Below are 56,350 nucleotides of genomic sequence, written 5' to 3' on the forward strand. Positions count from 1 at the left end.
GTCGACCGGCTGCTCCTACAGGGAGGGCGTGGATTTACTGCTTTTCCGGCGGCAACTCGGGCAATGCTCGCAGGGCAGCTTCGTACCATTCGGTGTTGAACGCGCGGTCTTCTTCGAGGATCGCGTCGATTTCTACCGCCAAAACATGAGCCATCAGGTTGAGGATATCTTCCCGCTCGTAACCCACCAGCGTCAGCTTGTTGAACGTCGCCTTGGCCGCTGGCGGGTTGTCGCTTTCGATCTGGTTTTCGATGGCCTGGATCAGGGTGCTTTCGGCGAACTCTTCTTCGTCGTTGTCGATATCGGTTGGCTCGCTCATGGCAGGCTCCTCAGGGAAAGGCGGCCAGTTTACCCGCATTCAGCGGCGTGATGCTGCTGGCAAGAATCCCGGCAGCGTTCTATAAACAGGCACTGCCCACCCCGCACGGCCTGGAGGCTTTGTGATGATCAAGCTTTATGGATTCTCCGTCAGTAACTACTACAACATGGTCAAACTGGCGCTGCTGGAAAAAGGCCTGCCCTTCGAAGAAGTGCCGTTTTACGCTGGCACCAGCCCCGAGGCATTGGCCATCAGCCCTCGCGGAAAGGTCCCGGTGCTGCAGGTAGAGCAGGGCTTCATCAATGAAACCAGCGTGATCCTCGAGTACATCGAGCAGAGCCAGAAAGGCACGCCTTTGCTGCCGAGCGATCCGTTCGAACGCGCGCAGGTGTTGGCACTGGCCAGGGAAATCGAGCTGTACATCGAATTGCCAGGCCGCGCCTGCTATCCCGAAGCCTTTTTCGGCATGACCCTGCCGGATGCGATCAAGGAAAAAACCAAAGCCGAATTGTTGCTGGGGATGGCGGCGCTGGGCCGGCACGGAAAATTCAGCCCTTACGTGGCTGGCGACAGCTTGAGCGTGGCGGATCTGTATTTCCTGTTCAGCGTGCCGCTGGCGTGTGGGGTCGCCAAGAAGTTGTTTGGCATCGATTTGTTGGCCGAGATGCCGAAGGCCAAGGCGCTGCTGGAGTTTTTGGGGGGGAATCCGAACGTGCAGCGTGTGGCGGCGGACCGGGAAGCCGCGATGCCGGCGTTCCTGGCGATGATTGCTGCCAAAAAATAGTTCTGTGGCGTTCTGAAGTCAGTCATCGCGGGCAAGCCCGCTCCCACAGGGTTGTGTGTCGTTCGCGAGTCTGCGGCACGACACGAATCCTGTGGGAGCGGGCTTGCCCGCGAAGCTTTTAACTAACGGCTGGCCAGAAGTGCCTGGCCGCGCACTACAGCAGCCTTCACCTGCGCCGGCGCGGTGCCGCCGATGTGGTTGCGGGCATTGACCGAGCCTTCCAGGGTCAGCACGGCGAACACGTCCTGATCGATCTGATCACTGAACTTGCGCAGTTCTTCCAGGCTCATTTCCGCCAGGTCTTTGCCGCTGTCCACACCGTACTTCACGGCATGGCCGACGATTTCGTGGCAATCACGGAATGGCAGGCCGCGACGCACCAGGTAGTCGGCCAGATCGGTGGCGGTGGAGAAACCGCGCAGGGCCGCTTCGCGCATCATTGCGTGCTTGGGCTTGATCGCGGGGACCATGTCAGCAAAGGCTCGCAGCGAGTCGCGCAGGGTGTCGGCGGCGTCGAACAGCGGTTCCTTGTCTTCCTGGTTGTCCTTGTTATAGGCCAAAGGCTGGCCTTTCATCAGGGTCAGAAGGCCCATCAGCGCGCCGAACACGCGACCGGTCTTGCCACGCACGAGTTCCGGCACGTCCGGGTTTTTCTTTTGCGGCATGATCGAACTGCCGGTGCAGAAACGGTCCGGCAGGTCGATGAACTGGAACTGCGCGCTGGTCCACAGCACCAGTTCCTCGGAGAAACGCGACAGGTGCATCATCGCGATACTGGCCGCCGAGCAGAATTCGATGGCGAAGTCACGATCGGAGACGTTGTCCAGCGAATTGCCGCCAACCGCGTCGAAACCCAGGAGTTGGGCGGTGTATTCGCGATCGATCGGATAGGTGGTGCCGGCCAGCGCCGCGCTGCCCAGTGGCATGCGGTTGGTGCGCTTGCGGCAGTCGACCAGGCGTTCGTAGTCGCGGCTGAGCATTTCGAACCAGGCCAGCATGTGGTGCCCGAACGTCACCGGCTGTGCGGTCTGCAGGTGGGTGAACCCCGGCATGATGCTGGCGGCTTCGCGCTCGGCCTGCTCCAGCAGGCCTTTTTGCAGGCGGGTGATTTCGGCCAGGATAAGGTCGATCTCGTCACGCAGCCACAGACGGATGTCGGTGGCGACCTGATCGTTACGGCTGCGGCCGGTGTGCAGTTTTTTACCGGTCACGCCGATGCGGTCGGTCAGGCGCGCCTCGATATTCATGTGAACGTCTTCGAGGTCGATGCGCCAGTCGAACTGACCGGCCTCGATTTCACCCTGGATGGTGTTCAGGCCATCGATGATGCTGTCGCGCTCGGCATCGGTTAGCACGCCGACCTTGGCCAGCATGGTGGCGTGGGCGATCGAGCCCATGATGTCGTGGCGATACAGGCGCTGGTCGAAGGTGACGGAGGCGGTGAAGCGGGCGACGAAGGCGTCGACGGGTTCACTGAAGCGGCCGCCCCAGGACTGATTGGTCTTGTCAGTGCTCATGAATTCGCTCGTATCGGCTTGAAGTAAGAAGGCGTGGAACGCTGGCGCGGATAATAACAGGGTTGCCAATCCTGTCGCTGACACTGGTCGATACGTTTTTTTGGGGAGAGAAAGCCCGGGCCGGGGCAAGAGTCGCGCATTTTTGCAGAACGATATTTTCCATTTGAGCAATATCGTCCCGGCAACCGTCTACAGTTGGACAGTAGGATCAGCGCATTTCTCGGTGTAGCCGCTGACTATAAGAAGAGTGGGGTGTTCATATTGCGTATCAGCAAACCCTGTGGCGATGCATCGCCAACGCGGGCCTGGGCCGCCAATCGCCCGGCAGATGAAAATTTAGCCGCCGGACCAGCGGCACTTTTTGACGCTCGCGCTAGTCTTAGCGTGGATCGCGGTGACGGACGTCACTTCACCTGTCTACGCTATCCTTGTGCGAGACTCACGCAGGAATCCAGCGCAATATGAATGTCCTGATCGTTGATGACGAACCCTTGGCCCGCGAGCGCCTGAGCCGAATGGTTGGCGAACTCGAGGGGTACAGTGTCCTGGAGCCTAGTGCCACGAATGGCGAAGAGGCGTTGGCACTGATCGACAGCCACAAGCCGGATATCGTGTTGCTCGATATCCGCATGCCCGGCCTGGATGGCCTTCAAGTGGCTGCTCGGTTGTGTGAACGCGAAACTCCCCCCGCCGTGGTGTTCTGCGCCGGGCCCGATGAATTTGCCGTGGAAGCCTTACAGGCCAGCGCCGTAGGCTATCTGGTGAAACCTGTGAGAACTGAACAATTACATGACGCATTAAAGAGAGCCGAGCGCCCCAATCGTGCCCAGCTCGCCGCCCTGACCCGCCCGGCTGCCGAAAGCGGCAACGGCCCGCGCAGCCATATCAGCGCCCGAACCCGTAAAGGGATCGAGCTGATTCCGCTGGATCAGGTGGTGTATTTCATTGCCGACCACAAATACGTGACCTTGCGCCACGAAAGCGGCGAAGTGCTGCTCGATGAGCCGCTCAAGGCTCTCGAAGACGAGTTCGGTGACCGTTTTGTGCGTATCCATCGCAATGCACTGGTCGCCCGCGAGCGTATCGAGCGATTGCAACGCACCCCCCTGGGGCATTTTCAGCTGTTCCTCAAAGGCCTCAATGGTGATGCGCTGATCGTCAGCCGGCGTCATGTGGCTGGGGTACGCAAAATGATGCAACAGCTTTAAACAGCTGTTCGCAGGCCAATTTTACACCCGATTGCCGGACATCCGGGGCCAGGGAGGCCGAGTAGTATCTGATACAAGTCAAAGTGGATTTGGCTGAGCTGTTATTATCCGTCGTATCTATTCAGTACGGATTGATCCATGTCCTCTCGCCAGATCCGCATCGCCACCCGCAAAAGCGCTCTTGCCCTTTGGCAGGCCGAATACGTCAAAGCCCGTCTTGAAGCGGCTCATCCGGGCCTGCTGGTGACCCTCGTCCCCATGGTCAGTCGTGGTGACAAGCTGCTTGACTCGCCGCTGTCGAAAATCGGCGGCAAGGGCCTGTTCGTCAAGGAGCTCGAAACCGCGCTGCTGGAAAATGAAGCCGACATCGCCGTGCACTCCATGAAGGACGTGCCGATGGACTTCCCCGAAGGCCTCGGCCTGTTCTGCATCTGCGAGCGGGAAGACCCGCGCGATGCCTTCGTTTCCAACACCTACACCAGCCTGGATGAGTTGCCCCGGGGCAGCATCGTCGGCACCTCCAGCCTGCGCCGTCAGGCTCAATTGCTGACCCGCCGTCCGGACCTGGAAATCCGCTTCCTGCGCGGCAATGTCAACACTCGCCTGGCCAAGCTCGACGCCGGCGAATACGACGCCATCATCCTCGCCGCTGCCGGCCTGATCCGCCTGGGATTCGAAGATCGCATCACCTCGGCCATCAGCGTCGACGACAGCCTTCCGGCCGGTGGCCAGGGCGCGGTGGGTATCGAATGCCGCAGCGACGACAGTGAAATCCATGCGTTGCTGACACCTCTGCATCACCAGGACACCGCCACCCGCGTGACCGCTGAACGAGCCCTCAACAAGCACCTCAATGGTGGCTGCCAGGTGCCGATTGCCTGCTACGCCGTGCTGGAAGGTGAGCAGGTCTGGTTGCGCGGGCTGGTGGGTGATCCGGCCGGTGGCCTGCTGCTCAGCGCACAGGCCCGCGCCCCTCGCGAGGATGCCGAGGCGCTGGGTGTGCGAGTCGCCGAAGACCTGCTCAGCCAGGGTGCCGATGCCATCCTCAAAGCGGTCTATGGCGAGGCTGGTCACGAGTGATCGGCTGGCGTTTGCTGCTGACGCGCCCCGCCGATGAAGCGGCGGCGCTTGGCAGTCTTCTGGCCGAGCAGGGGATATTCAGTAACAGCCTGCCGCTTTTGGACATCATGCCCATTGCGGCCACTGACACAATGCGCCAGGTGATTCTGGCGCTGGATCAGTTCTGCGCCGTCATCGTGGTCAGCAAGCCGGCAGCCCGGATCGGCATCGAGCTGCTCGATCGGTATTGGCCAACACCGCCCGATGTGAAGTGGTTCAGCGTCGGCGCGGCGACTGCGCAGATCCTCGAGGATCACGGGCTGGACGTGAGCTTCCCGGCAGAAGGCGATGACAGTGAAGCCTTGCTCGAACTTTCCCGTCTGCGCGAGGCTATCGCACAACCGGATGCGCGAGTGCTGATCCTGCGCGGGGAGGGCGGGCGCGAGTTGCTGGCTGAGCGTTTGCGTGAGCTTGGTGCTAGTGTCGAGTATCTGGAATTGTACCGCCGGGGATTGCCGATTTATCCGCCGACACTGCTGCCGCAACGGATCCAGGCGGAACGCCTGAACGGGTTGGTGGTCAGCAGTGGACAAGGCTTTGAGCACCTGCACCAATTGGCCGGCGATGCCTGGCCGCAGTTGGCGCGGTTGCCGTTGTTTGTACCGAGCCCCAGGGTTGCCGAAATGGCGCGTGCCGCCGGGGCCAAAACAGTTGTGGATTGTCGCGGCGCCAGTGCCGCGGCCTTGCTGACGGCGTTGCGGGAGCATCCCGTACCCGTTTTCTGATGCAAAGGATGGATACGTGAGCGAAACAGCCTTGCCTAAAGATGACTCGCGACCGGTGCTTGATGCACCTGTTGATGCACCTGTTGATGCACCTGTTGATGAAATGCCGCCGACGCCGTCACCACCTGCTGCCGAGCAGCGTCGAGGCAATGGTCTGGCAATCATCGCGCTGCTGTTGGGTGCGGCCGGTGTAGCGGTGGGTGGTTGGGGTGTCTGGCAGGTGCGTCACCTGCAGGCCAATAATCAGCAGCAACTGAGCCAGGTGCAGGCGCTGAATGACCAGGCGCAAAGCCTCAAGCTCAATGAAGAGCGCCTGAGTGCACGCCTGGCGCAATTGCCTCCTGCCGATGAACTGGAAGCACGCAGTCGTCTGGTGATTCAGCTGCAAGGTGATCAGCAGCGGTTGAACCAACGGCTGGAAACCGTACTCGGCGCCAGTCGCAAGGACTGGCGCCTGGCCGAGGCCGAGCACCTGCTGCGTCTGGCCAGTCTGCGACTGTCCGCCTTGCAGGACATCAGCAGTGCCCAGGCACTGGTCCAGGGTGCTGATGAGATACTGCGTGAGCAAAACGACCCGGGCTCCTTTGCCGCTCGCGAGCAGGTGGCCAAGACCCTGATCGCCTTGCGCAGCACCGAACAACCGGATCGCACCGGGCTGTTCCTGCGTCTGGGCGCGCTGCGCGATCAAGTGGCCAGCCTCACCGAGCTGGCGCCGGAGTACAAGGACCGTGGCGATTCGTTGCTGGGCCTGACTGCCGATGGCGACGGTGCCAGTCGCTGGGCGCAATGGTGGGATCAGATTTCGCGCTACATCCGTATCGATTTCAATGCCGACAAAAACGTTCGTCCATTGCTGGCTGGCCAGAGCCTGAGTCAGGTACGCCTGGCCCTGAGCCTGGCGCTGGAGCAGGCACAGTGGGCCGCCCTCAATGGCCAGGCGGCGGTTTACTCCCAGGTGCTGGACGAAGCGCGGGACATCCTCAAGGGCAACTTCAACCCGGACAACGCTCAAAGCAAAGTCATGCTTGAGCAGGTCGCCGAGTTGAGCAGGCAACCCGTTACCGTCGTCACGCCGGATATGACCGGCACTCTGAGCGCGGTGCAGGGGTATCTGGAACGGCGCAACGTCAACGCCGAAGACTCGGTCAAGCCACTGACCAGGCCTGCCGCGAACGCCGCGCCGGAGGCCACGCCATGAGACGCCTCTATGTGATCGTGTTCCTCGTGATCGCCGCTGCCGCTGCGCTGGGGCTGGCGATTGCCGAACACTCCGGCTACGTGCTGATTGCCTACAAGACCTTCCGCTATGAATCGAGCCTGTGGGCTACCTTGGCGCTGGTGGCTGTGCTCTGGTTGGTGATCTGGGGCATCAAGTCGCTGGTTGAACTGGTGATGGCTTCCAGTGGCGTGGTCAATCCGTGGTCACGACGTAACCGCAGCCGTCGGGTGCAGGTGGCGATCGAACACGGTCAGCTGGACCTGGCCGAAGGTCGCTGGGCCAGCGCGCAGCGGCATTTGCATCGGGCCGCCGAAGCCGAACGCCAACCGCTGCTTTACTACCTCGGCGCTGCCCGTGCCGCGAACGAACTGGGCAATTACGAAGAAAGCGACAACTTGCTGGAGCGCGCCCTGGAGCGTCAGCCTCAGGCCGAGTTGGCGATCGCCTTGAGCCACGCCCAGTTGCAGACCGATCGCGGTGATACCGAAGGCGCCCTCGCTACCCTGCAAGCCATGCGTGAACGCCATCCTCATAACGCACAGACCCTGCGTCAATTGCAGCGCCTGCTTCAGCAACGTGGTGACTGGTCGGCAGTGATTCGCCTGCTGCCGGAGCTGCGCAAGGACAAAATCCTGCCGGCGGCCGAACTCGCCGAGTTGGAGCGTCGGGCGTGGGGGGCGAACCTGTCCCTGGCGGCGCAACGGGAAGAAGACGGAACAGTGGGGAAGCAATCGCTGGAGCGCGCCTGGCAACAACTGACTTCGGCACAGCGTCAGGAGCCGCAACTGGTGCTCGCGTATGCCGAGCAGTTGCGGCAACTGGGGGCTCAGGTCGAGGCCGAAGAAGTGCTGCGCACTGCGCTCAAGCGCAACTACGACAGTCATCTGGCCCGACTCTACGGACTGGTTCGCGGCAATGATCCAGCCCGCCAGTTGCAGGCCGCCGAAGGCTGGCTCAAGGACCATCCGACCGATCCGGGCCTGCTGCTGACACTGGGTCGTCTCTGCCTGCAAAACAGTTTGTGGGGCAAGGCTCGGGACTATCTGGAAAGCAGCCTGCGTATACAGCGCAATCCGGAAGCCTGTGCCGAGCTGGCACGCTTGCTGGCGCAAATGGGCGATGCCGAGCGCAGCAACCAGCTGTTTCAGGAAGGGCTGGGGTTGTTGGATGAACGCTTGCTCGCGGCCCCTCTGCCAGTGCCGGTCCGCGCTTGAACCATTCGCTGGCGCCGGATTCCGGCGCCTGAGCGATGACCCGCGGCGAGGGAGCAATTGCCCTTGCCGCAGTGCGATGATCAGTTGAAATTCAGTCGCAAAATTTCGTCGCAGGCAAAGTCCTACAGAGGACTACATTTTATCCTCTCGCCCGCGTCGGGATTTCCCTACACCTGTGCTGAAGTCTCCGTGGGCGCTTGCCTTGAAAGGCCGTCGCGCTTTCCTCTACCGTAATGGTCTGTCACTACTTTTACGGAAAAGCCATGTCTTTGGCCTGCTCACGCTCCTTGTTTTTCATGGCTTTCATTGCGGGTGCCCTGGCGATGGGTGTTTCCTATTACCTGGAATATGCAGTCGGCCTGCGGCCTTGCGGCTTGTGTCTTGTGCAGCGGTTTTGCCTGGCGGTCCTTACCGGTGTCTGCCTGATGGCTTCGGTCCATGGCCCCGGTCGCTTCGGTAACGTTCTGTATTGGCTGCTCAGTCTTTGTTGCAGCCTGGCCGGCACTGTCACAGCGTGGCGACAGGTCCTGTTGCAAAGCCTTCCGGCGGAACAGGTAGCGGCGTGCTCGACGCATCTGGCGGACCTGTTGGCCAATTCGCCGTGGCTATCGGTCGTACAGCAAATGTTCAAGGGGGCTGCCGATTGCGTGGAAATTTCCTGGACGCTGTTCGATCTGAGTCTCACCGAGTGGAGCCTGCTGTTCTTCGTCGCGATGGTGATTCTGGCCGTTTACCAGTCGCTGCGACTGGTCTGGACCAGCTATCAGCGACCACTCAGCGGCGAGTCGTCGCACCGGGCCTTTGCGGGCGATTAAACACTTGTATGAACTTTATCGCCTGCGTACCTTGAAGCCAGTGTCGTGCGGGCATAATCTGGCCCGCACGTGTCATTGGAATTATGTTGCTCGATGACGCTCTGCCTGACCGCCCACCGAAGTTACAAGAGGCGAGCGGGCATAGAGCAGCTGACCCACAAGGGAAGAGAGATCACCATGCTCGAAAGTTGTCAGAATGCTCAGGAACGCTGGGGCGGAGTGCACCTGCTGATCGATCGCTGGTTGCAGGAACGACACGAACTGATCGGGGCCTATGACGCTCTCGGCGCAAAGCCTGAGGTGCTGGGTGAGAACCGCAAGCCCTTGCAGGAATTCTGCGGCGTGCTGGTCGATTATGTATCGGCCGGGCATTTCGAGATCTACGAGCAGCTGACGGGGGAGGCCAAAGCCTTCAACGACAAGCGTGGCCTGGAGCTCGCCGAGACGATCTACCCGCGTATCGACGTCATAACCGAGAAGCTGCTCGCTTTCAATGACCTGTGTGACGCGGGGAAGTGTGTCGCCGAAGAGTTCAAGACACTCGGCGGCCTGTTGCATGAGCGCTTTGAACTGGAAGACTGCCTGATCGAAGTGCTGCACACCGCCCACAAGGAAACTGATTCGGTTCAGGCCTGAAGCACTTCCTGCAAGATCCCGAAACGGCGTGCCAAGGCACGCCGTTTTTCGTTTGCGTCGTCAGCTGGTGGCGCCGTGCAATTCGACTTCGAACACCAGTGGAGTGAACGGAGCGATCACGTCACCGGCACCGTCGGCGCCGTAGGCCTGAGCCGATGGAATCACCAGTCGCCATTTCGCCCCGACCGGCATGTTTTGCAGCGCGCTGCGCCATCCGGCGATCACGCTATCGAGACTGAACCATTGTGGCTGAGTGTTCTGATCGAACACCGTGCCGTCGGGCAGGCGACCGATGTACAGCACCTGCACCTTGCCATTCGGTCCGGCCTTGGCGCCAGTGCCTGGCGTCAACTCGGTCAGCAACACCCCGTCAGCCAGTTCGCGCACGCCGGGTCTGGCTTTTTCCGTGGCGAGAAAACGCTGTTCTTTTTCCAGTGCCATTTCGCTTTGCGGCTCGGCTGATTGCATGGCGATCCGGGCTTCATGCTCGTTCAGTATCTGCTGGATCTGCTCATCCTCAAGCGCCAGTGGTTTGCCCTGATAGGCCTGTTGCAATCCTTCAACCAGTGCCTGGAGCTGCAGGTCGGGAGCCTCCTGGCGCAAGCGTTCGCCAAGGCTTGCACCCAAGCTGTAAGCGAGATCGCGGGCATCATTTTCCTGCGTTTTTTCGGCGGCTTGGGCCACCGAAAAAAACACGCACAGCGATAAAAAAAGGTAGCGTGACATGAGCACTCTCCGACCTGAAATGCGGGCGATTATGCCAGCGAGAACGCGCGCAACGGTGAACTGCTTTTACGCCGAGGCAGAAGTTTTTCAATCCTTTGCAACACCGCGCTTTCGATAGTGTCAACATGCCCTAGCGGCGGTTGCAGCAGAGGTCTAGTATGAGCCGCACTCACTTCAGCCAGGAGGTAAACCATGTCGGCCACCAAGAAGCCAGTAAACACTCCGTTGCACTTGCTCCAACAACTCTCGAGCAGCTTGCTCGAGCATCTGGAAACCGCTTGTTCCGAAGCCTTGGCTGATGCTGAAAAACTGCTCGCCAAACTGGAAAAGCAGCGCGGAAAAGCGCAAGAAAAACTGCACAAGTCCCGCACCAAATTGCAGGACGCCGCGGCGGCCGGAAAAGCCAAGGCGCAAGCCAAGGCCAAGGGCGCAGTGGCCGATCTTGAGGAGCTGCTCGATGCCCTCAAGGATCGTCAGTCGGAAACCCGCGGCTACATTCTGCAACTCAAGCGCGATGCTCAGGAAAGCCTGAAACTGGCCCAGGGCGTCGGTCGTGTACAAGAGGCTGTCGGCAAGGCGTTGTCCCTGCGTGCGGCCAAGCCTGCTGCGGCACCTGCGAAGAAAGCCGCTGCCAAACCGGCTGCTGCAAAAGCACCGGCCAAGCCTGCTGCTGCCAAACCGGTAGCTAAAACTGCCGCAGCCAAACCTGCTGCAAAACCTGCAGCGAGAAAACCGGCCGCTGCCAGCGCTGCAAAACCTGCGGCTAAAACCACGGCTGCCAAACCAGCCGCCGCACGACCTGCCGCTGCAAGAGCCGCTGCTGCCAAACCAGCCGTGGCTAAAACCGCCACCGCGAAACCGGCTGCAAAACCAGCTGCAAAACCGGCCGCTAAACCAGCTGCCCGCACCGCTGCGGCGAAACCTGCTGCCAAGCCGGCTGCAAAACCTGTCGCTGCAAAACCTGCAGCTAAACCAGCAGCCAAGCCAGCGGCAAAACCTGCTGTAAAAGCGGCGGCCAAACCAGCCGCAGCGAAACCAGCCGTTGCCGCCAAGCCAGCCGCTGCCAAGCCAGTTGCCGCCAAACCGGCTGCTGCAAAACCCGCTGCAAAACCAGCAGCCAAACCTGCAGTGAAAAAGCCGGTTGCCGCCAAACCAGCCACCGCACCGGTTGCCAAGCCAGTCGCTCCGGCTGCGCCAGCAGCACCTGCTCCGGCAGCAACTACCTCGACAGCCGCGCCAGCGCCAACGCCTGCCGCAACTTCGAGTGTTGTAACCACCCCGGCCAGCGCTTCCTAAGTGCCGGTTACCGCGACGCGCAGCTGATGCAGCGCGTCGCGGTGCAGGTGGGCGGCCTCAGCCGCCGCACCTTCCAGCCAGGCCGATAGATCGGTCTCGGCATTTTGCGGCCAACTTTGCGCCGCTCTCTCCAGCCGCAACAACAGATGCCGTTCGGCTTCCAGTTCCAGTGCCTTCACTTGTTCACGCAAGGTTTGCAGTTCGGCGTCTTGCATGGCCGCGGCCTTCCACTGTGTGCGCAAGGCGCGTAGCGGTCGCACGACATCGTTGTCCCAAGCGACGGCGACGCTGCGTAGTAGCTGCAAGCGCTGCTCATCGCAGGTCACGCCTCGTTGTCCCAGCCATGCACTGCACAACAACAGGCACACATTGGCTCCCGCCGACTGCAATTGCAGGCAAGCCTGTTCAACACCCGGGCGGGCGTAAGTGGTCAGGGAAAAGCTCCACAGGTCAGAGGACATAGTGCTACTCGCGCCAGTTGCGAGCGAAGCTGGTAGACTCCGCCGCCATTATGATTCGACTTCAGAACCTGACTTTACAGCGTGGCCCGCAACGTCTGCTAGAAGACGCCGAGCTGACGCTGCACGCCGGCCAGAAAGCCGGCCTCATCGGTGCCAACGGCGCCGGCAAATCGAGCCTGTTCGCCTTGCTTCGGGGCGAACTGCACCCGGACTCGGGTGATTGCTTCCTGCCGGCAGACTGGCGTATCGCCCACATGCGCCAGGAGGTCGACACCCTCGAACGCCTGGCGGTCGACTACGTGCTCGATGGCGACCTGCGCCTGCGTCAGGTGCAACGCGATCTGGCCGCAGCCGAAGAGGCCCATGACGGTGCCGCTCAGGCCCGCCTGCACTCGGAACTCGACAGCGCCGACGGTTACACCGCCGACGCCCGGGCGCGCAAGCTGCTTGCCGGCCTTGGGTTCACCAACGAGCAGATGGATCGCCAGGTCGGGGATTTCTCCGGTGGCTGGCGGATGCGCCTGAACCTGGCGCAGGCCCTGATGTGCCCATCGGACCTGCTGCTGCTCGACGAGCCGACCAACCACTTGGACCTCGACGCCATCATCTGGCTCGAAGAGTGGCTCAAGAGTTATCCCGGTACCTTGATGCTGATTTCCCACGACCGGGATTTCCTCGATGCCGTGGTCGATCACGTGGCCCACGTCGATCAGCGCAAGATCACCCTGTACCGCGGAGGCTACAGCGCCTTCGAGCGCGCCCGTGCCGAACGCCTGGCCCAGCAACAGCAGGCGTACGAGAAGCAGCAGGTGCAACGTGCGCACATGGAAAGCTACATCGCCCGCTTCAAGGCCCAGGCCACCAAGGCCCGTCAGGCCCAGAGCCGGATCAAGGCACTGGAGCGGATGGAAGAGCTGACCGCTGCCCACGTCGACTCGCCGTTCGATTTCGTTTTCCGTGAATCGCAGAAGATTTCCAGCCCGCTGATCGACCTGTCCGATGCCCGCCTGGGTTACGGTGACAAAGCCGTGCTGGAGAAGGTCAAGCTGCAACTGACCCCGGGGGCGCGAATCGGCCTGCTCGGCCCGAACGGCGCCGGTAAATCGACCCTGATCAAGAACCTTGCCGGTGAGCTCTCGCCTCTGGCCGGCCGCTTGACCCGTGGCGAGAACACCGTGGTCGGTTACTTCGCCCAGCATCAACTCGATTCGCTGGACTCCAAGGCCAGTCCGTTGCTGCACCTGCAGCGCCTGGCGCCGACCGAACGCGAGCAGACATTGCGTGATTTCCTCGGCGGTTTCGACTTCCGTGGCGCGCGGATCGACGAGCCGGTACTGAATTTCTCCGGTGGCGAAAAGGCGCGTCTGGCACTGGCCTTGATCGCTTGGGACCGACCGAACCTGTTGCTGCTCGACGAACCGACCAACCACCTGGACCTGGAAATGCGCCTGGCGCTGACCATGGCCCTGCAGGAATTCAGTGGTGCGGTATTGGTGGTCTCTCACGATCGTCACTTGCTCAAAAGCACCACCGACAATTTCTATCTGGTGGCGGATGGCAAGGTCGAGGAATTCGACGGCGACCTGGAGGACTACACCCGTTGGCTGGTGGAGTATCGTCAGCGCAACGCCCCGGTCAACAACACGCCGGTCAACCCGGACAAGACCGACAAGAAAGCCCAGCGACAGGCCGCTGCGGCGCTGCGTCAGCAACTGGCGCCGCACAAGCGCGAAGCCGACAAGCTTGAAGCCGAACTCGGCAAGCTCCACGAAAAACTGGCGAAGGTCGATACCAGCCTCGGTGACAGCGACATCTACGAACCGGCGCGCAAGAACGAATTGCGTGATCTGCTGGCCGAACAGGCCAGGCTGAAGGTGCGTGAGGCGGAGCTGGAGGAGGCGTGGATGGAAGCCCTGGAAATGCTTGAAAGTATGCAGGCGGAGCTGGAGGCACTGTCCTGATGGATGCCTTCAAACTGCCGCTGCCGGCGGTGTGGGCCGAGCCGATCTGGCTTGGCGTGCAAATCCTGCTGATCCTGCTCGCCGGCTACTTCACCCAGCGCTTCGTCGCCAAAGGCCTGAGCCGCCTCGGTGAGCGTTACCCGTTCCCGCCGCAACTGATGATGCCGCTGCGGGGCGGATTGCGCTGGCTGATCATGGGCAGTGCGTTGATTTTCGTCCTGGAGCGACTCGGGGTCTCGGCCACGGTGCTCTGGACCGCGTTATCCGGTTTCGTCGCGGTCGCGGCGGTGGCGTTTTTCGCCATATGGAGCGTGCTCTCGAACCTGCTGTGCGCGATCCTGATCTTTACCGTTGGCCCGTTTCGCATCGGTGACGTGGTCGAGTTGGTGGACACCACCGACAAGCCCGGCGTCAAAGGCCGGGTTGTGGCGATCAATCTCCTTTACACCACGCTGATCGAGGCCGAAGAACTCGGCACTGGCAGCGCCATGGTGCAGGTGCCCAACAGTTTGTTCTTCCAGCGTTCGGTACGGCGCTGGCGCGGGACGGATGTGTTTCCTTCCAGCGGGTTTGAAAAGTAAACCGGCGGTCACCTGATGTACCGCTTTCGTCGGACCGCCGCCCGGAGCAAGCCCGCTCCCACAGGTGATCGCGTTCTTATTGGCGACATCGGTCTGATGTGGGAGCGGGCTTGCTCGCGAAGAGGCCCTCAAGCCCTGAACGCTGGTCGGGCGTCGCCATGTCCTGCAAAAAATCGGTAGTCATCCACCCAAAGCCGCATTAGCTTAGACGTCTGTCACGAGTCTGAGTCGAGGTGTGCAATGGAGCTTCAAACATGGCTGGCGTTTTTTGCCGCCTGCTGGGTGATCAGCCTGTCCCCCGGTGCCGGCGCCATTGCGTCGATGTCCAGCGGCCTGCAATACGGTTTCTGGCGCGGCTACTGGAACGCCCTGGGCCTGCAACTGGGCCTGGCTTTGCAGATCGCCATCGTTGGTGCCGGTGTCGGCGCCATTCTCACGGCTTCGGCCACGGCGTTCTACGCCATCAAATGGTTTGGCGTGGCGTATCTGGTTTACCTCGCGATCAAGCAATGGCGCGCGCTGCCCAGCGATATGAGCGATGACGCGGCGCTGCGTCAGATCGGCAAGCCGATGGCCCTGGTGTTCCGTGGTTTTCTGGTGAACATCAGCAACCCCAAGGCGTTGGTGTTCATGTTGGCGGTGCTGCCACAGTTCATCGACCCCCATGCTCCGCTGTTGATTCAGTATCTGGTGATCGGCGTGACTATGGTTTGCGTCGACCTGATCGTCATGGCCGGCTACACCGGTCTGGCGTCCAAAGTGCTGCGCCTGTTGCGCACACCAAAACAGCAAAAGCGCATGAACCGCACCTTTGCCGGGCTGTTCATCGGGGCGGCGGCTTTCATGGCGACGTTGCGCAGGGCCGCCGTGTAAACGGCGACTTACAAAAAAGGCGACCCTGGAGGTCGCCTTTTTCGTTTGTGGGGGCAATTCCAGAAACCAATGCAATTACGAAGAAGTATCAACAAAGCTTGAGCGAAACCCGTCAGGCGTTAACAATATGTAACTTCGTATTTCCAATTGAGATTCATTCATGATTGCCCCCTCCCGTTTCCTGGCCTGGCTGTTGCTGCCGCTTTTGGCTGCGTGCAGTTTTCAGCTACTGGCCGCTCCCGCCGAAGGTGCGCCGCAGGCGCTGCACTTGCTCGATTTCATCGGCGCGGAATACCCGGACACGGTGCAGGCGGGCAGCATCACGGACCAGGCCGGATTTCGCGCGCAGCAAGACTCGGTCAAGACGCTGGGAAGCCTGATTGCAGCCCTGCCGGCCAAGCCGGAAAAAGCCGTGCTGGAGCAAAGTCTGACCACGCTGGGAAATTCCATCGGCGCCCGACAGGAGGGGGCCGAGGTCACTCGCCAGGCCCGGCAACTGGGTGCGAAGCTGGCCGTGGCCTATGAAGTCAGCCAGGCCCCGGTGATTACACCGGACCCGGCTCGTGGCGCGCCGCTGTACGCTCAGCATTGCTCGGTCTGCCATGGCGATACAGGGGCCGGCGACGGCCCGGCAGGTGTCGACATGACGCCGCCGCCCTCCGATCTGCGTGACACTACGCGATTGGATCGACTGAGCCTCTACGCGATCTACAGCACCTTGGGTCTGGGCGTCGAAGGGACTGACATGCCGGCCTTTGCCGATCAACTGGATGATCGTCAGCGTTGGGATCTGGCCACCTATATCGCCAGCTTCAGTGTCGACCCGGCGACCGCCAAGGCTGAAAAGACCTACAACATCGCCGACCTGGCTCGTCAGACTCCGGCCGAAGTGCTGGCCGTCGAAGGCCCGCCAGCCGCCGCGACCTTCCGTGCCCTGCGGGCGCAACCGCCGCAGGTCAAGCGTGGCCCGGCGCAACTGCTCGACTACACCGCGGCCACTCTGGACAAGAGCATCGCGGCGTATCGTGCCGGTGAGCATGATCAGGCTTATGACTTATCCGTAGCGGCGTATCTGGAAGGCTTCGAGCTGGTTGAGAGCTCGCTGGATAACATTGACGCCAACGTGCGTAAAGACACGGAAAAATCCCTGATGGCCTACCGTCAGTCGTTGCAGGACGGCCTGCCGGTGAGCGAGGTCGAGCAGCGCCTGGACGTGGCCAAGGACAAGTTGAAGGCATCGGCCGGCCTGTTGGGCAACGAGGGTTTGAGCTGGTCGCTGAGTTACATTTCCGGCCTGTTGATTCTGCTGCGCGAAGGCCTGGAAGCGATTCTGGTGCTGGCGGCGATCCTGGCTTTCCTGCGTAACACGGGTCAGCAGACGGCGGTACGCAGCGTTAACGTCGGCTGGGGCCTGGCGTTTGTGGCGGGGTTGGGCACCTGGGCGCTGGCAGCCTATGTGATTGATGTCAGCGGTTCACAACGCGAATTGCTGGAAGGCGCGACGGCGTTGTTTGCCAGCGTCATGGTGCTGTGGTTGGGCGTGTGGATGCATGACCGTCGTCACGCGGCGGCCTGGCAGGATTACATCAAGTCCAGCCTGGTGGGCGGCGGAGGGCGTTTCGGCTTTGCGACCCTGGCGTTCTTCTCGGTGTATCGCGAACTGTTCGAAGTGATCCTGTTCTACGAAACCCTGTGGTTGCAGGCAGGCCCCGCGGGGCACAACGCGGTGCTGGCCGGTGGTGCTACGGCGCTGGTGTTGCTGATCGGCCTGGCCTGGGTGATTTTGCGCGGTTCGGCGAAGCTGCCGTTGGCGCTGTTCTTCAGCATCAACGCCGGTCTTTTGTGCGCCTTGTCGGTGGTGTTTGCCGGGCATGGCGTGAAAGCGCTGCAGGAAGCCGGGATCTTCGGCACGCGGCCGGTGCCGTTCTTTGACTTCGAATGGCTGGGGATCCATGCCGATGCCTATTCGTTGAGCGCCCAGGCTGTGGCGATCATTGCGATTGTCGTGTTGTACGGTCGTAGCCGGGTGGTTGAGAGGCAGCGGGTGCAGGTTTCTTAAACGGCATTCGCTTCGCTCACTTTCGCGGGCAAGCCACGCTCCCACAGGTTTAGCGGCGTGTGGCTTGCCCGAGATGCTTTTCAACAGAGGAAAAACCAATGCGTGTATGGATCGATGCCGATGCCTGTCCGCGGGCGGCCAAGGATCTGGTGGTGAAGTTCGCCCTCAAGCGCCAGTTCGAAGTGGTGCTGGTGGCCGGGCAGCCGCAGACCAAGCCGGGGCTGGCGCTGGTCAAGCTGATCGTGGTGCCGAGCGGCCCGGATGCGGCGGATGACTACCTGGTGGAGCACGCGGTGCCCGGTGAGCTGGTGATCTGCAGCGATGTGCCGCTGGCCGACCGTCTGGTGAAGAAGGGCGTGGCGGCGCTCGACCCACGGGGCAAGGAATTTGATGCGCAGAACATGGGGGAGCGGTTGGCGGTGCGCAACCTGTTCACCGATTTGCGCGAACAGGGGCAGATGGGGGGTGGGCCAGCGCCGTTCGGCGACCGTGAAAAGCAGGCGTTTGCCAATGCGCTGGACCGTATCCTCACCCGGCTGGCCCGCAATTCTTAAGGCCTGCGGCGAACCCTGTGGGAGCGAGCTTGCTCGCGATAGCGGACTTACAGACAACATCAAAGTTGAAGGTGTTGGCCCCATCGCGAGCAAGCTCGCTCCCACATTTTTGAAGGGTGTCAGGCATCGTTTTCGTGGGTCAGCTCCAGTACCCGGTCGACCAGCTTGTTGATCCCCGATGCCGCTTCACTGATCGATTGCGCCAGCATGTAAGCCGGAGTGCTCACCAGTTTGCGCGCCTTGTCTTCGACTATGTCACTGACCGCGCAATCGGTATGGGTCGCGCCCATCTTGTTCATCGCGGCAGCGGTGTCAGTGTCGTTACCGATAGTGCAAGTCACGCCAGGCCCGTAGATTTTTGCCGCCAGGGCAGGGGAGATGCACATCAACCCCACCGGTTTGCCGGCCTCGGCAAAGGCTTCAGTCAGTGCCAGGACATCCGGTTGAACGGTGCAGCCGGCGCCTTCGATGGCGAAGCTGGACAGGTTCTTGGCCGAGCCGAAGCCGCCGGGCACGATCAGCGCATCGAACTCATCGACGTTCGCGTCACGGATATCCTTGATGTTGCCCCGGGCAATCCGCGCCGATTCCACCAGCACGTTGCGCGATTCGGGCATTTCTTCGCCGGTCAGGTGATTGATTACATGCAACTGCGCGATGTTCGGTGCGAAGCACTGCACCTGCGCCCCGCGTTGATCCAGGCGCAGCAGGGTGATGACGCTCTCGTGGAGCTCGGCGCCGTCGTACACGCCACAACCGGAAAGGATCACTGCAACTTTTTTGCTCATGGGCTTTTCTCCAAATTCATGGCGTTAAATGTCCACTAATTTGTCACTCGTTGCCATAGGGTTAATTCGCAGTTACACATAGCATTTGTCCTCAGGACTCCGACCAGGGCGCGTCATGGACTTCATTCTGTACGCGGTGCCGTTCTTCTTTGCGCTGATCGCCCTCGAGCTGCTGGCCGACCGTAGGCGCGGGGTGAGCAACTATCGGGTGGCTGACGCGATCAACAGCATCAGCACCGGCGTGCTGTCGACTACCACGGGACTGCTGACCAAAGGCATTGGACTGGTGACCTACGCGTTCGCCTTCAAGCATCTGGCGCTGTTCGAGTTGTCGGCCGACAGCGTCTGGACCTGGGTGTTTGCCTTCGTCTTCTACGATTTCTGCTACTACTGGCTGCATCGCATGGGCCACGAGCGCAACATCCTCTGGGCCGCCCATTCGGTGCATCACCAGAGCGAGGACTACAACCTGTCCACGGCGTTGCGCCAGACCAGTACCGGATTCCTGTTGAGCTGGATCTTCTATCTGCCGATGGCGGTGTTCGGCGTGCCGCTGCTGGTGTTCGTCAGCGTTGCGGCGCTGAACCTGCTGTACCAGTTCTGGGTGCACACGCGGCACATTCCCAAGCTTGGCTGGTTCGAATGGTTCTTTGTCACGCCGTCCAATCATCGAGCCCACCATGCACAGAACGCTCTCTACATGGATCGCAACTACGGCGGCGTGTTCATTATTTGGGACCGTCTTTTCGGCTCGTTCCAGGAAGAGGACGACAACGAGCCGGTGATCTTCGGCGTGACCACGCCGTTGGCGAGCTGGAACCCCGTGTGGGCGAACGTGCAGTTCTACGCGCAGCTTTGGGCAGACGCACGGCGTACCGAAAGCACCCGGGACAAGCTGCGGATCTGGTTCATGCGCACCGGCTGGCGCCCGGCGGACGTGGCGGCCAGATACCCGATGAACAAGCCGGACCTGAGCCAGTTTCGCAAATTCGAGGTGGCGCTGGACGGGCGTCAGCAGCTCTACGTCCTCTTGCAGTTCTGCGTCTATATCGCGCTGGGCAGTTACGTGATGAATCTTGAACCGAAGCTGCCAGTCGCCGCACTGGTGTTGGGCTGGGGTGCCGTGGCGTTCGGTCTGTTTGTGCTGGGCGTGGCCCTGGAGAATCGCCCGTGGGCGTTGAAGCTGGAGCTGGTACGGCTGGCGTCGAATCTGCCATTGGCATGGCTGGCCCCGATGGTGGGGCTGTGGCCGGCCAGTGCGGTGGGCTGGGTCGGCCTGCTCAGTTACAGCCTGTTGAGCGGCATCGGTCTCTACTGTTGCAGGACCCGCATCACTCGGCTGGTGTCGTAGGGCCTTCGGTGTTGGTCCGCGCAGCTTTCAGGGCTTGTTCGTCGGCGTAGACCTGCTTGGCCAGGCGGGCATTCTTGAAGCGCCGACGCAGCCACAGTACGAAGCCCAGGACCAGCAGCGCACCGAGCACCCAGAGCTCGTACTTCTTCACACTGCCGAGCATGCCTTCGAGCACGGCGCCGAAATGGTAAGCGGCGGCAGCGAGGGCAGCGGCCCAGATTGCCGCGCCAATCCCGTTGAGCAGCAGGTAACGGCCCGGCGGATAGCCTGACAGTCCGATGGCCACCGGCATGACCGTGCGCAAACCGTAGACGAAGCGGAAACTCAGTACCCAGATGTCCGGATGCTTGCGAATGTGTTCCAGCGCACGGTCACCCATCATCTGCCAGCGGGGTTTGCGGGCCAGCAGCTTGCGGCCGTGCTTGCGCCCCAGGAAGTACCACAGTTGGTCGCCGGCATAACTGCCGAAAAAGGCCACGACCACCACCAGGTTGATGTCCATGTATCCACGGAACGCAAGGAAGCCCGCGAGCACCAGGATGGTTTCGCCTTCGAAGAACGTGCCTAGAAAAAGGGCAAAGTAGCCGAAGTCATGCAGAAATTGTTGGAGCATTGTCTGGGTGCTGGCGAAATGAACGCGCAGCCTAACCCTTCGGACACATTCAGGAAAGTGTCCAAATGTGTCTCGACGTGAACATTTCCTACAACGACAATGGAATGCGGCTACACGTCGCAGGGTGCACATAACTGTCATACGTTCGTCATAATGGGCACTTATAACTGTCACGCTCGCCCGTCTGCGCGGGCTCAGGAGTCTGCCGTGAGCTTTACCCCCGCCAACCGTCTGTTCCCTGCAACCCGCCTGCGTCGCAACCGTCGTGACGACTTCTCGCGTCGCCTGGTCCGTGAAAACGTCCTGACCGTCGATGACCTGATCCTGCCGGTGTTCGTTCTGGACGGTGAAAACCGTCGCGAAGCGGTGGCTTCGATGCCGGGCGTCGAACGCCTGACCATCGACCTGTTGCTGGAAGAGGCGGCCAAGTGGGTCGAACTGGGGATTCCGGCGCTGGCGCTGTTCCCGGTGACGCCTTCGGAACTCAAGTCTCTGGATGCTGAAGAGGCCTGGAACCCGGAGGGCATCGCCCAGCGCGCCACCCGCGCCCTGCGTGCGCAATTCCCTGAACTGGGCGTGATCACCGACGTTGCCCTGGACCCGTTCACCACCCACGGCCAGGACGGTATCCTTGATGAAGAAGGCTACGTGCAGAACGACATCACCGTCGACGCACTGGTCAGGCAAGCCCTGTCTCATGCCGAAGCCGGCGCTCAGGTCGTGGCTCCATCGGACATGATGGACGGTCGCATCCAGGCCATCCGCGAAGCCCTCGAAGTGGCCGGTCACGTCAACGTGCGGATCATGGCCTACTCGGCCAAGTACGCCAGTGCCTATTACGGCCCGTTCCGCGATGCGGTCGGTTCGGCGTTGAACCTGGGCAAGGCCAACAAGGCCTCCTATCAGATGGACCCGGCCAACAGCAATGAAGCCCTGCACGAAGTGGCGGCGGACTTGTCAGAAGGTGCAGACATGGTCATGGTCAAGCCGGGCATGCCGTACCTGGACATCCTGTGCCGGGTAAAAGAAGAATTCAAAGTGCCGACGTTTGTTTATCAAGTCAGCGGCGAATACGCCATGCACATGGCGGCGATCCAGAATGGCTGGTTGAGCGAAGGGGTTATCCTCGAGTCCTTGACCGCTTTCAAACGTGCAGGGGCTGATGGCATCCTGACGTACTTTGCCGTTCGTGCCGCTCAATTGTTACGAGAGCAAAAATAGCCCTCCCAGGAACATGCGATGAATACCGAAGTACTCACTGAAGTTGCCGTAAAAGACGCTCAGCCTGTGGTGGAGCAAGTCGACGAGACCCCTCCGGAACTGGAGCCGGCTCCGCCCGCGGCGGTCGTCGAAACCGCCGTGACAGCGCCAGCGCCAGCGCTGGCCATTCCCGGTCTGGATGACAGCAGCCTGTACATCCACCGCGAGCTCTCGCAACTGCAGTTCAACATCCGCGTGCTGGAGCAGGCGCTGGACGAGTCCTATCCATTGCTGGAGCGGCTGAAGTTTCTGTTGATCTTCTCCAGCAACCTGGACGAGTTCTTCGAAATTCGCGTCGCCGGCCTCAAGAAGCAGATCACCTTCGCCCGTGAGCAGGCCGGTGCCGATGGTCTGCAACCGCATCAGGCGCTGGCGCGCATCAGCGAGCTGGTCCACGGTCACGTCGATCGCCAATACGCGATCCTCAACGACATTCTATTGCCGGAACTGGAAAAGCATCAGGTCCGCTTCATCCGTCGCCGTAACTGGACAACCAAGCTCAAGACCTGGGTCCGCCGCTATTTCCGTGACGAGATCGCACCGATCATCACCCCGATCGGCCTCGACCCGACTCACCCGTTCCCGTTGCTGGTGAACAAGAGCCTGAACTTCATCGTCGAACTCGAAGGCATCGACGCCTTTGGCCGCGATTCCGGTCTGGCGATCATCCCGGCGCCACGCCTGCTGCCGCGCATCATCAAGGTGCCGGAAGAAGTCGGCGGTGCTGGCGACAACTATGTATTCCTGTCGTCGATGATTCACGCTCACGCCGATGACCTGTTCCAAGGCATGAAGGTCAAGGGCTGCTATCAGTTCCGCCTGACCCGTAACGCCGACCTGGCGCTGGACTCCGAAGACGTCGAAGACCTGGCCCGCGCCTTGCGCGGCGAACTGTTCTCCCGGCGCTATGGCGATGCGGTACGTCTGGAAGTGGCCGACACTTGCCCGAAACACCTGTCCGACTACCTGCTCAAGCAATTCAACCTGAGCGAGACGGAGTTGTATCAGGTCAACGGTCCGGTGAACCTTACGCGGCTGTTCAGCATCACCGGCCTGGACAGCCAGCGCGAGCTGCAATACCTGCCGTTCACCCCGCAGATTCCGAAACTGCTGCAGAACAGCGAGAACATTTTCAGCGTGATCAGCAAGCAGGACATCCTCTTGCTGCACCCGTTCGAGTCGTTCACCCCGGTGGTCGACCTGCTGCGCCAGGCCGCCAAGGATCCACACGTGTTGGCGGTGCGCCAGACGCTGTACCGCTCCGGCGCGAACTCGGAAATCGTCGATGCGCTGGTGGATGCGGCGCGTAACGGCAAGGAAGTCACGGCGGTGATCGAATTGCGTGCGCGGTTCGACGAAGAGTCCAACCTGCAACTGGCCAGCCGCCTGCAAGCGGCCGGTGCGGTGGTGATCTACGGCGTGGTCGGCTTCAAGACCCACGCCAAGATGATGCTGATCCTGCGTCGCGAAGCGGGCGAGATCGTGCGTTATGCGCACCTCGGCACGGGTAACTACCACGCAGGCAACGCCCGCCTGTATACCGACTACAGCCTGCTGACCTCCGACGACGCCTTGTGCGAAGACGTCGGTAAACTGTTCAGCCAGTTGATCGGCATGGGTAAGACGCTGCGTATGAAGAAACTGCTGCACGCGCCGTTCACCCTGAAAAAGGGCATGCTCGACATGATTGCCCGGGAAACCCAGTTTGCCCTCGACGGCAAACCGGCGCACATCATCGCCAAGTTCAACTCGCTGACCGATCCGAAGATCATCCGCGCGCTGTACAAGGCCAGCCAGTCGGGTGTGCGCATCGATCTGGTGGTGCGTGGCATGTGCTGCCTGCGACCGGGCATCGCCGGGGTTTCCCACAACATCCACGTGCGTTCGATCATCGGCCGCTTCCTGGAGCACACCCGGGTCTTCTACTTCCTCAACGGTGGCGACGAGCAGATGTTCCTGTCCAGTGCCGACTGGATGGAACGCAACCTCGACAAGCGCGTCGAGACTTGCTTCCCGGTGGAGGGCAAGAAGCTGATCATGCGGGTCAAGAAAGAGCTGGAGTTGTATCTGACCGATAACACCCACAGCTGGAGCCTGCAGTCGGACGGTCGTTACATCCGTAACACACCGACCGGCAACCAGAACCCGCGCAGCGCCCAGGCGACATTGCTGGAGCGTTTGGGCAGCCCGATCCTGGCTGTCCGGTAACGCGGAACCTGTGGGAGCGGGCTTGCTCGCGAAGGCGGCCGAACAGCCAGCATTGATGTTGGATGTGATGGCCTCTTCGCGAGCAAGCCCGCTCCCACATGGGTTGTGAACAAAAAAGGCCTTCCGAAGAAGGCCTTTTTCAATTTCAGCGAGCGGTCAACACAATGTCGACCCGGGTCAGCCATTGCGCTTCGATTTCGAAGTCGGCCTGGGTCAGCTGGTTTTCGTCCAGCCAGTTCTCCGGGAACACCACTTCCAGGCTGTTGCCATGGGCGTTCAGTTCCACCTGGGGCATTTGCTGGGTGCCACGGATGTGGTGGAACAGGATCGCAAAACGCAGCAGCACGCACAGGCGAATCAGCTTGATGCCGTCATCGCCGAAATCGGCGAACTTGTCCTTGGGAATGTTGCGCCGGTGGCCACGTACCAGCAGCGCGAGCATCAACTGGTCTTCGCGGGAGAACCCGGCGAGGTCCGAGTGCTCGATCAGATAAGCGCCGTGTTTGTGGTACTGGTAGTGAGCGATGTCCAGGCCCACCTCATGGACCTTGGCCGCCCAGCCGAGCAGTTCGCGCCAGACGCCGTCTTCCAGCTCCCAGTCCTTGGCCACCTGATCGAACGCATGCAGCGCCTTGCGCTCGACCCGTACCGCCTGTTCCTGATCGACGTGGTAGCGCCCCATCAGCGAAGTGAGGGTGCGTTCACGCACGTCTTCGTGATGATGGCGGCCCAGCAAGTCATAGAGCACGCCTTCGCGCAGGGCGCCTTCGCAGTGATCCATGCGTTGCAGTTCGAGGGAGTCGAAGATCGCTTCGAGAATCGCCAGGCCGGCCGGGAAAATCGCCCGGCGATCCGGCTTGATACCTTCGAAATCGATTTTCTCGACGTCGCCCATCTTGATCAGTTTGCGCTTGAGCCAGGCCAGGCCCTCGGCATTGACCTCGCCCGAGCCTTGACCGCCGGCCTTCAGCGCCAGGCCGATGGCACGGATGGTGCCTGAGGAGCCGATGGCTTCATCCCAGGTCAGGCGGTGCAGGGCATGCTCGATGCTCATGATCTCCAGCCGCGCCGCGGTGTACGCCTGGGCGTAACGGGCCGGGGTGATCTTGCCGTCCTTGAAATAGCGCTGGGTGTAGCTGACGCAACCCATCTGCAGGCTTTCGCGCAGCAGCGGTTCGAAGCGCTGGCCAATGATGAATTCGGTACTGCCGCCACCGATGTCGGCCACCAGGCGTTTGCCCGGGGTGTCGGCGAGGGTGTGGGACACGCCGAGATAGATCAGGCGCGCTTCTTCACGGCCGGAAATGACTTCCACCGGGTGGCCGAGGATTTCTTCGGCTCGATGGATGAATTCGGCGCGGTTGCGGGCTTCACGCAGGGCGTTGGTGCCGACGATGCGAACGGCGCCGGTGGGCATGCCGCTGATCAGTTGGGCGAAGCGCTTGAGGCAATCGAGCCCGCGTTGCATCGACTCTTCGCTGAGATGGCGTTCTTCGTCGATGCCGGCGGCCAGCTGAACCTTCTCCCCGAGACGCTCGAGAATACGGATCTCGCCGTTCTGGGCCTTGGCCACGACCATGTGAAAGCTGTTGGAGCCCAGGTCGATTGCGGCGATCAGGGACAGATTCTTGGCTTGGGATTGCGGCATGATCAGGGGTCTCGGTCGATAACCTCGACATCGTGCCACGATCAAAGGCTGGCGCCAACGCGCAGGAGCAGCCGAAGGCTGCGATCTTTCACCATGGGGCTCCAGTGGTGCGGCCACTGGCCTCTTCGCGGGCAAGCCCGTTCCCCAGGTTTTTGCAGCGAATACGCAATCGTATTCCAGCAGAGGACCCTGTGGGAGCGGGCTTGCCCGCGAAGGCGGCGCCAATAGCACCGCAGATCTTCAGCCCGCCGCCTCAACCGTCCCGATGAAATTCGCCAGCTCCGCCGTCTGCGGATTGGTGAACAACACCTTCGGATCGCCTGTTTCATGCACCTTGCCCTGGTGCATGAACACCAGTTTGTCCCCAACCTCCCGGGCGAAGCGCATTTCGTGGGTGACCATGATCAGCGTCATGCCTTCCCTGGCCAGTTGCCGGACCACGCTCAGCACTTCGTTGACCAGTTCCGGGTCCAGCGCCGAGGTGATTTCGTCGCATAGCAACACCTTTGGCGACATTGCCAGTGCCCGGGCAATCGCTACCCGCTGTTGTTGCCCGCCGGACAGCCGGTCAGGGAAGGCATCGAACTTTTCCCCCAGCCCGACCCTTTCCAGCATCTGCCGCGCCAGTTCGGCGGCCTTGGCTTTCGGTATTTTTTGCACCACTTGCGGCGCGAGCATGACGTTCTCGCCCACGGTCAGGTGCGGGAACAGGTTGAACTGCTGGAACACCATCCCGACTTTCTGCCGCAGGCTGCGCAGGTCGGCGCGGGCGGCGTCGAGGTACTCGCCGTCGACTTCGATCACGCCGTCGTTGATCGACTCCAGGCCGTTGAGAGTGCGCAGCAAAGTGGACTTGCCCGAGCCACTACGGCCGATGATCGCCACCACCTGGCCTTCCTCGATGCTCAGGTCGATGCCTTTGAGCACGTGGTGATCGCCGTAGTATTTATGCAGGGCGGAAATTCTAAGCAGAGGCATGCAGTCTCCTTTCCAGGTAGCGCGCACTGAGCGACAAGGGGTAGCAGAGCAGGAAATAGCCGAGGGCGACGAGGCCGTAGACCATGAAAGGTTCGAAGGTGGCGTTGGCGAGCATGCCGCCAGTCTTGGTCAGTTCGGTGAAGCCGATGATCGAGGTGACGGCGGTGCCTTTGACCACTTGCACCGAGAAACCCACGGTCGGTGCCACGGCGATGCGCAACGCCTGGGGCAGGATCACATGGCGCAATTGTTCCAGCGGGTTCAGCGCCAGACTCGATGAGGCTTCCCATTGGCCGTTTGGAATCGAGTCGACGCAACCGCGCCAGATCTCCGCCAGATAGGCACTGGTGAACAACGTCAGAGCTATTGCCGCCGCCATCCACGGCGAAATCTCCAGCCCGGCCAACGCTACGCCGAAAAACACCAGGAACAGCTGCATCAATAGCGGTGTGCCCTGGAACAGCTCGATGTAGGTGCGGGCGAAACTGCGCGGCAATGACTTTTTCGAAATGCGCAGGACCATGATCAGCAAGCCGATCAGCCCGCCGCCAATGAACGCCACCAACGACAGCGCCAAGGTCCATTGCAGGCCCGTGAGCAGGTTGCGCACGATGTCCCAGAAGGTGAAGTCGCTCATCGGCTGCTCCTTGCAATGAAGCGGTGGCCGATCCAGTTCAATAGCTGGCGGATCAGTAGCGCCATACACAGATACAGCAGCGTGGTCAGTGCGTAGGTTTCAAAAGCGCGGAAGTTGCGCGATTGAATGAAGTTGGCGGCGAAGCTCAGCTCCTCCGTAGCGATCTGCGAACACACCGCCGAGCCGAGCATGACGATGATGATCTGGCTGCTCAGGGCTGGCCAGACTTTGCCCAGTGCCGGCAGCAGCACCACATGACGGAACGCTTCGAAACGCGTCATCGCCAGTGCCGCCGCGGCTTCCAGATGACCCCGGGGAATCGCCTGGATGCCGGCGCGGATGATCTCGGTGGAATAGGCGCCAAGGTTGATGACCATCGCCAGTACCGCCGCCTGCCATTCGGAAATCTGCACGCCCAGGGACGGCAAGCCGAAGAAGATGAAAAACAACTGCACCAGGAATGGCGTGTTGCGGATCAACTCGACGTAGACCGCGAAAATCCCCGCGAATGGCCGGATGTTCCACGCCCGCACCAGCGCCCCGACGATGCCCAGCCCCACGCCGAGCACAGCGCCGATGGCGGTCAGCTCAAGGGTGAACAACGCACCGCGCAGCAACAGATCGGTGTTGTTCACCACCGGCAGGAAATCGAACTGATAAGCCATAAAACGTCTCCAGCGCGCCGAATCAGAGATCGGCCGGCAGCGGCTCTTTCAGCCAGGTCAGGGCGTTCTTTTCCAGTGCGCCGTCGCTCTTGGCGGTCACGAGGATCTGGTTGACCTTGTCCAGTAGCGCCGGCTCGTTCTTGTTCACGCCGACGTAGACCGGCGAATCCTTGAGCTTCACTTTCAGCGCCGGCACGCGTTTCGGGCTCTTCTCGCTGATTGCGACCATCACCACATTGCCGCTGGCGATCAGGTCGACTTGCCCGGCCAGATACGCGGCGATGGTCGAGTTGTTGTCTTCGAAACGCTTGATGGTCACGCCTTCGGGGGCGACCTTGGTCAGCTCGATGTCTTCGATGGCGCCACGGGTGACGCTGATGGTCTTGCCCTTTAGATCGTCCAGGCCCTTGATGTCGGCGTCTGGCGGACCGAACACGGCGAGGTAGAACGGCGCGTAGGCGCGGGAGAAGTCGATGACTTTTTCGCGCTCCGGGTTCTTGCCGAGGCTGGAGATCACCAGATCGACCTTGCCGGTGGTGAGGAAGGGGATGCGGTTGGTGCTGTTGACCGGGGTCAGTTCGAGTTTGACCTTGAGCTGGTCGGCCAGCAGTTTCGCGGTGTCGATATCGAGGCCGCGGGGCTTCATGTCCGGGCCGACCGAGCCAAACGGCGGGAAGTCCTGGGGCACGGCAACCTTGAGGACGCCGCGCTTGACCACATCCTCCAGACCGTCGGCGTGGGCAGGTGCCTGGCTCAGCATCAGGCTGGCAAACAGGGCTGCGAGGAGGGCGCTGTAACGCTGGGTCATGGCAAATCTCCGAATCGGCAAGAAGTGATTTCTGCGGATCGACAGAGCATGGGCCATGCCAACATGGGGTTTTGGGGGTGCCAGAGCGCGGTTTTGCTGGCGTTGACGGTCTTACTGGTCTGAACAGTCAGGTTGCGTTTCGCACCCCGATGGCGCAGCCGTGAAAATCATCGAACCCCCATGGGGCACGACTTGCCGGGCGTCGCGAATAGCTTTACAACTGAGCGCACATTGGCCTGGTTCGTCTGGAAAACCATGAACTCGATCTCCCGCGCCGTACCTGAAGTGGCGCTGCAAGCCATCCGCAAACTGATTACCGAACAGGGCTTCGGGCCGGGGGATGCCTTGCCCTCGCAACGGGACCTGGCGGTGCAATTGGGGGTCAGTCGGGCGTCGTTGCGCGAGGCATTGTCGTCGCTGAGTGCGCTGGGTGTCATCAGCATCCAGCCGGGTAAAGGCGTGTTCGTGCAATCGCCGGTGGAGTTGTCGCGAGGCGATGCGGTACCGGGCTGGCCGTTCGCGGCGCAGGCTTTGCCGCTGGACATCTTTCAACTGCGCTATGCGCTGGAGGGGTTTGCGGCGGGGTTGGCGGCCGTAACCTTGAGCACCGGCGAACTCGATGCGCTGGAAGACAATGTCGCCGCCATGCGAAACGAGCTGAAGTCCGGCGACTTCGAAGCCGCGGCCCGCCTGGATTTCGAATTCCACCGTCGCATCCTGCTGGCCAGCGGCAATCAGGCGATGCTGAGCATCCTGACCGCCAGCGCCGACATCTTCCTGGAAAGCCAGAAGCTACCGTTCATCCGGGTCGAGCGGGCCATGGAAACCTGGCAGGAACACCGCAAAATCCTTCGTGCGCTGGCCCGCCGAGCATCTGGCGCCGCGCAAAAGGCCATGCAAGAGCACGTACGCAATGCCGCGTTGCGCACCGGAATCGCGTTCATCGCTCCCGTCACCTGATGACCTGAGCTATACCCAAACTCATGAATCACCATAGCGAGACTCAATCATCTGCACCTTCCTGAACGAGGGAAGGACCGCTATGATGGGCCACGTTTTTTTGCTTACAACCTGGAGAATTCCATGAGCAGCGATCTTATCAAACACGTTAGCGACGCTAGCTTCGAGGCCGACGTACTCAAGGCCGAAGGCGCTGTACTGGTCGACTACTGGGCTGAATGGTGCGGCCCTTGCAAAATGATCGCTCCGGTTCTGGACGAAATTGCCGAGACTTACAAAGGCAAGCTGACCGTTGCCAAGCTGAACATCGACGAAAACCAGGAAACCCCGGCCAAGCACGGCGTACGTGGTATCCCGACCCTGATGCTGTTCAAGAACGGCAACGTTGAAGCGACCAAGGTCGGCGCACTGTCGAAGTCGCAACTGGCTGCCTTCCTCGACGCCAACATCTAAGCGTCGCTGCAAAGTGTCCTTAAAAAGCCCCGCAAATTAGCGGGGCTTTTTGCGTATTCAGGGCTAGACGCTCCTAAACTCAGGTGGTACATTCGGCCCCGCACTGGTTTCTCCATTGCCCCCTGCTAGCCGTCGCCGACGCACTCCTTTTCGAATAAGTACGCGATCCTGTCGCCTTCTCCGCGGCGCGGCCTCATTAAGCCAAAAGCTTAATTTCCCCCCTCCATAAATGATTACGTCATTCCTATATGAATCTGACTGAACTCAAGCAAAAGCCGATTACCGAACTGCTCGAATTGGCCGAACAGATGGGCATAGAAAATATGGCCCGTTCGCGCAAGCAGGACGTGATTTTCTCCCTGCTCAAGAAGCACGCGAAAAGCGGTGAGGAAATCTCCGGTGATGGCGTGCTGGAGATTCTCCAGGACGGCTTCGGCTTCCTGCGCTCCGCTGACGCTTCCTATCTCGCAGGTCCAGACGATATCTACGTCTCGCCGAGCCAGATCCGTCGTTTCAACTTGCGCACCGGTGACACCATCGTTGGCAAGATCCGCCCTCCAAAGGAAGGCGAGCGTTATTTCGCGCTGCTCAAGGTCGACACGATCAACTTCGACCGTCCGGAAAACGCGAAGAACAAGATTCTCTTCGAGAACCTGACTCCGCTGTTCCCGACCGTGCGCATGAAGATGGAAGCCGGTAACGGTTCCACCGAAGACTTGACCGGTCGTGTCATCGACCTGTGCGCCCCGATCGGTAAAGGCCAGCGCGGTCTGATCGTTGCACCGCCGAAAGCGGGCAAGACGATCATGCTGCAGAACATTGCCGCGAATATCGCGCGTAACAACCCTGAAGTTCACCTGATCGTGCTGCTGATCGATGAACGTCCGGAAGAAGTAACCGAAATGCAGCGTACCGTGCGCGGCGAAGTGGTTGCCTCGACGTTCGACGAGCCGCCAACCCGCCACGTGCAGGTTGCCGAAATGGTGATCGAGAAGGCCAAGCGCCTGGTCGAGCACAAGAAAGACGTGGTGATCCTGCTTGACTCCATCACTCGTCTGGCCCGTGCCTACAATACCGTGATCCCGAGCTCCGGCAAGGTACTGACCGGTGGTGTCGACGCCCACGCCCTGGAGAAACCGAAGCGTTTCTTCGGCGCCGCGCGGAACATCGAAGAAGGCGGCTCGCTGACCATCATCGCCACCGCGCTGGTTGAAACCGGCTCGAAGATGGACGAAGTGATCTACGAGGAATTCAAGGGCACCGGCAACATGGAGTTGCCGCTGGATCGCCGTATCGCTGAAAAGCGCGTCTTCCCGGCCATCAACATCAACCGTTCCGGCACCCGCCGCGAAGAGTTGCTGACTGCCGACGACGAGCTGCAGCGCATGTGGATTCTGCGCAAGCTGCTGCACCCGATGGACGAAGTGGCTGCCATCGAGTTCCTGGTCGACAAGCTGAAAACGACCAAGACCAACGACGAATTCTTCCTGTCGATGAAGCGCAAGTAACATCGCCCGTTGAGTTCAAGAGAATGGCGCCCCGGTGGGGCGTCATTTTTTTTGCCTGCATTTTTTTTCCGGGCCATGGGAGGTTTTTGATTGGACAAGGTCAGTTGGTTAGCACTGCAACCAGCCGCGTCAGCAGTCATCTCCGGGGACGATGCTCAAGCGCGCTGAAAACAACGATCTGACTGGTTTTATGTTTATGAGCACACTGGCTTATCGAAGGGACATCGACGGCTTGCGCGCGGTGGCGGTAATCGCTGTCGTGCTGTTTCATTTTGGCGTTCCCGGGTTTACCGGCGGCTTTGTCGGCGTGGACGTATTTTTCGTGATTTCCGGTTACCTGATCACGTCGATCATCTGGAATCAGCGCCAGGCCGGGCCATTCAGCTTCGTCGATTTCTGGGCCCGGCGTGCGCGGCGAATTTTGCCGGCGTTGTTCGCGATGATCATCGCGGTGCTGGCGGTCGGCTGGTTTTTGCTGGCACCGAAGGATTACGAAGAGCTGGGGCGGTCGGTGCGTTACCAGGTGATGTTTGTGTCCAACATCCTGTTCATGCGCCAGGACGGCTATTTCGATGTCGCCTCGGACCTCAAACCCCTGCTGCACACCTGGTCGCTGGCGGTGGAGGAGCAGTTTTACATTGTCTTCCCGTTGCTGCTGACACTGCTGTCGAGCCGTGTGAAACATTGGCGGCTGGCGCTGTTCGGCGTATTGCTGCTGTCCTTTGGCTTGAGCGTGTGGGCCGTCGCCCATCACCCGGAAAAAGCCTACTTCCTGCTGCCGATGCGTGCGTGGGAGCTATTGGCCGGAGCGATGCTGGCGGTAGCGCCCAAGTCGGCGTGGCGTCTCAAGCCGATGGCGGCGCAGTGGCTGAGCCTGCTCGGCATGGTGCTGATCCTGTTGGCGGTGTTCGGTTATGACAAGGCCACGCCATTCCCGGGTATCGCGGCGTTGCCGCCGGTGTTTGGTGTGGTGCTGCTGACTCTGGCCAACAATCATCGTGAAACCTGGGTTGGTCAGTTTTTGAGCAGTCGGGTGATGGTCGGCCTCGGCCTGGTTTCTTATTCCTGGTACCTGTGGCACTGGCCGGTGTTCGTATTCTCCCGCTATGCCAGCGTCGGTGAACCGAGTGCTTTCGACCGTGCCGGGTTGATTCTGCTGACGCTGTTGCTGGGTTATCTGTCCTGGAAACTCGTCGAAACCCCGTTTCGTGAGCGCCGCCTGCTCGGCGGGCGCCGGCAGATTCTGCTCGCTGGTGCCTGCGGCGTCCTGGTGCTCGGCCTGGCTGGACAAACCTTGCGATGGACCGACGGCTTGCCATGGCGTCTGTCTGACCAGGCCCTGCAATACGCCAAGGGTCGCGAATGGCGGCCGGAGCTGATGGCCTGCCTGGCCGATGACAAGACGCCGGACGACAGGTTGTTCTGCCGTTATGGCGCGCAAAACCGCCTTCGCCCAGCGCTTGTCTGGGGCGATAGTCATGCCACGGCGTTGATTCCGGTTTTCGACGAGGGTGCCAAAACCCATGGCGTCAACGTGATGCTCGCCAGTTCTCCTGGTTGTTTGCCTGTCGAAGGCCTGGAGCACGATGCGCGTTGTGCGCGGTTCAATCGACGCGTTGAACAGGCCTTGATGTCGCAAGCTGTTAGCGATGTGGTGTTGGTCGCGCACTGGAGCCTGTACCTCTACGGCGACGGCAAAGGTGATCTGGGTCACGCTCTGAAAAGCGCTGACGGGCACTACGACCGCGCCAGTGCCGAACAACGCCTGGCCGATGGCTTGCGTGCACGAGTCGCGCAATTGCGTGCCGGCGGGCATCGGGTCTGGCTGGTAAAAGAGGCGCCATTGCAGGCCTTCAGCCCACCGTATCGCCTCACCCGCCTGGCAATGCTGGACCGTCCGGTCGACGATGTCGGGCTGGCACTCGCAGAGCACCACAAGCGCCAGGCATTCATCAGTCAATTGTTCGCACAACTGGCGCAAGACCCGGCGGTACAGGTGGTGGACCCTGCGCCGAGGTTGTGTGATGCAAACGGCTTGTGCCGCGCCGAACATGGCGGCCATTCGTTGTACACCGATGACAATCACCTCTCGGAGGTCGGTGCGCGGTGGGTGGCGCCGATCCTCGAACCGCTGTTTGTCAGTCTGCAAGCCAGGGCCAACCCGGGGAAAGGGCAGGTGAATGCATCCAGATAAGCAGCGATAAGCTGCCAGCGGCCGGCAGAGCAGGTAGGATGTACGCCTATTTTTCGGGTGCCATCATCAATGAAATTCAAGGATCTTCGGGATTTCGTGCAGCAGCTTGAGCAGCGCGGAGAGTTGAAACGCATCCAGATCCCCGTCTCTCCAGTGCTGGAGATGACCGAGGTGTGTGATCGCACGCTGCGTGCCAAAGGCCCGGCGCTGTTGTTCGAAAAGCCGACAGGCTATGACATCCCGGTGCTCGGCAACCTGTTCGGCACCCCCGAGCGGGTCGCCATGGGCATGGGTGCCGAGTCGGTCAGCGAGCTGCGCGAGATCGGCAAGTTGCTGGCGTTCCTCAAGGAACCCGAGCCGCCGAAAGGCTTGAAGGATGCCTGGTCCAAGCTGCCGATCTTTCGCAAGATCATTTCGATGGCGCCGAAAGTCGTCAAGGACGCGGTGTGCCAGGAAGTGGTCATCGAAGGCGACGACGTCGACCTGGCCATGCTGCCGGTGCAGACCTGCTGGCCGGGCGACGTCGGTCCGCTGATCACCTGGGGCCTGACCGTCACCAAAGGTCCAAACAAGGATCGCCAGAACCTCGGCATCTACCGTCAGCAAGTGATCGGCCGCAACAAGGTCATCATGCGCTGGCTGAGCCACCGTGGCGGCGCGCTGGACTACCGCGAGTGGTGTGAAAAGCACCCGGGCCAGCCGTTCCCGGTTTCCGTGGCCCTGGGCGCTGACCCGGCGACCATTCTCGGCGCCGTGACCCCGGTGCCCGACAGTCTTTCCGAATACGCCTTCGCCGGCCTGCTGCGTGGCAACCGCACTGAGTTGGTGAAGTGCCGCGGCAACGACCTGCAAGTGCCGGCCACCGCCGAAATCATCCTCGAAGGCGTGATCCATCCGGGCGAGATGGCCGATGAAGGCCCGTACGGCGACCACACCGGTTACTACAACGAAGTCGACAGCTTCCCGGTGTTCACCGTCGAACGCATCACCCATCGGATCAAGCCGATCTACCACAGCACCTACACCGGCCGTCCGCCGGATGAGCCGGCGATCCTCGGCGTGGCGCTGAACGAAGTGTTCGTTCCGATCCTGCAGAAGCAGTTCCCGGAGATCACCGACTTCTACCTGCCGCCCGAAGGCTGCTCGTACCGCATGGCCATCGTGACCATGAAGAAGTCGTATCCGGGCCACGCCAAGCGGGTAATGCTGGGTGTCTGGTCGTTTTTGCGACAGTTCATGTACACCAAGTTCGTTATCGTCACCGACGACGATATCAACGCCCGGGACTGGAACGACGTGATCTGGGCCATTACCACGCGCATGGACCCCAAGCGCGACACGGTGATGATCGACAACACGCCGATCGACTACCTGGACTTCGCCTCGCCGGTTTCCGGCCTGGGGTCGAAAATGGGCCTCGATGCCACGCATAAATGGCCGGGCGAAACTACCCGCGAATGGGGCCGGGTCATCGTCAAGGACGATGCCGTGACCCAGCGGATCGATGCCATCTGGAATCAGTTAGGAATAGATTGATGCGTGTAACCTTGCAGCCCTCCGGAGCAGTGCTTGAGATATTGCCCGGCGAGCGGATTCTCGATGGCGCACGACGACTGGGCTACGAATGCCCGCAAAGCTGCCGCAACGGCAATTGCCACGTGTGCGCGGCGCTACTGGTGGAAGGCCGGGTCGAGCAGGCCGGTAATGTGCGCGACCATGGCGAGTTCTACACTTGCATAGCGGAGCCGCTGGAAGACTGCATCGTGCTGTGGGATGGCGTGCTCGCGCTGGGAGAACTGCCAGTGCGCAGCGTGTCGTGTCAGGTCATTGAGTGCAAGGAGGTGGGCGGCGACACCTGGCGCGTGCGTCTGCGGGCTCCGGCCGGAAAACCGCCGCGCTACCACGCCGGTCAGTACCTGATGATCGAGCGGGAGAACGGCGAAAAATCCGCATTCTCTCTCGCCTCGGCACCGCATGCGGGGCGCGATCTGGAAATCCACGTACTGGCGCGCGAAACAAGTGCGTTGAGCCTGATCGAACAGCTCCAGCGCAACAGCATGGTGCGGGTCGAATTGCCGTTTGGCGATACCCACCTGGAGGAGTTGCCGGACGGTCCTCTCGTGCTGATCGCCGCGGGTACCGGCATGGGCCAGGTCCATGGCCTGATCGAACATTGCCGGGCCTCGGGTTTCAAGCATCCGGTGCATCTGTATTGGGGCGTGCGCCGTCCAGAAGACTTTTACCAGGTCGAGCATTGGGACGAATGGCTGAAGCTGCCCAACCTGTTCCTGCACAAGGTCGTCAGCGATCAATGCGGCTGGGAAGGGCGGTGCGGCATGTTGCATGAAGCGGTCTGTGAAGACTTCCCTGACCTCAAGCCGTTGCATGTATACGCCAGTGGCTCTCCGGCCATGGTCTACGGCACGCTGGATGCGCTGGTGGAAGCGGGGATGGATGCCCACCAGATGCGTGCCGACGTATTTGCCTACGCGCCGCGGTCTTGATCTGCCCCGTCCACCCTGTAGGAGCGAGCCTGCTCGCGATGGTCGTTAACGATTACTCGGGCAGTCAGGCTACCCGCAGCGCTCTTGATTCCATCGCGAGCAGGCTCGCTCCTACAGGTATATAACTCCACATATAGCCAATCGGCATTTATAAACTTTTATAAATATCGGTAGGTTATATGTTGTCCAGGCAATTAATTAAGAGCTGTGCCATGGCATTCAAATTGCCTTAAAACTTATGTGCCTTATTGTTACAGCTGTGCGTTCTATTAAGTAATTCTTCACCCGCGGGGAGCTGAACGCTATTCGCCATGAGCGCCATAGAATCTGCTTTTTTGAATCTGGCTTACCCTCCGCGGCTCGATCTGGGGCCGCAGCTCACTCACGAACAATTGCTCAGCTCGATGCAAACGACCATGGCGCGCCACAAGGGCGGGCCGGTGTGGTTGTTTGCGTATGGTTCGTTGATCTGGCGCCCTGAATGCACCGCGGTTGAGCGGGTTCGCGGCCGGGTGCATGGCTATCATCGTGGGTTGTACCTATGGTCCCACGAACATCGCGGCACACCGGAAATGCCCGGCCTGGTGTTTGGCCTGGATCGTGGCGGTTCTTGCAGCGGTTTCGCCTATCGCTTGCCCGAAGAGCAACTCGAAGCCTCGCTTTACGCACTTTGGCAGCGCGAGATGCCTTTCCCTTCCTACCGCCCGCACTGGCTCAACTGCCGTCTCGAAGATGGCAGCCAGGTACAGGCATTGGGTTTTGTGCTGGAGCGACACCTGCCCAGCTATGCTGGCAACTTGCCGGACCATGTGCTGAGCCATGTGTTCGAAAACGCTTGCGGGCGTTACGGCACCACTCGCGATTATGTCGAGCAGACCGCGCACGCCCTGCGCAGCCACGCCATGCCAGACCGGAATCTGGAGGCGCGGCTCAAGCGCTGTAAATCAAAGGCCGATCAAGCGAGTGCTTCGCGGCCCTGACTGGCGATTTGTTTGTGCCGTAGCGTTGGGGCCAGGAAGGCCATCGCCAACAGGCAGGCGCCGACCAGCAGCACGAAGCCGCCGTCCCAGCCGAAATGGTCCACGGTGTAGCCCATCGCTGCACTGGCCGCGACCGAACCACCCAGATAACCGAACAGTCCGGTAAAGCCCGCCGCCGTACCGGCAGCTTTCTTTGGTGCCAGTTCCAGCGCCTGCAGGCCGATCAGCATTACCGGGCCGTAGATCAGGAAGCCAATGGAAAGCAGCGCGATCATGTCGACCATCGGATTGCCGGCCGGGTTGAGCCAGTAAACCAGCGTCGCGACCGTCACCAGCGCCATGAATACCATGCCGGTCAGGCCACGGTTGCCACGGAAAATCTTGTCCGACATCCAGCCGCACAGCAGCGTGCCCGGGATACCTGCCCACTCGTAGAAGAAGTACGCCCACGAGGTTTTATCCACAGTGAAACCCTTGGCTTCCTTGAGGTAAGTCGGCGCCCAGTCCAGCACGCCGTAGCGCAGCAGATAGACAAAGACGTTGGCCAGGGCGATGTACCAGAGCATTTTGTTGCGCAGCACGTATTTGACGAAGATTTCCTTGGCGCTGAATTCCTCTTCGTGGCTGGCGTCGTAGCCTTCCGGGTAATCGTTCTTGTACTGCTCGATCGGCGGCAGGCCAACCGATTGCGGGGTGTCGCGCATGGTCACAAAGGCAAACACCGCTACCGCCAGCGCCACTGCAGCCGGTACGTAGAACGCGGCGTGCCAGTCATTGAACAGGCCCATGCCGATCAGGAACAACGGCCCGATCAGGCCACCGCCGACGTTATGCGCCACGTTCCACACGGACACCACACCGCCACGTTCCTTCTGCGACCACCAGTGCACCATGGTCCGGCCACTCGGCGGCCAACCCATGCCCTGCGCCCAGCCATTGATGAACAGCAGAATGAACATCATGGTCACGCTGGACGTCGCCCAAGGCGCGAAACCGAAAATGAACATCACCCCAGCCGACACCAGAAGACCGAACGGCAGGAAGAAACGCGGGTTGGAACGGTCGGACACCAGGCCCATCAGAAATTTCGATAGACCGTAGGCAATCGCGATGGCGGACATCGCCAGGCCCAGCTGACCACGGGAGTAGCCCTCGTCGATCAGGTATGGCATGGCCAGGGAGAAGTTCTTGCGCAGCAGGTAATAACCCGCATAGCCAATGAAGATGCCGGCGAAAATCTGCCAACGCAGGCGTCGGTAGGTGCTGTCTATTTTTTCTTCAGGCAATGGAGCCTGATGTGCGGCAGGACGAAAGAAAGCAAACATTCAAGAGCTCCAGATTTCTTGTTTTGACTGCGGATACGAATGTTACAGTTTCGTTACCGAAAATAGCACCGGTTATCATCGGCAAAACAGCGGAAATGTTGGATGTCGCGCGTTCCTTTATGAACATGTCGCTCAGATGTAAGTGAGGGGCGTTGTAGGAAGCGTTACCTGTTTTCGTTTTTCAGCTGGACCCGCAGTTACCTGACCCACTCGCTTTCACCGACTCAATTGCCGGAGGAGAAGCGTCTGGCTCTGATTGCCAAGCTCAATGCCAGCGTCCGTTCGATTGTGCAGCGGTGTAGCGCACATCCGGCGAGTCGGTATGTGCGGTTTTTGCCGGAGGAGATTCGGGTGTTGCTTTGACGGCAATAAAAGCGCGGCTACATGGCCGCGCTTTTTTGCAGAGAGATTCAGCGAACCTGCACCACCACTTTCCCCACCGCTTTACGCTGGCCAAGGTCATTGATCGCCTGCGCCGCATTGCTCAGCGGATACACCTGGGACACCAGAGGCTTGAGCTTGCCTTCGGCAAACCAGCCAAACAACTGCTGGAAGTTCGCCGCGTTGTCCTGCGGCTGGCGTTGGGCGAACGAGCCCCAGAACACGCCGAGCACTGCCGCACCTTTAAGCAAGGCCAGGTTGACCGGCAATTCGGGAATGCGACCGCTGGCGAAGCCGACCACCAGCAGTCGGCCGTTCCAGGCGATGGCGCGGATGGCCTGGTCGAACAGGTCGCCGCCGACCGGGTCGTAGATCACGTCGGCGCCCTGGCCGTCGGTCAGGCGTTTGATTTCATCCTTGAGGTTGGTTTCGCTGTAGTTGATCAGTTCGTCGGCACCGGCAGCCTTGGCCACGGCGAGTTTCTCTGCACTGCTGGCTGCGGCGATCACCCGGGCGCCCATGGCTTTGCCGATTTCCACCGCCGCCAGGCCGACACCGCCGGAGGCGCCAAGCACCAGCAGGGTTTCACCGGGTTGCAGGTTACCGCGCTGCTTGAGGGCGTGCATCGAGGTGCCGTAGGTCATGCTGAAGGCGGCGGCGGTGTTGAAGTCCATCGATGGCGGGATCGGCAGCACGTTGTAGCCCGGCACGGCGACCTGCTCGGCAAAGCTGCCCCAGCCGGTCAGGGCCATGACCCGATCACCGACTTTCAGGTGGCTGACTTTTTCACCCACGGCGCTGACGACGCCGGCCGCTTCACCACCCGGCGAAAACGGGAAGGGCGGCTTGAACTGGTATTTGCCCTCGATGATCAACGTGTCGGGGAAATTCACCCCGGCAGCGTGCACGTCCAGCAGGATTTCATTCTTCTTCGCGACAGGACTGGCGACGTCTTCCAGCACCAGCGATTCGGCAGGGCCGAAGGCTTTGCACAGCACGGCTTTCATCAGGGCTATTCCTTTGGGAGTGATGGCCGATAAGTGTAGGTGTGTGGGTCGATGGGTCAACGAGCATGCCCGGCCCTGATAGTCGGCCATAAGCTTGTGCTTGCGCGGCGGGTCGTTATGCTAGGCCGCAAACCGGATAAGGAGCGAATTTTGAAAGCGTGGATCATGTTGATGCTGGCCCTGTCTCTGCCTGTGGCAGCGGTGGCCGAAGAAGCCAAAGAAGATGCTGCTCCGAAGGTCAGCTACATCACCCTGAGCCCGCCGTTCGTGGGTAACTACGGGTTGGACGGCACGCCGAAACTGAAGGTCTACAAGGCCGATGTGGCGTTGCGGGTGACCGGTGACGAGGCCGCCAAGGCAGTAAAGGCCAATGAGCCGTTGATCCGCAATCAATTGGTCGCGCTGTTCGCCCAGCAGACCACCGAGACGATGAACAACGTCGAGGCCAAGGAAAAACTGCGTCAGGAAGCCCTGAAACAGACCCAGCAGGTGATGAACGATGAAACCGGTAAGCCGGTGGTTGAGGATCTTTTGTTCAACAACCTCATTATCCAATAAAAACTCTGTTGCCTGGGCCGGCCCTATCGCGGGCAAGCCCGCTCCCACAAGGATTAGCGGTGAACACAAATTTTGTGAGCACCAGAAGCCACTGTGGGAGCGGGCTTGCCCGCGATGGCATTTGGATGGGCACCGAGAACTTTACGGCTTGAGCGATATCACCGCCGCCCACTGCTCCGCTGTCACCGGCATCACCGAAAGCCGCGAACCTTTCTGCACCAGCGGCAACTCCGCCAGCGCCGTCTGCTGCTTCAGATAATCCAGTTTCAGAACCCGGTCAAACGTCTCGACATGCGCGACATCGATCGCACTCCAGGCGTTTTTGTCCGCAGTTGCCTTGGGGTCGTAGTAATGACTTTCCGGCTCCAGCGCCGTCGGGTCCGGATACGCGGCTTCGACAATCTTGCCGATTCCGGCGATGCCTGGCTCAGGGCAGCTGGAATGATAGAAAAAGAACCCATCCCCCACCGCCATGGCCCGCAGGAAATTGCGTGCCTGATAGTTGCGAACCCCGTCCCAGCGCGCTTTGCCGAGCTTTTCCAGTCCCTTGATCGAGAGTTCGTCGGGTTCGGACTTCATCAGCCAATAGGCCATGTCTGTTGCTCCTTGCGTGGTGATTGAGCAGCTTGTCGACGATTTTATGACAAACCGACAGTCGGTTGACGTCAGCATTTGCGCAGCGGTTCACGTTGTCGCAAAATGCCGGCCTTTAGAGCTTGACGCTGCTGCACGGCCTACAAACGGAAACCGCTGCTGTCATCGTGTTGATGTGCCTTTGGGGGGCAATCGATGAAACGCAAACCGGATTTACTATGGATTTTGGTCATTTTGTTTGGCCTTGGCGTCGTGACCACCGGCTATGCCCAAAGCCTGTGGGCCAACAAGACCGATGCGCCGGTCGAAGTCGCCCAATTGCAGCAACAGTCGACCGCCTTCAAGCGCTGATCCTGTTGCCTCGGCGCCACTGATCGAAGTGGCGTCTAGCCTGCGTAATACCAGGCCTTGTCTGTCACCGTTCCTTGCAGCGGCACATCCCAGCTCGCCTGAGCCAATCGCGCCACTTTCTGACATTCATGGGCCAGCCCCAACAGCGTCGGCTTGCGCCAGTCATTTCGTCGCGCCAGGTAAGCCAGGCTGCGATCGTAGAAGCCGCCGCCCATCCCCAGGCGCCCGCCGACATCGTCAAAACCCACCAATGGCAACAGCACCAGATCCAGTGCCCAGATCTTGCGCTGCCGGGCGAGGTTGGCCCGTGGTTCGAGAATACGGAAGCGGTTGGGTTTGAGTTTTTCCCCGGGTCGGATGCGCTGGAACACCATTTTGGTTCGCGGCCAGGCGCTCAGCACCGGTAGATAGGTGGCTTTGCCCCGGCGTTGCGCGGCGCGCAGCAACAGGCGCGGATCGATTTCACCGTCGGTGGGCAGGTAGAGCGAGATGTGTCTGGCGCGGCGGAACAGCGGTTGCTGGGCCAATTGCTTGTACAGTCCGCGAGCGGCCTGGCGTTGCTGACTGGGAGTCAGTGCGCGGCGGGCCTTGCGCAGCATGCGTCGAAGTTGCGGGCGGGGGAGCAGCGCAGGTTCGGTCATGTATTCGGGCTTCAACAATGCGGATACGTGAAGCGTACCCGTAAAAACGCCAATGCCGGTATCAAAACCGGCATTGGACTGGAATCAGGCTCCCCGAATGTGCCGCTGTCGACTTAGCCCTTGAACCCGAAAGTTCAAGGTGGAAGATGCAGTAGGCTTTAAGGCTTTCCGTCTAGCGGACATGCACACCAGCCCAACGTGCAACCTCCAGGGTATAGCAAATCGGCTCAGGGACATCGCCAACTGGCAAGCACCCCAGGGAGTGAGGGGATTATACCGCAAGCGGCGGCGCGAATCAGCCTTTGGTGACGTCCGGATCGGTGGCGAGTGCCAGATCGACGCGGTCGAGCAGGTCACGCACCTGTTCGCGGGTCGAGCCGCTGGCCTGGATATCCGGGCGTTCTTCCTTGTGCAGAAGGTCGTGGGTGATGTTCAGCGCGGCCATCACGGCAATACGGTCGGCGCCGATGACTTTGCCGCTGCTGCGGATCTCACGCATCTTGCCGTCCAGATAACGGGCGGCGCTGACCAGATTACTGCGCTCTTCCTGAGGGCAGATGATCGAATACTCTTTGTCGAGGATCTGCACGGTGACGCTATTGCTTGAACTCATGAGTCTTGCTCCAGGGCCTTGAGGCGCGAAATCATCGATTCGACCTTACGCCGGGCGATTTCGTTTTTTTCAATGAGGTGCGCGCGTTCCTCGCGCCAGGTCTTTTCCTGAGCTAGTAAGAGTCCGTTTTGACTCTTAAGTTGCTCGACTCGGGTAATCAGCAGCTCGAGTCTGGCCATCAGCGCTTGCAGGTCGGTGTCTTCCATTGTCTTCACTGTCTGATGGGTGTTGGTCTGTAGGAGCGAGCTTGCTCCGGGCGGCGCTCCGACGATGAACCTGAGAACTCCGCAGAGTGTCAGGTACCCAGCGTTATCGTTGACGACCATCGCGAGCAAGCTCGCTCCTACAGGGGTAGTCGATGTAGGATACAAGGCCTTCATTCTAGACATAGCGCCGTCTGGCGCCTAGCTGCCCATGACCATTCAGAATTCCCCGTACCAAGCCTTCGCCACCCTGCTGACTTCCAGCGGTCACAACGTCTCGCCTGCTGAACTGCACGGCCTGTTGCTCGGCCGCAGCTGCGCCGGCGCCGGTTTCGACGCCGAAGGCTGGCTGATCGACGCCGCCGAACTGCTCGAAAGCGAGCCGCAGGACAACGTTCGCAACGCCCTGATCGGCCTGCAAGAGATGGTAAAAGGCGAGCTCACCGGCGATGACGTGACCGTCGTCCTGCTGTTGCCGACCGACGACGCCCCACTCACCGAGCGTGCCGCCGCACTGGGTCAGTGGTGCCAGGGTTTCCTCAGCGGCTTCGGCCTGAACTGCCGTGACAGCAGTGCCCTGAGCACCGAGGCCACCGAGGTGCTGCAGGATCTGGCGGCCATTTCCCAGGTGCAAGATGCCCTGGAAGAGTCCGACGACGGCGAAAACGACTACATGGAAGTCATGGAATACCTGCGCGTCGCACCGCTACTGCTGTTCTCCGAGACCAAAAAAGATGTGCCGGCCGCCGCCAAACCGTCTTTGCACTGATCGTAAGACAGGGAAAACCATCTGCCCATGATCCATATCCCGAAATCGGAATACAGCCGTCGCCGCAAGGCCCTGATGGCGCAGATGGAACCCAACAGCATCGCCATCCTGCCCGCCGCCGCGGTGGCCATTCGTAACCGCGACGTCGAGCACGTCTACCGCCAGGACAGCGACTTCCAGTACCTCAGCGGTTTTCCCGAGCCCCAGGCCGTGCTGGTGTTGATGCCGGGGCGTGTGCATGGCGAATACATTCTGTTCTGCCGTGAACGCAACGCCGAACGCGAGCTGTGGGATGGCCTGCGTGCCGGGCAGGAAGGCGCGATTCGCGACTTCGGCGCCGACGATGCCTTTCCGATCACTGATATCGACGACATCCTGCCGGGCCTGATCGAAGGCCGTGACCGGGTGTATTCGGCCATGGGCAGCAACCCCGAATTCGACCGCCACCTGATGGAGTGGATCAACGTGATCCGCTCCAAGGCCAACCTCGGTGCCCAGCCGCCGAACGAATTCGTTGCCCTGGATCATCTGCTGCACGACATGCGCCTGTATAAATCGGCGGCAGAAGTGAAAGTGATGCGCGAAGCGGCGCGGATTTCCGCCCAGGCGCACGTACGGGCAATGCAAGCCTGTCGCGCCGGGCTGCACGAATTCAGCCTGGAAGCCGAGCTTGATTACGAGTTCCGCAAGGGCGGGGCGAAGATGCCGGCCTACGGGTCCATCGTCGCGGCGGGGCGCAACAGCTGCATCCTGCATTACCAGCAGAATGACGCGCAGCTCAAGGATGGGGATCTGGTGCTGATCGATGCCGGTTGCGAGATCGACTGCTACGCCAGCGACATCACCCGGACCTTTCCGGTCAGCGGCAAGTATTCAGCGGAACAGAAAGCGATTTACGAATTGGTGCTGGCTTCCCAGGAAGCCGCCTTTGCCGAAATCGCCCCGAACAAGCACTGGAACCAGGCGCACGAGGCAACGGTCCGGGTCATCACGGCCGGGCTGGTCGAGCTGGGTCTGCTGAGGGGCGACGTTGACGAGCTGATCGCCAGCGAAGCCTACAAGGCGTTTTACATGCACCGCGCCGGCCATTGGCTGGGCATGGATGTGCATGATGTCGGCGAATACAAGGTAGGCGGCGAGTGGCGCGTGCTGGAAGTCGGCATGGCGCTGACCGTGGAGCCGGGGATCTATATCGCCCCGAACAACCAGAGTGTTGCGAAGAAATGGCGCGGCATTGGCGTGCGCATCGAGGACGACGTAGTGGTCACCAAAACCGGCTGTGAAATATTGACGAGCGGCGTGCCGAAATCCGTCGCCGAGATCGAGGCCCTGATGGCCGCCGCGCGGACACAGGCAGCATGAGCCGAGTCAACCTGGCAATCATCGGGGGCGGGCTGGTCGGTGCAAGCCTGGCGCTGGCGCTTCAGGCCGGGGCCAAGGCCCGGGGCTGGAAGATCGTGCTGATCGAGCCGTTCGCCCCTGGCGACAGCTATCAACCGAGTTACGATGCCCGTTCTTCGGCGTTGTCCTTCGGCTCGCGGCAAATCTATCAACGGCTGGGCGTCTGGCAGGATGTCTCGCGACGCGCCGAGCCGATCAAGCAGATTCATGTTTCCGATCGTGGTCGGTTCTCGACGGCGCGGTTGTCGGCGATGGAGGAGGGTGTTCCAGCGCTGGGTTATGTCGTTGAAAACGCATGGCTCGGCCAATGCCTGTGGCAAGGCCTGGACAAGGACGTGATCAGTTGGCGCTGCCCGGCGGAAGTCACCCGCATGGAGCCGCTGACCGACGGCTACCGCCTGACTCTCAACGATGAAACCACCCTGGAGTGCGACCTCGCGGTGCTCGCCGATGGCGGTCGTTCCGGCCTGCGTGAGCAACTGGGGATCGGCATCCGCAAGCGTCCGTACAACCAGAGTGCGCTGATCGCCAACATCACCCCGAGCGAAGCCCACAACGGCATGGCCTTCGAACGTTTCACCGACGAAGGCCCGATGGCGTTACTGCCGCTTCCGGATAATCGCTGCGCACTGGTCTGGACCCGCCTGGGCATGGACGCGCAACGTCTGGCGGCCCTCGATGAGCGCAGCTTCCTCAGCGAGTTGCAGGGTGTGTTTGGTTATCGCCTCGGCACATTGAAGCAGGTGGGTGCGCGGCATCTGTATCCGCTGACGCTGGTCGAGGCCGAGGAACAGGTGCGCCCGCATCTGGCGATTCTCGGCAACGCGGCGCACAGCCTGCATCCGATTGCCGGCCAAGGGTTCAACCTGTCCCTGCGCGATGCCCAGGCCCTGGCCGATGCCTTGCTCGCCAGCGAAAAGCCCTTGGGCGATTTCGCCACGTTGCAAGCCTATCGCGAACACCAGCGTCTCGATCAGGATCTCACCGTGGGCTTCTCCGACCAGGTCACGCGCCTGTTCGGCAGTACCCAGCCGCTGGTGTCCCTGGGGCGCAATATCGGCTTGCTCGGGCTCGATCTGTTGCCACCGGCCAAACGCTGGTTTGCGCGGCAGGCGATGGGCCTGGGTACCCGTCCAGATGCGTAGCTGGTTGATCCGCCGGTTCTGCAAGGTGCGATTGATAAAAATACCTGCCGCAATTGCAGGTCGACATTCATGACGGCGCCGGCCACCTTGGCGCGGGTCGGGAAAACCCTTTACGTGCGGCTCAAGCCGCAAGAGAGACAGGCTTAAAGCATGGAAATGCGTGCAGATCTGCTGATTGTCGGAGCCGGAATGGTCGGCAGCGCCCTGGCGCTGGCGTTGCAGAACAGCGGGCTGGAAGTCCTGCTGCTGGACGGCAGCCCCATGAGTGTCAAACCCTTCAACGCTCAGGCCGCGTTTGAGCCTCGCGTGAGTGCCTTGTCGGCTGCCAGCCAGCGGATTCTCGAACGCCTTGGCGTCTGGGACGGCATCGCCGGGCGGCGCAGCAGCCCCTACACCGACATGCAGGTCTGGGATGGCAGCGGCACCGGGCAAATCCACTTCTCGGCGGCCAGCGTGCACGCCGAGGTCCTGGGGCATATCGTCGAAAACCGAGTGGTCCAGGATGCCTTGCTTGACCGCTTGCACGACTGTGACCTGGGGTTGCTGGCCAATGCACGGCTGGAACAGATGCGCCGCTCCGGTGATGACTGGCTGCTGACCCTGGCCGATGGTCGCACCCTGCGCGCACCGCTGGTGATCGCGGCGGATGGCGCCAACTCGGCAGTGCGACGCCTGGCCGGTGTGGTGACCCGCGAATGGGATTATCTGCACCATGCCATCGTCACCAGTGTGCGTTGCGCCAGGCCGCATCAAATGACGGCCTGGCAGCGCTTCACCGACAACGGTCCGTTGGCATTTCTGCCGCTGGAGCGCGACGGCCAGCAGGATTGGTGTTCGATCGTCTGGTCGACCACGCCCGGCGAAGCCGAACGCCTGATGGCGATGGATGACCAGGGTTTCTGCAAGGAACTGGAGCGCGCCTTCGAGGGGCGACTCGGTGAAGTGCTCAGCTGTGACCCGCGCCTGTGTGTGCCCCTGCGCCAGCGACATGCCAAGCGTTATGTGGCTGAAGGCCTGGCATTGATCGGCGACGCGGCCCACACCATTCACCCGTTGGCCGGGCAGGGGGTGAATCTCGGATTCCTCGATGCCGCCGTGCTGGCCGAAGTGTTGCTGCAAGCTGCAACACGTGGCGAACGCCTGGCGGATGTGAAGGTCCTCAGCCGTTACGAACGTCGGCGCATGCCCCACAACCTGGCGCTGATGGCGGCGATGGAAGGCTTCGAGCGCTTGTTCCAGGCCGATCCGTTGCCGGTGCGCTGGTTGCGTAATACCGGGTTGAAAATGGTGGAGAAGATGCCCGAGGCCAAGGCGCTGTTCGTGCGTGAGGCGCTGGGGTTGACCGGGGATTTGCCGGCGTTGGCCAAGGCCTGAGTTCTGCATGGAGGCTACTGGCCTCTTCGCGGGCAAGCCCGCTCCCACAGGTTTTTTGGTGTACACGAAATTGATGTTTCACACAGGCCACTGTGGGAGCGGGCTTGCCCGCGAAGGGGCCAACACAAACACTACAAGTTTGAAGCGGTGCAACATCCGGTAACTCCTCCGCAGCCAGCTTCGATTGAGAAGCTAAATGTGAGTCCTTATCATTTGCTCTCATTTTTCAATCGAGAGACCGCTCCCATGTTGGCACCGAAGCGTCTACTGACTGCACTGGCCTTGACTCTGATCGGCAGCACCGCCGCCCAGGCCGCTGACGAGGTGGTGGTCTACTCCTCGCGAATCGACGAGCTGATCAAGCCAGTCTTCGATGCCTACACCGCCAAGACCGGCGTGAAGGTGAAGTTCATCACCGACAAGGAAGCGCCGCTGATGCAGCGGCTCAAGGCCGAGGGCGCGAATACGCCGGCCGACCTGCTGCTCACCGTCGATGCCGGCAACCTCTGGCAAGCCGAGCAGATGGGCATTCTCCAGCCGTTCACCTCGAAAACCATCGACGCGAACATTCCGCTGCAATACCGGGCTGCCTCCCATGCCTGGACCGGCCTGAGCCTGCGGGCGCGGACCATTGCCTACTCCACTGATCGGGTGAAGCCGGGTGAACTGACCACCTACGAAGCGCTGGCCGACGAGCAATGGGAAGGCCGCCTGTGCCTGCGCACGGCGAAGAAGGTCTACAACCAGTCCCTGACCGCGACCATGATCGAAGTGCACGGCGCCGAGAAGACCGAGGAAATCCTCAAGGGCTGGGTCAAGAACCTGTCCACTGACGTGTTCTCCGATGACACCGCCGTACTGGAAGCGATCAACGCCGGCCAGTGCGACGTCGGTATCGTCAACACCTACTACTACGGCCGCCTGCACAAGCAGAAGCCAGACCTGCCGGTGAAGCTGTTCTGGCCGAACCAGGCTGACCGTGGCGTACACATCAACCTGTCGGGTATCGGCCTGACCCAACACGCGCCACACCCGGAAGCGGCCAAGGCCCTGGTGGAGTGGATGACCACCCCTGAAGCACAGAAAATCTTTGCCGACGTGAACCAGGAGTTCCCGGCGAATCCGGCCGTACAGCCATCGGCCGAAGTCGCCGCATGGGGCAAGTTCATCGCCGATACCTTGCCTGTGGAAATCGCCGGCAAGCGTCAGGCCGAAGCGATTCGCATGATGGACAAGGCTGGCTGGAACTGAGCCCGCTGTTTTAAAGGTCAAAAGATCGCAGCCTTCGGCAACTCCTGCAGGGTGGTCACCAACCCAATGTAGGAGCTACCGAAGGCTGCGGTCTTTTTGCGTTTTCTCTACACTTCAAGATTTCGCGAGAGATTTTCCTTGGCCCATCCCGCCCAACGCCGCTGGTATCCAGTCGTCTTCGCCATTGCTGCGCTGGTCCTGTTGCCCCTGAGCGTCCTGCTGCTTTCCTGGCAAACCATCGATCAACAGATCTGGTCCCATCTCTGGGACACGCAGATGCCGCGTTTGCTGGGCAATACCCTGACCCTGGTGCTAGGCGTCGGCGTCGGCGTGACAGTCCTGGGTGTCAGCCTGGCCTGGCTCACCAGCCTTTGCGAATTCCCCGGCCGGCGCTGGCTGGACTGGGCGCTGATGCTGCCCTTTGCGATCCCGGCCTATGTGCTGGCCTTCGTCTTCGTCGGCCTGCTGGATTTTGCCGGCCCCGTGCAAACCCTGTTGCGGGAGTGGTTCGGAACAGGTCTGCGCCTGCCGCGGGTGCGCTCCACGGGCGGCGTGATTGTGGTGCTGGTGCTGGTTTTCTATCCCTATGTCTATCTGCTGGCGCGCACCGCCTTCCTCGCCCAGGGCAAAGGCCTGATGGAAGCGGCGCGGGTCCTTGGCCAATCGCCCTGGCAAGCGTTCTGGCGGGTGGCATTGCCCATGGCGCGGCCAGCCATTGGTGCGGGCGTGGCATTGGCGCTGATGGAAACCCTGGCGGACTTCGGCGCCGTGTCGGTGTTCAACTTCGACACCTTTACCACGGCCATCTACAAGACCTGGTACGGTTTTTTCAGCCTGTCATCCGCCGCGCAACTGGCCAGCCTGTTGCTGCTGGTGGTGATGCTCGTGCTCTACGGCGAACGGCGTGCCCGCGGGGCCAACCGGGCGAGCAATGAGCGACCACGGGTCAAGGCGCTGTATCACCTGCGAGGCCTCAAGGCACTGGCGGCCACGACGTGGTGCTGCCTGGTGTTTGCCTGCGCTTTCGTTATCCCGATGCTGCAATTGGTGGTGTGGTTCTGGCTGCGCGGGCGCTTCGATCTCGACGAGCGTTACACCGGGTTGATTGTCCATACCTTGTACCTGGGGGGGATGGCGGCGTTGATCACCGTCAGCGTCGCCTTGTTACTGGCGTTTGCCCGACGACTGGCACCCACCCGGGTCATTCGTTCCGGGATCAGTCTGGCCAACCTGGGCTACGCCTTGCCCGGTTCGGTGCTGGCGGTGTCGATCATGCTGGCGTTCAGTTACCTGGATCGCGAGCTGGTGATCCCGCTCTCAGGCTGGTTCGGTGGCGCGGGCAAGCCGCTGCTGCTGGGCAGTCTGTCGGCGTTGCTGCTGGCCTATCTGGTGCGCTTCATTGCGGTGGCCTACGGGCCGCTGGAAAGCAGTCTGGCGCGTATACGGCCATCTTTGCCCGAAGCGGCACGTAGCCTTGGCGTCAGTGGCCCACGACTGTTTTTCAAAGTGTATCTACCATTATTGCTACCCGGCACGTTGAGCGCTGCGCTGCTGGTGTTCGTCGATGTACTCAAGGAAATGCCCGCGACCCTGCTGATGCGCCCGTTTGGCTGGGACACGCTGGCGGTGCGAATCTTTGAAATGACCAGCGAAGGCGAGTGGGCGAGGGCGTCTTTGCCGGCGTTGACCCTGGTGCTGGTCGGGCTGTTACCGGTCATCGGATTGATCCGGCGCTCAGCACATCGAAACAGCTAGGTGTCAGTCCTACACCTTGCGGCTACAATGCGCGGCATTCGGTGCGGTCCGTCTGACAGACCAGGTAGCTGAAATCGGCTGAAAGCCCTTTGTTTCAAGGCCTTCAGTCCGTGCAGCACCTGTCCGCACCTTCGCCACGCCCGGAAGGAGAAACCCATGGGACAGCGTACGCCTCTGTATGACCTTCATCTCGCACTCGGCGCGAAGATGGTCGATTTTGGCGGTTGGGACATGCCTCTGCATTATGGATCGCAGGTCGAGGAGCACCATCAGGTGCGCCGCGATTGCGGTGTCTTCGATGTATCCCACATGACCGTGATCGACGTCGGCGGCTCCCAGGCCAAAGCCTGGCTCCAGCATTTGCTGGCCAATGATGTCGAACGCCTGCACAGCCCCGGCCGTGCGTTGTACAGCACCATGCTCAACGAGCAGGGCGGCATCGTCGACGACATGATCGTCTACCGTCTCGATGAGGGTTATCGCCTGGTGGTCAACGCCTCCACCCGCGATCAGGACATGGCCTGGGTGCAAGCGCATCTCGACGGCTTCGATGTGCAACTTCGCGAGCGTTTCGAGTTGGCGATGCTGGCCATCCAGGGCCCCCACGCCCGGCAGAAAATTGCCGAACTGGTCAGCCAGTCCCGCGGCAACCTGATCCAGCTCCTCAAGCCTTTCGAAGGCCTGTCCGATGGTGACTGGTTCATCGCGCGCACCGGTTATACCGGCGAAGACGGCCTGGAAATCATTCTGCCGGCCGATCAGGCGCCAGGCTTTTTCAACGATCTGGTCGGAGCCGGGATTTCTCCCATCGGCCTCGGCGCGCGGGATACCTTGCGGGTCGAAGCCGGCATGAACCTTTACGGCCAGGACATCCAGCAGGATATTTCCCCCTTGGCCTCCAATATGGCCTGGACCATCGCCTGGGAACCCGCCACCCGGCAGTTCATCGGGCGCAAGGCGCTGGAAGCCGAGCAGGCCGCCGGCGTACAGCACAAACTGGTCGGTCTGGTCCTTGAGGAGCGCGGTGTTTTGCGCGCTCATCAGGTGGTCCGCATCGCCGATGTTGGCGAAGGGGAGATCACCAGTGGTAGTTTCTCTCCTACGCTAAGCAAGTCGATTGCACTGGCGCGCGTGCCGATGGCAACTGCCGACCGCGCTGAAGTGGAAATCCGTGGCAAGTGGTACCCGGTCCGGGTGGTCAAACCGACCTTCGTACGCCACGGCAAAACCTTGATCTAATCTTTTCTGGCGGGCATGCCCGCCGACTATTTTCCTGAGGACACAGAACATGAGCGATATCCCTGCCGACCTGCGTTTTGCCGAAAGTCACGAATGGGCACGTCTGGAAGCCGATGGCACCGTCACCGTGGGCATCAGCGATCACGCGCAGGAAGCGCTGGGTGATGTGGTGTTCGTCGAACTGACTGAAGTCGGCAACGTGTTTGCTGCCGGTGATCAGTCGGGTGTCGTTGAATCGGTCAAGGCCGCTTCCGACATTTATGCACCGATCAGCGGTGAAGTGATCGCCGTCAATGAAGCACTGAGCGGTGAGCCTGAGCTGCTCAACTCCGATCCGTACGGCGCGTGGATCTTCAAGCTCAAGCCAAGCGACACCGCCGAGCTGGAGAAACTGCTGGATGCCGCCGGCTACAAGGCCGCCATCGGCGAGTAAGCCTCCCCCCAGTAGGAGCCAGCTTGCTGGCGATGGCGTCCTCGAAATCGCCATCGCCGGCAAGCCGGCTCCCACAAGGGTTGTTCAAGGTTTCAGAACGGCTTTCACGGCCGCCACCGATCGTTCGACATCCGCTTTGCTCATCGCCGTGAACATTGGCAGCGAGACAATCAGCCGACCGACCCGCTCAGCGATCGGGAACATGCCTTCCTTGAAACCGTGCTCGCGGTACAGACTCAACAGGTGAATCGGCGGGTAGTGATAGCCGATCCCGACACCCAATGCCTGCATCTGCTCCATGAAGGCCGCCCGCGCCGGTTTGCCATCCTTACGCTCCGGTAATACCAACTGGAACAGATGCCAGTTACTGTTCTCGAAATCCGCTGGCGGCAGTTGCGCGCAGTACTGCGCTTCGAAATCCGCGCCAAAACAGGCGAAATAGTGCCGGGCCAGGTCACGGCGATGAGCGGTAATGGCTTCGATATGAGCAAATTGCCCCAGGCCAATGGCCGCGGCGACGTCGGTCATGTTGAACTTGCCACCCAGCACGTCGACGTCCAGGCCATCGAAGCCGTTGCGGGTAACGCCCTGCAGCCGGTATTTCTCTGCCAGTCGCACTTCTTCGGCCGAATTCAGCACCAGGCAACCGCCTTCGGAGGAGGTGACGTTTTTGTTCGCCTGGAAACTGAAGGACACCAAATCCCCCGTCGAGCCAATGCGCTGGCCTTTCCAGCTCGAGCCCAACGCCTGGGCCGCATCCTCCACAATCCGCAGGCCGTGCTTTTTCGCCAGGGCGTACAAACGCGTCATGTCCACGGGCAGCCCGGCGAGGTACACCGGGATGATGGCTTTGGTGCGGGGGGTAATCGCCGCTTCCAGTTGATCGAGATCGATATTGCGGGTCACCGGGTCGATGTCGGCAAACACCGGGGTGGCGCCGACTTCCAGGATGACGTTGGCGGTGGCCACCCAGGAAATCGGCGTGGTGATCACTTCATCGCCCGGCCCGACCCCGGCAATACGCAAGGCGATTTCCATGGTGCAGGTGCCGGAATTGAAGGTGCGTACCGGGCGCCCGCCAAAGTACTCCGAGAGTTTGGCTTCGAAGGCCTGGACCTTGGGGCCGCTGGTGATCCAGCCCGAGCGCAATACATCGCCGACTGCGGCAATCGTGGCTTCATCGATGGTGGGTTTGGAAAACGGCAGGAAAGGCAGTTGGCTCATGGATACAGTCACCGATCAGCGGACATTGGGTAGGCGGCGGACATGATGATCCGGATTGCTCGAGCGCGCCACGCCATCCACCGGGAGATCGACTGCTATGCTGGTTTGACCGTGTTGCATCGACGCTGAGCGCCAGTCAAGAGAGAGCCCGTCATGTCCCAGTTGCCATCCCTGAGCCAGTTACGCGACCCCAATGCCTTTCTGCGCCGCCACCTCGGGCCCGATGCCGCCGAGCAACAGGCGATGCTCGACAGCCTGGGCCTGGGCAGTCGGGTCGAATTGATCGAGCAGACGGTGCCGCCGGGCATCCGGCTCAACCGGGCGCTGGACCTGCCCCCGGCACTCGATGAAGAGGCCGCACTGGCCAAGCTGCGCGGTTATGCCGAGCAGAACCAGGTCTGGACCAGCCTGATCGGCATGGGCTACCACGGCACCCTCACACCGGCCGTCATTGTGCGTAATGTGCTGGAAAGTCCCGGCTGGTATACCGCCTACACCCCCTATCAGCCAGAGATCGCCCAAGGGCGGCTCGAAGCGCTGCTGAACTTCCAGCAACTGACCATCGACCTGACCGGCCTGGAACTGGCCAACGCCTCACTGCTCGATGAAGCCACCGCTGCGGCAGAGGCCATGGCCCTGGCCAAGCGCGTCGCCAAGTCCAAAAGCAACCTGTTCTTTGTCGACGAGAACTGCCACCCGCAAACCATCTCCGTGGTGCAGACCCGCGCTGAAGGTTTCGGCTTCGAACTGATCGTCGACGCTGTGGATAACTTGAAGCGGCACCAGGTGTTCGGCGCGCTGCTGCAATACCCCGACACCCACGGTGAAATCCACGACCTGCGGCCGCTGATCGATCATCTGCACGCGCAACAGGCCCTCGCCTGTGTCGCCACGGATTTGCTGAGCCTGTTGTTGCTGACCCCGCCGGGAGAACTGGGGGCCGATGTGGTGTTCGGCTCGTCGCAGCGATTTGGCGTGCCCATGGGCTATGGCGGGCCTCACGCGGCATTTTTTGCCAGCCGCGATGAGTACAAGCGAGCGATTCCCGGGCGGATCATCGGTGTTTCGAAAGATGCGCGGGGCAATACCGCCCTGCGCATGGCCCTGCAAACTCGCGAGCAACACATCCGCCGGGAGAAAGCCAATTCCAACATCTGCACGGCCCAAGTGCTGCTGGCCAATATCGCCAGTTTCTATGCGGTCTACCACGGCCCCGAAGGGCTCAAGCGGATTGCCCAGCGGGTTCATCGGCTGACCTGCATCCTTGCCGCCGGGCTTGAGCGAAAAGGTGTCACCAGGGTCAACCGGCATTTCTTCGACACCCTGACGCTGGAAGTCGGCGGAACGCAGACCGCGATCATCGAAAGTGCCCGGACCGCGCAGATAAACCTGCGGATTCTGGGGCGCGGCCAACTGGGCCTGAGCCTCGACGAGGCCTGCGACGAAGGCACCGTGGCGAAGCTGTTCGACGTGTTCCTGGGGGCCGATCACGGGCTCAGCATCGATGACCTGGATGCCGAGGTCTTGCCTGGCGGAATTCCCGAAAGGCTGGCGCGAACTTCGCCTTATCTGCGCCATCCCGTGTTCAGCGCCCATCACAGCGAAACCGAGATGTTGCGCTACCTCAAGCAACTTGAAAACAAGGACCTGGCGCTCAATCAATCGATGATCCCGCTGGGCTCCTGCACCATGAAACTCAACGCCACCAGCGAGATGATCCCGATTACCTGGCCGCAGTTCGCCAACCTGCACCCGTTCGTGCCCAAGGAACAGGCCGCCGGTTATGGGCTGATGATCGAAGAGCTGGAGCGCTGGTTGTGTGCGATCACCGGTTTCGACGCGATCTGCATGCAGCCCAACTCCGGTGCCCAGGGCGAATACGCCGGGCTGCTGGCGATCCGCAAATACCATGAGAGCCGGCAACAGGGTGGCCGCGATATCTGCCTGATTCCTTCGTCGGCTCACGGCACCAATCCCGCGTCGGCGCAAATGGCCGGGATGCGCGTGGTGATCGTCGAGTGTGACGAGGCGGGCAACGTCGATCTGGATGACCTCAAGGAAAAAGCCGCGCAGGCGGCAGACAAACTCGCTTGCCTGATGGCGACCTACCCTTCGACCCATGGGGTGTATGAGGAAGGCATCAGCGAAATCTGTGAAGTGATCCACCAGCATGGCGGTCAGGTGTACATGGATGGCGCCAACCTCAACGCCCAGGTCGGGTTGGCGCGGCCGGCCGATATTGGCGCCGATGTCTCGCACATGAACCTGCACAAGACCTTCTGCATACCCCATGGTGGCGGTGGGCCCGGCATGGGGCCGATTGGTGTTCGGGCGCATCTGGCGCCGTTCGTGGCCAACCATCCGGTGGTGCCGATCGACGGGCCGCACCCGCAAAATGGCGCCGTCAGCGCAGCGCCCTGGGGCAGCGCAAGCATTCTGCCGATCAGCTGGATGTACATCGCGA

The 56,350-nt window shown here is 61.0% G+C and carries 53 protein-coding genes and 1 other RNA gene (1 of these 54 cut by a window edge); 35 read left to right on the forward strand and 19 right to left on the reverse strand.

The genetic code is table 11. The annotated features are described in order from the left end of the window. Window positions 1-34 precede the first annotated feature (34 nt). A complete protein-coding gene (locus PMI34_RS18685) occupies window positions 35-319 on the reverse strand; it encodes a hypothetical protein (protein ID WP_008048630.1) in 285 nt (94 codons plus the stop codon). 124 nt (window positions 320-443) lie between these two features. Here PMI34_RS18685 and PMI34_RS18680 point away from each other — a divergent pair, with 124 nt between their 5' ends. Beyond that, on the forward strand, window positions 444-1,103 hold the full coding sequence (locus tag PMI34_RS18680) for a glutathione S-transferase family protein (protein ID WP_008048633.1): 660 nt from the start codon (window positions 444-446) through the stop codon (window positions 1,101-1,103). Between the two features lie 122 nt (window positions 1,104-1,225). Here PMI34_RS18680 and argH read toward each other — a convergent pair whose 3' ends face one another. Then, window positions 1,226-2,620 carry an argininosuccinate lyase gene (gene argH, locus PMI34_RS18675; protein ID WP_008048634.1) on the reverse strand — a complete coding sequence of 465 codons (1,395 nt, stop codon included), beginning with the start codon at window positions 2,618-2,620 and terminating at the stop codon, window positions 1,226-1,228. A 461-nt stretch (window positions 2,621-3,081) separates the two neighbouring features. On the opposite strand from argH, the gene PMI34_RS18670 reads away from it, so the two are divergent. The 7 genes from PMI34_RS18670 (at window position 3,082) to PMI34_RS18640 (ending at window position 9,556) form a co-directional block, all read left to right on the forward strand. After that, a complete protein-coding gene (locus PMI34_RS18670) occupies window positions 3,082-3,828 on the forward strand; it encodes a LytR/AlgR family response regulator transcription factor (protein ID WP_008048635.1) in 747 nt (248 codons plus the stop codon). 138 nt (window positions 3,829-3,966) lie between these two features. Continuing rightward, window positions 3,967-4,908: a hydroxymethylbilane synthase gene (gene hemC / locus PMI34_RS18665; RefSeq protein WP_008048636.1), complete on the forward strand. Its 942-nt coding sequence runs from the start codon at window positions 3,967-3,969 to the stop codon at window positions 4,906-4,908. Then, window positions 4,905-5,672 carry a uroporphyrinogen-III synthase gene (locus PMI34_RS18660; protein WP_008048637.1) on the forward strand — a complete coding sequence of 256 codons (768 nt, stop codon included), beginning with the start codon at window positions 4,905-4,907 and terminating at the stop codon, window positions 5,670-5,672. Before hemC ends, PMI34_RS18660 begins: the two co-directional genes overlap by 4 nt. 16 nt (window positions 5,673-5,688) lie before the next feature. Continuing rightward, entirely contained in the window at window positions 5,689-6,870 is a 1,182-nt protein-coding gene (locus PMI34_RS18655) for a uroporphyrinogen-III C-methyltransferase (RefSeq protein ID WP_032829532.1), read from the forward strand. Beyond that, window positions 6,867-8,105 (forward strand): heme biosynthesis protein HemY, encoded by a 1,239-nt coding sequence (locus tag PMI34_RS18650; protein ID WP_008048640.1) that lies wholly within the window; start codon window positions 6,867-6,869, stop codon window positions 8,103-8,105. Before PMI34_RS18655 ends, PMI34_RS18650 begins: the two co-directional genes overlap by 4 nt. 263 nt (window positions 8,106-8,368) lie before the next feature. Next, the gene (locus PMI34_RS18645) at window positions 8,369-8,920 is read left to right on the forward strand and encodes a disulfide bond formation protein B (RefSeq protein ID WP_008048641.1); all 552 of its coding nucleotides are present in this window, start codon (window positions 8,369-8,371) and stop codon (window positions 8,918-8,920) included. Window positions 8,921-9,097: 177 nt separating this feature from the next. After that, a complete protein-coding gene (locus tag PMI34_RS18640) occupies window positions 9,098-9,556 on the forward strand; it encodes an Rsd/AlgQ family anti-sigma factor (protein ID WP_008048648.1) in 459 nt (152 codons plus the stop codon). 60 nt (window positions 9,557-9,616) lie between these two features. Here the strand turns inward: PMI34_RS18640 and PMI34_RS18635 are convergent, their stop codons facing one another. Continuing rightward, window positions 9,617-10,282 (reverse strand): FKBP-type peptidyl-prolyl cis-trans isomerase, encoded by a 666-nt coding sequence (locus tag PMI34_RS18635; RefSeq protein ID WP_008048649.1) that lies wholly within the window; start codon window positions 10,280-10,282, stop codon window positions 9,617-9,619. A gap of 192 nt (window positions 10,283-10,474) precedes the next feature. Here PMI34_RS18635 and PMI34_RS27975 point away from each other — a divergent pair, with 192 nt between their 5' ends. Next, window positions 10,475-11,578: an AlgP family protein gene (locus PMI34_RS27975; RefSeq protein ID WP_008048650.1), complete on the forward strand. Its 1,104-nt coding sequence runs from the start codon at window positions 10,475-10,477 to the stop codon at window positions 11,576-11,578. On the opposite strand, the gene PMI34_RS18625 is transcribed toward PMI34_RS27975, so the two are convergent. Next, window positions 11,575-12,039 (reverse strand): TIGR02444 family protein, encoded by a 465-nt coding sequence (locus PMI34_RS18625; protein ID WP_008048651.1) that lies wholly within the window; start codon window positions 12,037-12,039, stop codon window positions 11,575-11,577. The genes PMI34_RS27975 and PMI34_RS18625 overlap by 4 nt on opposite strands. 50 nt (window positions 12,040-12,089) lie before the next feature. On the opposite strand from PMI34_RS18625, the gene PMI34_RS18620 reads away from it, so the two are divergent. From PMI34_RS18620 to PMI34_RS18600, 5 genes are all read left to right on the forward strand, one after another. Continuing rightward, window positions 12,090-14,000, forward strand: a complete 1,911-nt coding sequence (locus PMI34_RS18620; protein WP_008048652.1) for an ATP-binding cassette domain-containing protein — start codon at window positions 12,090-12,092, stop codon at window positions 13,998-14,000. After that, window positions 14,000-14,581 carry a mechanosensitive ion channel family protein gene (locus tag PMI34_RS18615; RefSeq protein WP_008048654.1) on the forward strand — a complete coding sequence of 194 codons (582 nt, stop codon included), beginning with the start codon at window positions 14,000-14,002 and terminating at the stop codon, window positions 14,579-14,581. Before PMI34_RS18620 ends, PMI34_RS18615 begins: the two co-directional genes overlap by 1 nt. 240 nt (window positions 14,582-14,821) lie before the next feature. Next, window positions 14,822-15,454 (forward strand): homoserine/homoserine lactone efflux protein, encoded by a 633-nt coding sequence (gene rhtB / locus PMI34_RS18610; protein ID WP_008048656.1) that lies wholly within the window; start codon window positions 14,822-14,824, stop codon window positions 15,452-15,454. 160 nt (window positions 15,455-15,614) lie between these two features. Continuing rightward, on the forward strand, window positions 15,615-17,513 hold the full coding sequence (locus PMI34_RS18605; RefSeq protein WP_008048658.1) for a cytochrome c/FTR1 family iron permease: 1,899 nt from the start codon (window positions 15,615-15,617) through the stop codon (window positions 17,511-17,513). A 98-nt stretch (window positions 17,514-17,611) separates the two neighbouring features. Next, entirely contained in the window at window positions 17,612-18,067 is a 456-nt protein-coding gene (locus PMI34_RS18600; RefSeq protein WP_008048660.1) for a YaiI/YqxD family protein, read from the forward strand. Window positions 18,068-18,186: 119 nt separating this feature from the next. On the opposite strand, the gene elbB is transcribed toward PMI34_RS18600, so the two are convergent. Beyond that, complete coding sequence (gene elbB / locus PMI34_RS18595; RefSeq protein WP_008048662.1) at window positions 18,187-18,855, reverse strand: isoprenoid biosynthesis glyoxalase ElbB; 669 nt, start codon at window positions 18,853-18,855, stop codon at window positions 18,187-18,189. Window positions 18,856-18,970: 115 nt separating this feature from the next. On the opposite strand from elbB, the gene PMI34_RS18590 reads away from it, so the two are divergent. Further along, on the forward strand, window positions 18,971-20,206 hold the full coding sequence (locus PMI34_RS18590; RefSeq protein WP_008048664.1) for a sterol desaturase family protein: 1,236 nt from the start codon (window positions 18,971-18,973) through the stop codon (window positions 20,204-20,206). Here the strand turns inward: PMI34_RS18590 and PMI34_RS18585 are convergent. Next, window positions 20,187-20,819 carry a DedA family protein gene (locus tag PMI34_RS18585; protein ID WP_008048667.1) on the reverse strand — a complete coding sequence of 211 codons (633 nt, stop codon included), beginning with the start codon at window positions 20,817-20,819 and terminating at the stop codon, window positions 20,187-20,189. The two genes, PMI34_RS18590 and PMI34_RS18585, sit on opposite strands and share 20 nt — an antisense overlap. 207 nt (window positions 20,820-21,026) lie before the next feature. On the opposite strand from PMI34_RS18585, the gene hemB reads away from it, so the two are divergent. After that, on the forward strand, window positions 21,027-22,040 hold the full coding sequence (gene hemB, locus PMI34_RS18580) for a porphobilinogen synthase (RefSeq protein ID WP_007978864.1): 1,014 nt from the start codon (window positions 21,027-21,029) through the stop codon (window positions 22,038-22,040). Window positions 22,041-22,058: 18 nt separating this feature from the next. Beyond that, window positions 22,059-24,287 carry a polyphosphate kinase 1 gene (ppk1, locus tag PMI34_RS18575; RefSeq protein WP_008048668.1) on the forward strand — a complete coding sequence of 743 codons (2,229 nt, stop codon included), beginning with the start codon at window positions 22,059-22,061 and terminating at the stop codon, window positions 24,285-24,287. 145 nt (window positions 24,288-24,432) lie between these two features. Here the strand turns inward: ppk1 and ppx are convergent, their stop codons facing one another. From ppx to PMI34_RS18550, 5 genes are all read right to left on the reverse strand, one after another. Then, window positions 24,433-25,935: an exopolyphosphatase gene (ppx, locus tag PMI34_RS18570; protein ID WP_008048669.1), complete on the reverse strand. Its 1,503-nt coding sequence runs from the start codon at window positions 25,933-25,935 to the stop codon at window positions 24,433-24,435. Window positions 25,936-26,175: 240 nt separating this feature from the next. Continuing rightward, a complete protein-coding gene (locus tag PMI34_RS18565) occupies window positions 26,176-26,913 on the reverse strand; it encodes an amino acid ABC transporter ATP-binding protein (protein WP_008048671.1) in 738 nt (245 codons plus the stop codon). Next, window positions 26,900-27,550 (reverse strand): amino acid ABC transporter permease, encoded by a 651-nt coding sequence (locus PMI34_RS18560; protein ID WP_008048678.1) that lies wholly within the window; start codon window positions 27,548-27,550, stop codon window positions 26,900-26,902. The genes PMI34_RS18565 and PMI34_RS18560 overlap by 14 nt, the downstream gene beginning before the upstream one ends. Further along, window positions 27,547-28,215: an amino acid ABC transporter permease gene (locus tag PMI34_RS18555; RefSeq protein WP_008048679.1), complete on the reverse strand. Its 669-nt coding sequence runs from the start codon at window positions 28,213-28,215 to the stop codon at window positions 27,547-27,549. The genes PMI34_RS18560 and PMI34_RS18555 overlap by 4 nt, the downstream gene beginning before the upstream one ends. Window positions 28,216-28,237: 22 nt before the next feature. Continuing rightward, window positions 28,238-29,023: a transporter substrate-binding domain-containing protein gene (locus PMI34_RS18550; protein ID WP_008048680.1), complete on the reverse strand. Its 786-nt coding sequence runs from the start codon at window positions 29,021-29,023 to the stop codon at window positions 28,238-28,240. A gap of 255 nt (window positions 29,024-29,278) precedes the next feature. Here PMI34_RS18550 and PMI34_RS18545 point away from each other — a divergent pair, with 255 nt between their 5' ends. The 7 genes from PMI34_RS18545 to PMI34_RS18515 all read left to right on the forward strand — a co-directional run bounded on the left by PMI34_RS18545 (window position 29,279) and on the right by PMI34_RS18515 (window position 37,622). Further along, entirely contained in the window at window positions 29,279-29,983 is a 705-nt protein-coding gene (locus PMI34_RS18545) for a FadR/GntR family transcriptional regulator (RefSeq protein WP_008048681.1), read from the forward strand. A 123-nt stretch (window positions 29,984-30,106) separates the two neighbouring features. After that, window positions 30,107-30,436, forward strand: a complete 330-nt coding sequence (gene trxA, locus PMI34_RS18540) for a thioredoxin TrxA (RefSeq protein WP_003206727.1) — start codon at window positions 30,107-30,109, stop codon at window positions 30,434-30,436. A gap of 248 nt (window positions 30,437-30,684) precedes the next feature. After that, window positions 30,685-31,944 (forward strand): transcription termination factor Rho, encoded by a 1,260-nt coding sequence (gene rho, locus PMI34_RS18535; protein WP_003206716.1) that lies wholly within the window; start codon window positions 30,685-30,687, stop codon window positions 31,942-31,944. A 196-nt stretch (window positions 31,945-32,140) separates the two neighbouring features. Next, window positions 32,141-34,138 carry an acyltransferase family protein gene (locus PMI34_RS18530; RefSeq protein WP_032829537.1) on the forward strand — a complete coding sequence of 666 codons (1,998 nt, stop codon included), beginning with the start codon at window positions 32,141-32,143 and terminating at the stop codon, window positions 34,136-34,138. Between the two features lie 69 nt (window positions 34,139-34,207). Next, complete coding sequence (gene ubiD / locus PMI34_RS18525; RefSeq protein WP_008048693.1) at window positions 34,208-35,674, forward strand: 4-hydroxy-3-polyprenylbenzoate decarboxylase; 1,467 nt, start codon at window positions 34,208-34,210, stop codon at window positions 35,672-35,674. Continuing rightward, on the forward strand, window positions 35,674-36,642 hold the full coding sequence (locus PMI34_RS18520; protein WP_008048694.1) for a CDP-6-deoxy-delta-3,4-glucoseen reductase: 969 nt from the start codon (window positions 35,674-35,676) through the stop codon (window positions 36,640-36,642). Before ubiD ends, PMI34_RS18520 begins: the two co-directional genes overlap by 1 nt. Window positions 36,643-36,953: 311 nt before the next feature. Further along, the gene (locus PMI34_RS18515; protein WP_008048695.1) at window positions 36,954-37,622 is read left to right on the forward strand and encodes a gamma-glutamylcyclotransferase; all 669 of its coding nucleotides are present in this window, start codon (window positions 36,954-36,956) and stop codon (window positions 37,620-37,622) included. On the opposite strand, the gene glpT is transcribed toward PMI34_RS18515, so the two are convergent. Then, window positions 37,598-38,947, reverse strand: coding sequence for a glycerol-3-phosphate transporter (gene glpT, locus PMI34_RS18510; RefSeq protein WP_008048696.1), 1,350 nt, complete (start codon window positions 38,945-38,947; stop codon window positions 37,598-37,600). The two genes, PMI34_RS18515 and glpT, sit on opposite strands and share 25 nt — an antisense overlap. Window positions 38,948-39,357: 410 nt before the next feature. Further along, complete coding sequence (locus tag PMI34_RS18505; protein WP_008048697.1) at window positions 39,358-40,335, reverse strand: NADPH:quinone oxidoreductase family protein; 978 nt, start codon at window positions 40,333-40,335, stop codon at window positions 39,358-39,360. A gap of 150 nt (window positions 40,336-40,485) precedes the next feature. Here PMI34_RS18505 and PMI34_RS18500 point away from each other — a divergent pair, with 150 nt between their 5' ends. After that, window positions 40,486-40,893, forward strand: a complete 408-nt coding sequence (locus PMI34_RS18500) for a flagellar basal body-associated protein FliL (RefSeq protein WP_032829534.1) — start codon at window positions 40,486-40,488, stop codon at window positions 40,891-40,893. Between the two features lie 141 nt (window positions 40,894-41,034). Here PMI34_RS18500 and PMI34_RS18495 read toward each other — a convergent pair whose 3' ends face one another. Then, window positions 41,035-41,487 carry an EVE domain-containing protein gene (locus tag PMI34_RS18495; RefSeq protein WP_008048699.1) on the reverse strand — a complete coding sequence of 151 codons (453 nt, stop codon included), beginning with the start codon at window positions 41,485-41,487 and terminating at the stop codon, window positions 41,035-41,037. Between the two features lie 195 nt (window positions 41,488-41,682). On the opposite strand from PMI34_RS18495, the gene PMI34_RS28955 reads away from it, so the two are divergent. Beyond that, entirely contained in the window at window positions 41,683-41,838 is a 156-nt protein-coding gene (locus PMI34_RS28955; protein WP_008048702.1) for a hypothetical protein, read from the forward strand. Between the two features lie 35 nt (window positions 41,839-41,873). Here PMI34_RS28955 and PMI34_RS18490 read toward each other — a convergent pair whose 3' ends face one another. From PMI34_RS18490 to PMI34_RS0127190, 4 genes are all read right to left on the reverse strand, one after another. Next, window positions 41,874-42,479: a 5-formyltetrahydrofolate cyclo-ligase gene (locus PMI34_RS18490; RefSeq protein ID WP_008048703.1), complete on the reverse strand. Its 606-nt coding sequence runs from the start codon at window positions 42,477-42,479 to the stop codon at window positions 41,874-41,876. An 86-nt stretch (window positions 42,480-42,565) separates the two neighbouring features. Then, a non-coding RNA gene (ssrS, locus tag PMI34_RS27985) (6S RNA) lies at window positions 42,566-42,744 on the reverse strand. Window positions 42,745-42,774: 30 nt separating this feature from the next. Beyond that, a complete protein-coding gene (locus tag PMI34_RS18485) occupies window positions 42,775-43,092 on the reverse strand; it encodes a cell division protein ZapA (RefSeq protein ID WP_007982900.1) in 318 nt (105 codons plus the stop codon). Then, complete coding sequence (locus PMI34_RS0127190) at window positions 43,089-43,298, reverse strand: TIGR02449 family protein (RefSeq protein ID WP_007982902.1); 210 nt, start codon at window positions 43,296-43,298, stop codon at window positions 43,089-43,091. The genes PMI34_RS18485 and PMI34_RS0127190 overlap by 4 nt, the downstream gene beginning before the upstream one ends. A gap of 208 nt (window positions 43,299-43,506) precedes the next feature. On the opposite strand from PMI34_RS0127190, the gene PMI34_RS18480 reads away from it, so the two are divergent. The 8 genes from PMI34_RS18480 to gcvH all read left to right on the forward strand — a co-directional run bounded on the left by PMI34_RS18480 (window position 43,507) and on the right by gcvH (window position 52,662). Beyond that, entirely contained in the window at window positions 43,507-44,064 is a 558-nt protein-coding gene (locus tag PMI34_RS18480) for a YecA/YgfB family protein (protein ID WP_008048705.1), read from the forward strand. Between the two features lie 27 nt (window positions 44,065-44,091). Next, window positions 44,092-45,426 carry a Xaa-Pro aminopeptidase gene (gene pepP / locus PMI34_RS18475; RefSeq protein WP_008048706.1) on the forward strand — a complete coding sequence of 445 codons (1,335 nt, stop codon included), beginning with the start codon at window positions 44,092-44,094 and terminating at the stop codon, window positions 45,424-45,426. Then, window positions 45,423-46,610: a 2-octaprenyl-6-methoxyphenyl hydroxylase gene (gene ubiH, locus PMI34_RS18470; RefSeq protein ID WP_008048707.1), complete on the forward strand. Its 1,188-nt coding sequence runs from the start codon at window positions 45,423-45,425 to the stop codon at window positions 46,608-46,610. The genes pepP and ubiH overlap by 4 nt, the downstream gene beginning before the upstream one ends. Window positions 46,611-46,766: 156 nt before the next feature. Further along, on the forward strand, window positions 46,767-47,984 hold the full coding sequence (locus PMI34_RS18465) for a 2-octaprenyl-3-methyl-6-methoxy-1,4-benzoquinol hydroxylase (protein ID WP_177318801.1): 1,218 nt from the start codon (window positions 46,767-46,769) through the stop codon (window positions 47,982-47,984). A gap of 246 nt (window positions 47,985-48,230) precedes the next feature. After that, entirely contained in the window at window positions 48,231-49,235 is a 1,005-nt protein-coding gene (locus PMI34_RS18460; protein ID WP_008048710.1) for an extracellular solute-binding protein, read from the forward strand. A gap of 138 nt (window positions 49,236-49,373) precedes the next feature. After that, window positions 49,374-50,990: an ABC transporter permease gene (locus PMI34_RS18455; RefSeq protein ID WP_008048711.1), complete on the forward strand. Its 1,617-nt coding sequence runs from the start codon at window positions 49,374-49,376 to the stop codon at window positions 50,988-50,990. 156 nt (window positions 50,991-51,146) lie between these two features. Beyond that, window positions 51,147-52,229, forward strand: coding sequence for a glycine cleavage system aminomethyltransferase GcvT (gene gcvT / locus PMI34_RS18450; RefSeq protein WP_008048713.1), 1,083 nt, complete (start codon window positions 51,147-51,149; stop codon window positions 52,227-52,229). 49 nt (window positions 52,230-52,278) lie between these two features. Continuing rightward, the gene (gene gcvH / locus PMI34_RS18445; RefSeq protein WP_008048715.1) at window positions 52,279-52,662 is read left to right on the forward strand and encodes a glycine cleavage system protein GcvH; all 384 of its coding nucleotides are present in this window, start codon (window positions 52,279-52,281) and stop codon (window positions 52,660-52,662) included. 84 nt (window positions 52,663-52,746) lie between these two features. Here the strand turns inward: gcvH and PMI34_RS18440 are convergent, their stop codons facing one another. After that, window positions 52,747-53,886: a DegT/DnrJ/EryC1/StrS family aminotransferase gene (locus PMI34_RS18440; RefSeq protein WP_008048716.1), complete on the reverse strand. Its 1,140-nt coding sequence runs from the start codon at window positions 53,884-53,886 to the stop codon at window positions 52,747-52,749. Between the two features lie 153 nt (window positions 53,887-54,039). On the opposite strand from PMI34_RS18440, the gene gcvP reads away from it, so the two are divergent. Next, window positions 54,040-56,350 carry the 5' portion of an aminomethyl-transferring glycine dehydrogenase gene (gene gcvP / locus PMI34_RS18435; RefSeq protein WP_008048717.1) on the forward strand. 563 nt of this gene lie beyond the right edge of the window, so 2,311 of the gene's 2,874 nt are visible here — the first part of the coding sequence; the start codon lies at window positions 54,040-54,042; the stop codon falls past the right edge of the window.

The sequence above is a fragment of the Pseudomonas sp. GM74 genome (assembly GCF_000282455.1).
Lineage (GTDB): Bacteria > Pseudomonadota > Gammaproteobacteria > Pseudomonadales > Pseudomonadaceae > Aquipseudomonas.

Bases quoted from the DNA above. Each gene is read 5' to 3' on its own strand.
- PMI34_RS18685 (WP_008048630.1), bottom strand. From the start codon at position 319: ATGAGCGAGCCAACCGATATCGACAACGACGAAGAAGAGTTCGCCGAA.
- PMI34_RS18680 (WP_008048633.1), top strand. From the start codon at position 444: ATGATCAAGCTTTATGGATTCTCCGTCAGTAACTACTACAACATGGTC.
- argH (WP_008048634.1), bottom strand. From the start codon at position 2,620: ATGAGCACTGACAAGACCAATCAGTCCTGGGGCGGCCGCTTCAGTGAA.
- PMI34_RS18670 (WP_008048635.1), top strand. From the start codon at position 3,082: ATGAATGTCCTGATCGTTGATGACGAACCCTTGGCCCGCGAGCGCCTG.
- hemC (WP_008048636.1), top strand. From the start codon at position 3,967: ATGTCCTCTCGCCAGATCCGCATCGCCACCCGCAAAAGCGCTCTTGCC.
- PMI34_RS18650 (WP_008048640.1), top strand. From the start codon at position 6,867: ATGAGACGCCTCTATGTGATCGTGTTCCTCGTGATCGCCGCTGCCGCT.
- PMI34_RS18645 (WP_008048641.1), top strand. From the start codon at position 8,369: ATGTCTTTGGCCTGCTCACGCTCCTTGTTTTTCATGGCTTTCATTGCG.
- PMI34_RS18640 (WP_008048648.1), top strand. From the start codon at position 9,098: ATGCTCGAAAGTTGTCAGAATGCTCAGGAACGCTGGGGCGGAGTGCAC.
- PMI34_RS18635 (WP_008048649.1), bottom strand. From the start codon at position 10,282: ATGTCACGCTACCTTTTTTTATCGCTGTGCGTGTTTTTTTCGGTGGCC.
- PMI34_RS27975 (WP_008048650.1), top strand. From the start codon at position 10,475: ATGTCGGCCACCAAGAAGCCAGTAAACACTCCGTTGCACTTGCTCCAA.
- PMI34_RS18625 (WP_008048651.1), bottom strand. From the start codon at position 12,039: ATGTCCTCTGACCTGTGGAGCTTTTCCCTGACCACTTACGCCCGCCCG.
- PMI34_RS18620 (WP_008048652.1), top strand. From the start codon at position 12,090: ATGATTCGACTTCAGAACCTGACTTTACAGCGTGGCCCGCAACGTCTG.
- PMI34_RS18615 (WP_008048654.1), top strand. From the start codon at position 14,000: ATGGATGCCTTCAAACTGCCGCTGCCGGCGGTGTGGGCCGAGCCGATC.
- rhtB (WP_008048656.1), top strand. From the start codon at position 14,822: ATGGAGCTTCAAACATGGCTGGCGTTTTTTGCCGCCTGCTGGGTGATC.
- PMI34_RS18605 (WP_008048658.1), top strand. From the start codon at position 15,615: ATGATTGCCCCCTCCCGTTTCCTGGCCTGGCTGTTGCTGCCGCTTTTG.
- PMI34_RS18600 (WP_008048660.1), top strand. From the start codon at position 17,612: ATGCGTGTATGGATCGATGCCGATGCCTGTCCGCGGGCGGCCAAGGAT.
- elbB (WP_008048662.1), bottom strand. From the start codon at position 18,855: ATGAGCAAAAAAGTTGCAGTGATCCTTTCCGGTTGTGGCGTGTACGAC.
- PMI34_RS18590 (WP_008048664.1), top strand. From the start codon at position 18,971: ATGGACTTCATTCTGTACGCGGTGCCGTTCTTCTTTGCGCTGATCGCC.
- PMI34_RS18585 (WP_008048667.1), bottom strand. From the start codon at position 20,819: ATGCTCCAACAATTTCTGCATGACTTCGGCTACTTTGCCCTTTTTCTA.
- ppk1 (WP_008048668.1), top strand. From the start codon at position 22,059: ATGAATACCGAAGTACTCACTGAAGTTGCCGTAAAAGACGCTCAGCCT.
- ppx (WP_008048669.1), bottom strand. From the start codon at position 25,935: ATGCCGCAATCCCAAGCCAAGAATCTGTCCCTGATCGCCGCAATCGAC.
- PMI34_RS18565 (WP_008048671.1), bottom strand. From the start codon at position 26,913: ATGCCTCTGCTTAGAATTTCCGCCCTGCATAAATACTACGGCGATCAC.
- PMI34_RS18560 (WP_008048678.1), bottom strand. From the start codon at position 27,550: ATGAGCGACTTCACCTTCTGGGACATCGTGCGCAACCTGCTCACGGGC.
- PMI34_RS18555 (WP_008048679.1), bottom strand. From the start codon at position 28,215: ATGGCTTATCAGTTCGATTTCCTGCCGGTGGTGAACAACACCGATCTG.
- PMI34_RS18550 (WP_008048680.1), bottom strand. From the start codon at position 29,023: ATGACCCAGCGTTACAGCGCCCTCCTCGCAGCCCTGTTTGCCAGCCTG.
- PMI34_RS18545 (WP_008048681.1), top strand. From the start codon at position 29,279: ATGAACTCGATCTCCCGCGCCGTACCTGAAGTGGCGCTGCAAGCCATC.
- trxA (WP_003206727.1), top strand. From the start codon at position 30,107: ATGAGCAGCGATCTTATCAAACACGTTAGCGACGCTAGCTTCGAGGCC.
- rho (WP_003206716.1), top strand. From the start codon at position 30,685: ATGAATCTGACTGAACTCAAGCAAAAGCCGATTACCGAACTGCTCGAA.
- PMI34_RS18530 (WP_032829537.1), top strand. From the start codon at position 32,141: ATGAGCACACTGGCTTATCGAAGGGACATCGACGGCTTGCGCGCGGTG.
- ubiD (WP_008048693.1), top strand. From the start codon at position 34,208: ATGAAATTCAAGGATCTTCGGGATTTCGTGCAGCAGCTTGAGCAGCGC.
- PMI34_RS18520 (WP_008048694.1), top strand. From the start codon at position 35,674: ATGCGTGTAACCTTGCAGCCCTCCGGAGCAGTGCTTGAGATATTGCCC.
- PMI34_RS18515 (WP_008048695.1), top strand. From the start codon at position 36,954: ATGAGCGCCATAGAATCTGCTTTTTTGAATCTGGCTTACCCTCCGCGG.
- glpT (WP_008048696.1), bottom strand. From the start codon at position 38,947: ATGTTTGCTTTCTTTCGTCCTGCCGCACATCAGGCTCCATTGCCTGAA.
- PMI34_RS18505 (WP_008048697.1), bottom strand. From the start codon at position 40,335: ATGAAAGCCGTGCTGTGCAAAGCCTTCGGCCCTGCCGAATCGCTGGTG.
- PMI34_RS18495 (WP_008048699.1), bottom strand. From the start codon at position 41,487: ATGGCCTATTGGCTGATGAAGTCCGAACCCGACGAACTCTCGATCAAG.
- PMI34_RS28955 (WP_008048702.1), top strand. From the start codon at position 41,683: ATGAAACGCAAACCGGATTTACTATGGATTTTGGTCATTTTGTTTGGC.
- PMI34_RS18490 (WP_008048703.1), bottom strand. From the start codon at position 42,479: ATGACCGAACCTGCGCTGCTCCCCCGCCCGCAACTTCGACGCATGCTG.
- PMI34_RS18485 (WP_007982900.1), bottom strand. From the start codon at position 43,092: ATGAGTTCAAGCAATAGCGTCACCGTGCAGATCCTCGACAAAGAGTAT.
- PMI34_RS0127190 (WP_007982902.1), bottom strand. From the start codon at position 43,298: ATGGAAGACACCGACCTGCAAGCGCTGATGGCCAGACTCGAGCTGCTG.
- PMI34_RS18480 (WP_008048705.1), top strand. From the start codon at position 43,507: ATGACCATTCAGAATTCCCCGTACCAAGCCTTCGCCACCCTGCTGACT.
- pepP (WP_008048706.1), top strand. From the start codon at position 44,092: ATGATCCATATCCCGAAATCGGAATACAGCCGTCGCCGCAAGGCCCTG.
- ubiH (WP_008048707.1), top strand. From the start codon at position 45,423: ATGAGCCGAGTCAACCTGGCAATCATCGGGGGCGGGCTGGTCGGTGCA.
- PMI34_RS18465 (WP_177318801.1), top strand. From the start codon at position 46,767: ATGCGTGCAGATCTGCTGATTGTCGGAGCCGGAATGGTCGGCAGCGCC.
- PMI34_RS18460 (WP_008048710.1), top strand. From the start codon at position 48,231: ATGTTGGCACCGAAGCGTCTACTGACTGCACTGGCCTTGACTCTGATC.
- gcvT (WP_008048713.1), top strand. From the start codon at position 51,147: ATGGGACAGCGTACGCCTCTGTATGACCTTCATCTCGCACTCGGCGCG.
- gcvH (WP_008048715.1), top strand. From the start codon at position 52,279: ATGAGCGATATCCCTGCCGACCTGCGTTTTGCCGAAAGTCACGAATGG.
- PMI34_RS18440 (WP_008048716.1), bottom strand. From the start codon at position 53,886: ATGAGCCAACTGCCTTTCCTGCCGTTTTCCAAACCCACCATCGATGAA.